Source organism: Marinobacter sp. SBS5, from assembly GCF_048285575.1.
Lineage (GTDB): Bacteria > Pseudomonadota > Gammaproteobacteria > Pseudomonadales > Oleiphilaceae > Marinobacter.
On the sequence record NZ_JBLWAZ010000003.1, the window covers coordinates 519,044 to 576,714 of the forward strand.

Consider the following 57,671-nt stretch of genomic DNA (forward strand, 5'->3'; position numbering starts at 1 on the left):
GTATTAACGCCATACAGCCCGGATTGCTGGCACGGCTTCGAAGCCGCTTAAGAGATACCGAACCTAGCGCTAGGTTGCAAACAAAAGCCCAGTCACCAGCGGGCGTACGCATCTCAGATTTGGCCAATCAAGTTGTTGGTACTCCGGGTGCCAGGCTCTCTCCGCTTCGGTCCTCATTCACCGAAAGCGCTCCGCAACCCGCCGCCAAACTTTCGACTCGAGTGGGCACGGTCACACCACAGAGCGAAGCCTTTGCAGCCGATCTCCTGCAACAACTACCAGCCACCTTCCGAAACCTGCTCTATACCCGGGCCGGAGCCATACAGCTTTGCTACGGTTTGCTGACTTACCATCTTCCCGCTTCAGAACGTGCGCAGTGTTTGACGCTGATACCCAAACACGGCTTGTTGGGGGGACAGCCGGATATACTCGCAAAGCTCTTCCCCACCCTCTCAACGTTGGGCGAAGCGGCCAGATTCCCGATATTAGAGCTGGCAATGCCAGCACTTAGAAAACTGGATGCCGGCGAGCGCCACACCTTACTAATCAACGTCCGCAAGCTGGTCGCTGCCGATAAACGTTTGAGCTTGTTCGAATTGGCATTGAACACGTTTTTAAATCGACACCTTTCACCCAAGGCTGAGCAGGCAGTACCGGTCAGGCACAGAAGCTACCGATCGGTAAAAGCAGAGATTGAATGCGTTGTTGGGCTATTCGCACGGGCAGGCACAGACTATGAGCAAGGCGCAGCCAAACTCTACCAAGAAGCCATGGCAGGCTTCTTCTCTGGCCCGGATCAGCGCCCTGCCACCTCGGTATCCATCAAGGAGCTAAAAGCCGCCTTAGAGTCTCTGAGCCAGCTTTCTCCATTACTAAAGCCCGGAATCATCGATGCCTGCGGTCACTGTATCCTGCACGATGGTAAGGTGGATGTACGGGAATACGAACTGATGAGACTGGTAGCCGACCAATTGGATTGCCCCATGCCGCCACTGTAAACCATTATCGGCAGCCCTAAAAATCGTTGGATCAATCCCAGGCACGAAAAAGGGCCAGGTCACGACACGGCCCTCAAGCCTTAAAGTGTGCCGGGAACTGGCCCCTATCGTTTCCGATCAATGTTTAGTAGCGACGCCCTTCAAACAGCATCTCTACAGCAGGCTCTGCCTGTGGCTCTGGCAATCCCAACTTTTCACGCAGCTCAAGATTCACATCCCACAATCGATTGAACTTCTGCAGGGTGGCCGCCGACGCATCTTGCTTGCCAAGCATGATGGTCGGGCGCAAGAACACCAGCAGATTACGCTTTACGCGACTTTCACTTTCAGAGGAGAACAGGCGCCCGAGGTACGGAATGTCGCCCAATAGCGGCACTTTGCTCTTGTTAACCTGATAATCGTCCTTGATCAAACCACCCAGTACGACAGTTTCGCCATCATCCGCCAGAACGGTGGTTTTAATCTCACGCTTGTTGGTGATCAAATCGGAAGCGCCATCTACGGTTGTGGTGGAGATGTCCTCAGTGGTCTGTTCAACCACTAGGCGCACCAGGCCGTCTGCACTGATGGTCGGCGTCACCTTAAGCGACAAGCCAACATCACGGCGTTCAATGGTGGTAAACGGGTTGGTTGTGCCATCGCCAGTCACTGTAGACTGGCCGGTGCGGAACGGGACGTTCTGACCAACAATAATCTCAGACTCCTGGTTATCCAGAGTGATGATGCTCGGCGTAGACAGCAGGTTTGCCGCTGATGCAGAGGACAACGCCTGAATCAGCACACCCCAAGTGATCCCGTTCTCGTCACGGTTACCCGCTCCAATGGTAACACCCCCGCCCAGTTGCGGAACAATATCACCTACCAGTGCGCCAATAACCGAGTTCAGTCCAACCATACCGGAACCACTCGTCAGGTTCGTACCCAACACTGGCAAGGAGGACGCTGATTCATCACCGGCCGCCAGCTGCACACCCAACTGGTCACCCATCTCATCACTGATCTCAACGATCGCCGCTTCAATCATCACCTGAGCACGGCGCACGTCCAATTGAGAAACAATCTGTTCCGCTTCCTGCATCAATGAAGGGTCGCCGCGAACGACGAGAGCGTTCAAACCCTCATCCGCGAACACAGCAAAGTTATTGTTCGGGTTACCGGCGCTACCGCCTGCTCCGCCGGAACCGCCACTTTCTTTAACGGCTTCCCCCATCACCCCTTTGAGGATTTCAGTCAGGGTTTTCGCATCGGCATGGCGCAGCCGAAGAACCTTGGTGGTACCGCCACTTGCCGAGGGCTGGTCCAGCTTACGAATCAGCACGCGCATTTTTTCGCGGAAGCTGTCATCACCGCGGAGGATTAAGCGGTTGCTCCGTTCGTCGGCAGTCACATTGTACTTTTTGGAAGCATTATCATTGCCTCCGCGGCCTAGTTCACCGGGGGCCAGCTCCTGAAGCAGCTTAACCATGTCGCCAACCCAGGCTTCACGCAGCTGGATGACTTCGACTTCCGAGCGGGAAGGACTATCGAGTTCGCGAACAATCTGTTCGATTCGCTGAATATTAGAGGAATGATCACTAACGATCAGTGCATTAGCCGCTGCTACACCCGCGAGGTGCCCGTATTTAGCCACCAGAGGACGGAGAATCGGCACCAACTCCAAGGCATTCGCGTTTTCAATCTGGATCACCCGGGTGATCAGTTGCTCGGAAGGCGTGGTTTTAAAACGGTCCAGCACTTCAGCGGATTGTTTGGCATCCACCTGCTGCACCACTTTCACCACTTCTTCACCGGGGATCGCGGTAAAACCGTGTACGTTCAGAACCGCCAGGAAGAGATCGTAAATTTCATCCTTGTTCATCGGCGCACTGGAAAGCACCGTCACCTTACCTTTGACCCGCGGATCCACCACAAAACTGTAGCCGGTGATGTCCGCAACTTGCGTTACGAAGGCTCGTATATCGGCTTCCTTGAGATTTAGCCTCCAAGTTTCTTCTTGGGCCTGCGCTACGGCCATCAACGGCAGTAGAAGAACAAATAAGAGAGCCCTGAGGATGTTTGTTTTATGGTTATACATCTGGCGGTATCGTCCTGTATTGAATTACCCGATCAGTTACGCCATTGCTCGGGAATGGCATAACTGACCGTGAGTAGACTTCCGTTACGTTCTATTTCAATATCCAGCCGAGGCTGGCTGCGCCATTCGTCAAACAACGCTTTATCCTGCTCGAAGTCGCCCAATCTCTGACCATTCAATGCGGTGATCACATCACCGGGGCGCAGATTAACGGCATTCAGCATGGCATTCGAGCCATCGTACACATAGCCAGATTGGCCATTATCAGCTGCTGGACTCAACCCGTAAGCTCTAAGAGCAGCCGCCCCCTGAGCATCCAGTTGAGCTCTGGCACTGGCCAGAAATTCGTCGGGAGATCCCGCCGGTTGAGGTTGCTCCTTCGGCGTTTCCGCCAAAATACCCTCAACACCGAGAACCTCTTCAAAGGCCAGCGATTCGTATCGCCCACCTCGTCTTATTAAAATTCGTGTTGGCTCAACCTCGGCCAACTCCGCATTACCCGGTAAAGTGTCACCCACGCGGTAATACTCAGTTTCGCCATTGCTTCCGGCAACTATAGCACCAGAGTCTTCCGGGCGCTGCCCTATCAACACACCTTCCAAGCGCAAGCGTAGGCCGGTTTCGGGGGCTGATTTGCGAATCACGTCCGCTACGCCGGTCTGGGTCTCAGACCGGCCAAACAATTCATAACCGGCAATTGGCGCCAGTCCGCTGCCTTTTAGAGCCTCTTCGCTACCGGATGCCTGCCCGTATATCTCGGCTACCGGCCTGTCCGGCCAAACAAACAGCCAGGTGACTCTGGCCAGCTCTACCCCCAGATATACAACGAGAGCAACCAGCACTGCATTTGCCAGCGTGCGGGACACCCACTCCTGTGTTTGCACAGAAACTCGGGCCACGTTACAAGCCTCCTGGCAGCAGCGGCTGCTTGACCCGGAACACCACATCACTAGGGCTGGCATTCTCTGACCAAGGTTGCTGCGCCAAATCAACCATGCGCTTGTAGACGCGAATTTCCATCATGCCGTCCCAGAGAATGCTGGCATCGGCCGCAGGACCACCGCCGCCCTGCTCTGAAATATCCAATGCTACACCACCTTCGACGGTATCCAGATTGGCTTGCATCGGCGGGAACTGAGCCTGCCCCGTCTGATTTCCCATCGGCCAAGTAACCAGGCCACCGTCCCATCGCCCCAAACCATCGGCATGTTGCAGACGATCGTCAGCCCAGCTCATGTTAAGGCGGTCGATGCTCACCTTGCCTTCAATCATTGCCCCGCCACTCTGACGGATCAGGTCCTTAAACTCTGCAACGGTCACAATACCGTTAGCCGCCACTTCAAAACTGCCCGGCCAACCACCCGTGGCAATGCCTTCCACACGAGATTGTGACGAAGACACTGAAAATTCGATTGGCAATTTCAGTTCCGCGACAGAGGGCCAGTCAAGCTGCCACTGAACCCGCGCCGGGAACCCGGCCAAATGCACTTTAGCCGCACCGCTCCATAAGGTACCCGACAGTTGGCGTATCTGGACTTGAGGAGGAAGGTCGATCTGATCCGAAACCTGATGCCACACCCAACCTACCGGCACCCGAACCACCAGCGTCACCGCGAAAACAAGAAAGCCTAGCAACACCAGCAAGATGAACTTGCTAGGGCGGAAGAAAGGTTTTTGGGGGATTTCACTCATTGCATCGCGCACATTTATAAGCCGGTTGCCGAGTCTAACAAAGGCCGTTGCCAAGTGCATGATTAAAGCAATAAAAAACCCGCGCTGGTGTTATCCAACGCGGGTGTTCTCATCCCCCAAAAATTCAGGAAAATCTATAGCTTGCCGGGTCAAAGAAAGCTGCGACCTTCTTCTTCCTTGAACTTGGTTTTGCGAATCTTAAACCCGGCTCATTGACCTTAGAAAAACGAATCATTGAAGTGTCGTGTAAATAGCTCTGGATGACTTTCCATGGGCCACTTTTACCTTGTCTCGGTAAAAGATGCCTGGCGCGCGACACATAACCAGATTGCAGGTCGAGGAAAGGTTCATCAGAAAAATCATCGTCCTGCGCTTCAGGTACACAATAGGGAATCCCCTGCTTATCCATGTAATTGATTAAACGACAGCAAAACTCTGCTATCAGATCCGCTTTCAGCGTCCAGGATGAGTTGGTGTAACCAAAGGTCATAGAAAAATTCGGCATACCACTGACCATGGAGCCTTTATAGGTTAAACATTCACCGACCTTAACTTCCTTACCATCGACTACAGGCGTCACTCCGCCAAATATCTTCATATCCAGCCCTGTCGCTGTAACGACAACGTCAGCTTGAAGCTCTTTGCCTGATTTCAACCTAATACCTTGCTCAGTAAAGCTTTCAATATGATCCGTAACCACTGAAGCTTGCTTTTCCTTCAATACTTTGAACAAATCACCATTAGGTACTGCACACAACCTTTCATCCCAAGGGTTATAGCTGGGTGAAAAATGCCTCATATCGAAATCGCTCCCTAGCTGCCGCTTGGCTGCCATAAGCAAAAGTCGCCTAATCGCCTTAGGCCGCTGCCTCGAGAGACGGTACACACCGAGCTGGACACCAACATTTCTCGCCCGGGCCATTTTATAAACCAGTTTTTCTGGCAAAACTTTACGCAAACCAATAGAAATATGATCTTTCTCTGGCACTGCAGCAACATAGCTTGGAGATCTCTGCAGCATAGTCACGTGTTCCGCTTGATCACACATGGCGGGTAACAATGTGACGGCGGTGGCACCACTCCCTATAATCACGACCTTCTTGTCTTTGTACTGAATATCGTCTGTCCATTTCTGAGGGTGAACAACGTCTCCCTTGAACTTTTCAAGCCCTGGAAACTCAGGTGTATAACCCGCATCGTAATTGTAGTAACCAGTACAGCCCATCAAAAAGCAGCAGGTAAAAATCTGTTCTTCTTCGCTACCTTCCAATGTCGCAATGACTTTCCACTGAGCTTTTTCACTACTCCACTCTACACGGACAACTTTCATCCCATAAGCAATGTGTTGAGTGATGTTATATTCCTGCGACGTCTCCTTTATGTAATTCAAGATCGAAGCGCCATCAGCAATACTCTTCTCGCTTGTCCACGGTTTGAAGCTATACCCCAACGTAAACATGTCAGAATCTGACCGTATACCCGGGTAGCGAAATAAGTCCCAAGTTCCGCCCATCGAAGATCGACTCTCTAAGATTGCAAATGTCTTTCCAGGACAATTCCTTCTCAAGTGAGCAGCTGCACCTATCCCGGACAAACCTGCCCCTATGATCAAAACATCAACATGCTTATTCATAACCCCTCCGAATTCACTGGCCCCATCATGGAACCACCCTCCACCTGCCACGGACTCAGCCAGCAGAACAGTTTAACTCTGGACAATGCTACACTGACCAATGTAACATTGTCTAGGTAACAAATTGGCGCAAGTGAAAAAACAAATCCATGTGGAGGCTAATATGAGTCAGCCGAACAAGAAAACGCCCATGCTAATGCCAACTAGACGCGACATTAAGTTCAAACTAGATCCTAAGATTATTGGCGAATGGCACCATTCTGGCGGCCCCATTGTCACTACGTTTCTAAACACGTTTTCAACCATCCTCCCGGTCGGTGAGCGCTTTTTTATCGATAGCGTTAGAGTCTATCGAGATAAAATCGAAGACCCTGAGTTAAAAAAAGCCGTCACGGCCTTCATTGGTCAAGAGGCCATGCATGGACGTGAGCATGAGGAATATAACTCTGCATTTTTAGCCAAAAATCCGGCTGCCAGAAAATTTGAATGGAGCGTTACCAAACTCCTAAAGGCGATGACAAAATATGCGCCGAAATCTTTCGGACTTTCATCCACGATTGCCCTCGAACACTTTACTGCGCTGCTGGCTGACGGAGTGCTTTCTGAACCTCTTGTCACCGAAGGTGCAGATCCGCAGTACGCAGCCTTATGGCGCTGGCATGCCTTGGAAGAGACTGAGCATAAAGCCGTTGCTTATGACGTTTGGGATGTAGTGATGGGAAAGGGCACGGGCGCCTACCTAGGCCGAAGCGCCGGTTTTGTTACTGCAACCGTCATCTTTTGGGGTTTAACGATTCCAGCATTTATTGCAGCATTGCGCTCCGAAGGCCAGATCACCAATTGGGACGGCTGGAAGAAATTTTTCAGATTCACAATGGGCGATATTGGATTGCTACGCCGACAAATCGGCAATTATATGGATTACTTCCGACCGGGCTTTCACCCTTGGGATCACGACAACCGAGAGTATCTAGAGCAAATAGATAGGTTTCTTGCTGATCAAGAAGCCGTAGCCGCTTAATTAATGCTTGCTAGGGCGCGGACTGTAGCCTCTACATTCCGCACCCTTTTTCAATTGGTTTATTTCGCAGTTAAAGCCAGCGATTTTTGCACCAAAGATTGATACGACGCCGGCAAAGCTCTCGTCATGTAGTCCAACACCTTCGCATCTGGCCCAATTAATATTCTGCGCTGATTTTTCTTCACACCTTTCAAAATTACCGACGCCGCTGTCTCAGGCGTCGTCATGAAAAGGCTTTCAAACTGATCGCGCATTTCCTCGGCATTTGCTTGCTTGGAAATACTTTCAACACTCTTATTCATTCGAGCATTCTTGGCAATATTGGTCTTAATGCCACCAGGATGAACGCAGCTGGCAGAAACCCCTCCCCTCTCCAGATCCAACTCCTGCCTGAGCGATTCGGTAAATCCTCTGACCGCAAACTTCGAGGCATTATAGGCACTCTGAGTCGGCTGAGAGAACAGGCCAAACACACTAGAAATATTCACAACATGCCCCTCTTCACCCGAGGACTTTATATATGGCAAGAATGCTTTAGTGCCATATATCACACCCCACAGATTAATATTTATAATCCACTCATAATCTTCCAATGGGGTTTCTTCCACCGTACCGCCCATCGCAACACCGGCATTATTAAAAATCAGGTTTACCTTTCCGTGATAATCTACAACCTTGTTGGCCCATTGATTCATCGCTACGTTATCGGATACATCCAAGATGTCGTGACACACTTTGACATCGTACTTTTGCAACTCAGATACCGTTTTCTTTAATCCAACCGTGTCCACATCACTCACCGCAAGATGGCAACCTTCCTTCGCCAAGGCAATGGCAAGGGCACGACCAATACCAGAAGCCGCTCCAGTAACAGCAGCCACTTTATTTCGAAAACTTTTCATTGATAAGAACTCCAATAGTTAGCAATCCGAGTTGCTTTTGGGGACAGGCATGTCAGTGCTTCAAAAAACACAAGCCCATCAGAGGCAACCAACCTATACATCAATCAGTGTAACATAGAATGATGGATTGGTTAATTTAACCCTTAAACCTGACGCCTACCCAAAAGTGAAGAATCCATAACCACGAAGCCAATAAAAAACCCCGAAAGTCAGGGACTTTCGGGGTTTTAGACGCGATGAACGCGGGCTAATCATCTACATGATGATTTACATCATGCCACCCATACCGCCCATTCCACCCATGCCGCCCATGTCTGGCATACCAGCGCCAGCACCTTCTTCAGCCGGCTCGTCAGCAACCATCGCCTCGGTGGTGATGATCAAAGACGCTACGGATGCCGCGGCTTGCAAGGAAGAACGGGTAACTTTAGCTGGGTCAAGAATACCCATTTCCAGCATGTCGCCGTATTCTTCAGTCGCTGCATTGTAACCGAAGGCCTTGTCGCCCTCGCGAACCTTTGCAACCACTACAGAAGATTCACCGCCTGCATTGAATACGATCTGACGCAGAGGCGCTTCCATGGCGCGACGCAGAATGTTTACACCGGCTTTCTGCTCTTCGTTGATCGCGTCAACCTTGTCCAGAGCTGCAATAGCGCGGATCAGGGTTACACCACCACCTGCAACGATGCCTTCTTCAACGGCAGCGCGGGTAGAGTGCAGCGCGTCTTCAACACGGGCCTTCTTCTCTTTCATTTCTACTTCAGAGCCAGCACCGATCTTGATAACCGCAACACCGCCAGCCAGCTTGGCTACGCGCTCTTGCAGCTTCTCTTTGTCGTAATCGGAAGAGCTGTCTTCGATCTGCTTACGGATCTGCTCAACACGGGCTTCGATATCAGCCTGGGCACCAGCACCATCGATGATGGTGGTGTTTTCCTTGGTTACGTTAACGCGCTTGGCAGTACCCAAGTCGTCCAGAGTAGTGTTCTCCAGAGTCAGGCCTACTTCTTCGGAAATGACAGTACCGCCAGTCAGAATAGCGATGTCCTGCAGCATTTCCTTACGACGGTCACCAAAGCCCGGCGCTTTAACCGCGTTCACTTTAACGATGCCGCGCATGTTGTTCACAACCAGCGTCGCCAACGCTTCGCCTTCGATATCTTCTGCGATGATTTGCAGCGGCTTACCAGCTTTAGCAACGGCTTCCAGTACTGGCAGCAGTTCGCGGATGTTGGAGATCTTCTTGTCTACCAGCAGGATGAACGGGTCGTCCAGTTCTGCAGACATGTTGTCCTGGTTGTTGATGAAGTACGGGCTCAGGAAACCACGGTCGAACTGCATACCTTCAACCACGTCCAGCTCGTCTTCCAGACCACGGCCTTCTTCAACGGTGATCACGCCTTCTTTACCAACGCGCTCCATTGCATCTGCAATGATACGGCCGATCGTTTCGTCGCCGTTGGCAGAGATGGTACCTACCTGGGCGATGTTGCGGCTGTCGTCGCAAGGAGTGGCCATTTCACGGATCGCTTTAACGGCTTCAGCAGTCGCCTTGTCGATGCCGCGTTTCAGGTCCATCGGGTTCATGCCAGCAGTAACGGCCTTGATGCCTTCGCTAACAATCGCCTGAGCCAGAACGGTTGCGGTGGTGGTGCCGTCACCGGCAGTTTCGTTGGCCTGGGAAGCAACTTCCTTAACCATCTGCGCGCCCATGTTTTCGAACTTGTCTTTCAGCTCGATTTCTTTAGCGACAGATACACCGTCTTTGGTTACGGTCGGAGCACCGAAAGACTTTTCCAGAACCACATTACGGCCTTTAGGGCCCAGGGTAACCTTCACGGCGTCAGCCAGAATGTTTACACCTTTTACCATGCGCTTACGGGCGCTATCACCAAACTGAACTTCTTTTGCTGCCATGTCTCTAATTCCTGTTCGTTAAACTGAAATTTGATCGATCGGATAAATGTGCGTTCGTGCGAATCGCTTAGGCGATTACTCAAGCACGCCGTAGATATCGTTCTCGCTCATGATGAGCAGCTCTTCACCGTCTACCTTAACGGTATTGCCGGCGTACTGGCCGAAAACAACGGTGTCACCAACTTTAACCGCCAGTGAGCGAGTTTCGCCGTTCTCGAGAATGCGGCCGTTACCTACAGCGATAACTTCACCTTGAGACGGCTTCTCTTTAGCGTTACCCGGCAGCACGATGCCACCTGCAGTTTTCTCTTCTTCTTCCTTACGGCGCACAACAACACGGTCGTGTAGCGGACGAATCTTCATTGCTCGGTTTCTCCAATAGTCAGATTAATATGGCAATGACAATTGCTTGTTAAAAAATGTCTGGTCGGGACGCCCCGACCTGACAAACTGCCCGGTCTCCAAACATCTGATAGACAGCGCTTTTCGACCCGCGGCGAATCTGTGCAACTTAAATGGGGCTGCCTGATACGTTTTCAACACCCCCAACGAAAAATTTTTACTTTTTTTCCAGCCTGTCCCGGTCAGATTCGGTCTGATCCTGATACTCACCTTCAATGATGTCGCCGCCTGCATCACGATCGAACGGCCGCTGCGGCCCGAACGGCCCAGTGCCACCGCCCGCATGGAAGTGGAAGCTGCGGCTCTGCCCCGCGACAACCATCCGCTTCATCGCCTGCCCGGCCAGCCAGTGCCGCGTGCCCGGCAACAAACAGAAAAACCCAAAGGCGTCGGTGATAAAGCCCGGAGTTAGCAGCATCGCGCCACCAACAGCCAAAATCAGCCCTTCGGCCACCTCTTTGGCTGGCAGCTCACCGCTGTTCAGGCGCTGATTGGCCCGCAACAACGTAGCCAGCCCCTGCTTTCTCAGCAGCCAAGCCCCCACGATGGCCGTCAGGAAGACCAACGCAATCGTGTTGATCGCGCCGATCACGCCCCCTACCTTGATGAGCACCACCAGTTCGGCAACGGGCATGACAATAAACAGAAAAAGGAAAACCGGCATATTGGCCTCGAGGTCGTGAATGTGTGTTCGGCAACGTCTGGTATACTCCGCGCCATACAAATAATGACTCAAAGCCACGGGCACACAGTTAATTCTTACCATCACTGAGAAACTAACTAAGGGCAAACTATGAAACTTCAAGACTCCGTAATTGCAATTACTGGCGGCGGCCAGGGCCTAGGCCGTGCCATGGCCGAATATCTGGCGGCAAAAGGTGCCAAACTGGCGCTGATCGACCTGATGGAAGACAAGCTGGCCGAATCGGTTGAAGCCTGCAAAGCAGCCGGCGTTGAAGCCAAAGCCTACGTTTGCAACGTGGCAAAAGAGGAAGACGTTGAAAACACTTTCAAGGCCATCGTTGAAGACTTCGGCCAACTCAACGGCCTAATTAACAACGCTGGCATCCTGCGTGATGGCCTGATGGTAAAAGTTAAAGACGGCAAGCTCGAAAAGCGCATGGAGCTGAGCCAGTGGCAGTCCGTGATCGACGTCAACCTCACCGGCGTGTTCCTGTGTGGCCGTGAAGCCGCGACCCGCATGATCGAAAACGGTGACAAAGGCGCGATCATCAACATCGCTTCGATCTCCCGTGCCGGCAACATGGGCCAGAGCAACTACTCCGCTGCCAAAGCCGGCGTGTCTGCACTGGTACCGGTTTGGGCCAAAGAACTGGCTCGTTACGGCATCCGCTGCATGGGCATCGCCCCGGGTTTCATCGAAACCGAGATGACGGCCTCCATGAAGCCTGAAGCTCTGGAGAAAATGACCGCAGGCATCCCGCTCAAGCGCATGGGCAAGCCTGAAGAAATCGCTTCAGCAGCCGCGTTCATTTTCGAGAACGACTACGTTTCCGGTCGTATGATCGAAGTAGACGGCGCGCTTCGCCTCTAATCGGCTCAATAGCGGAGTTCTACGTGGACGAGTTTGAAAACGAACCCACTAAAGAACAGAAAATCTGGCAGGTGGTGGCCGCAATCCCTCCGGGGAAAGTGGCCAGCTACGGTCAGGTTGCCGCGATGGCGGGTCTTGGTCGCCAGGCCCGCTTTGTTGGCCGGGCCTTGGGCAAGTTGCCCGCCGGCCACAGCATTCCCTGGTACCGGGTTCTAAGGAGCAACGGCCAGATTGCTTTTCCTGAAGGTACAGAAACCCGTCAACTGCAAACTGAAAATCTGCGATTGGAAGGGGTAGAAGTAAACAAAGGAAGGGTATCGATGAAAAGCTTTCAGTGGCAGCCCTGAACACTCGCTCAGGGCCGCACTGATATTACGAAAGGCTCAGATCACACAGACTTGGCTGCAATGATCTTTTCATGCCACTCAACCGGGCCGGTCTGGTGCACAGAGCTACCACGAGAGTCAACCGCCACCGTTACCGGCATGTCTTCCACTTCAAACTCGTAGATGGCTTCCATACCCAGCTCTTCAAAGGCCACCACTTCTGCACCTTTGATTGCCTTGGACACCAAGTAAGCAGCACCGCCAACGGCCATCAGATACACCGCGCCGTGCTTCTTAATAGCGTCAATGGCAACTTGGCCGCGCTCGGCTTTACCGATCATGCCGGTCAGGCCGGTTTTCTCCAGCATCGTATCGGTGAACTTGTCCATACGGGTGGCCGTGGTGGGGCCTGCGGGGCCAACCACTTCTTCGCGTACAGGATCAACCGGGCCTACGTAATAGATGAAGCGGCCTTTCAGATCCACCGGCAGCTCTTCGCCGCGCTCGATCATGTCTACCATTTTCTTATGCGCGGCATCACGGCCCGTCAGCATTTTGCCAGACAGCAGAACCGTTTCACCCGGCTGCCAGTCTTTTACATCTTCCGGCGTAACGGTATCCAGGTTCACGCGGCGAACGTTCTCACCCACTTCCCAAGTGATTTCCGGCCAGTCGTCCAGGCTCGGAGGAGTTTGCAGGGACGGGCCAGTGCCATCCAGCGTGAAGTGCGCGTGACGAGTTGCCGCACAGTTCGGAATAATTGCTACCGGCTTGTTAGCTGCGTGAGTCGGGTAATCTTTCACCTTCACGTCCAGAACCGTGGTCAAACCACCCAGACCCTGAGCACCAATACCCAGGTCGTTCACTTTCTCGAACAGCTCTAGGCGCAGCTCTTCGGCACGGTTAGAAGCACCGCGCTCTTGCAGGTCGTGAATGTCGATTGGGTCCAGCAGGGACTCTTTCGCCAGCTCCATCGCCTTTTCAGCGGTACCACCAATACCGATACCTAGCATGCCAGGCGGACACCAGCCAGCACCCATCTGCGGAATCATTTTCAGAACCCACTCTACAACCGAGTCGGACGGGTTCAGCATGGCAAACTTGGACTTGGCTTCAGAACCGCCGCCTTTAGCTGCCACGTGCACCTCAACGGTGTTACCCGGAACCATCTTGTAGTGAATGATGGCGGGGGTGTTGTCTTTGGTGTTCTGGCGCTTGCCGTCCGGGTCAGCCAGCACGGAGGCACGCAACACGTTGTCCGGATGGGTGTAGGCGCGGCGAACACCTTCGTTGATCACGTCGTCCAGCGCCATATCGCACTCAAACTTCACATCCATACCGATGTTCACGAACACGGTCACGATGCCGGTGTCCTGACAAATCGGGCGGTGGCCCTGGGCGCACATGCGTGAGTTGATCAGAATCTGGGCCATGGCGTCTTTCGCCGCCTGAGACTCTTCCCTCTTATAGGCCTCGTACACGCCCTGAATGAAATCCTTCGGGTGGTAATAGGAAATAAACTGCAGCGCATCGGCTACGCTTTCGATCAGGTCGTCCTGGCGGATTACGGTGGTCATAGTCGCCTCATCAGCTTTCTGATTATGGAAGTGCGCAGAACCGCCAAAGTGGCCCTGCTTATAAAGGAAGCGAGAGTTTACCAGAAATTTCGACACGCGAGCGATGCAACGGAAGGCGAAACAGACTATGACCTTGCTAGCCAGAATTTATGGGGCTTTCTGGGTATTTTCGAAACAAATTGTTAAATCCAGGCCCTGCAGCCGCCCTTAACTCGACAAACCCCTAAATGCACTCTATTTTTCAAGGAGGCTACTCCAACTGTGCGAGGAGGGGTTGCAACGAAGAATCACACTTTTGGCTGATCAACACTTGCCAAGGTGTCGCTATAGTCGATGCTACAGAAATTGGCTTTAAGCGCTGGCTACGATTTCAGACAAATAAGCACAACAGGCAAAAGAACGGAATTCAGGGGCCGACCGGTTCCGTCTAAGCCGGATATAACGATACAACAACAGGAAAAGGTTCCACCCATGTTCAAGAAAACTCTAATAAGTCTTGCCGTGGCTTCTACTCTAGGGTTGACGGGCTGCTTTGATAGCGGCAGCAATGACAAGAACGCTAACCCGAGCCCGAAATACAAAGATTCTTCTATTGATGGGAAGACTTGGCCGGTATTTAATCCGGCTACCAGTCAGCTACCTCTTCCTAACGACTTGATTTTCGATAGCAAACAAGGCGATGGAACCTTTGGCGTTGCAGATACTAAGCCACCAGTCACGACTGCGCTCAACGAGCTGTCCGGTGCTTCAACGGTAGCCCCCGCGGTCATCCAAACCAACGGTCAGCTAGATATCGAGACTGTTGTGTATGGCAAGTCCGTACACCTCATTGAGCTAGCTTACGCCAGCGAAGATCCACTTCGAGCTCTCTCTATCAGTGAGCCCCCCACTCTAGGTCTTGCCGTGGGCAGCTCACCTGTTCTCGCAAGAGCCGATGTGGAAACTTTAGACGGCACCTCGGCCATTCGCATCCTCCCGCTTGAGCCCTTAAAGCCCAAAAAGCGTTATGTAGTCTTGATCACCACCGATGTTAAAGACATTAACGGCGATTCTATTATTCAAGATCCCGTTTACGCCAACATAACTGCCTCAGGTACGGCGCAGGACCCGAATGCCGGACTGCTTAGCAATGCATTAGCTCCAGTAAGAACTCTGGTCAACAAGCTTTGGGAGCCTTTAGCCCTTGCCTACGCCAAGGCAGCTGGCAGCCCAATTACTGAAGACCAGATAGCTTTGACTTACAGCTTCACCACGTCTAACGATGAGAAAGCGCTGCAGTACATTGCGGAGCCTGCTGCGTGGTTTGAAGACCAGCTTGAGTCATTCATTAAAGTATCCGCAGCGAAACAAGCGATCGCTGGAGGCGCAAGTGATTACGCTACAGTCAAAGCTACCGTAGACGGCGCCTATGGAGCCTTCCCAAATATTCCGCTGGGTGACAGTGGTAAAACAGCTGTCGAAGCCCTGGCCTCGCTATATGGCAATAGCGCCCCATGTTCAGGCACAGTCAAAGCTGGAGGTTCGGCGGCTATCGATTGTGCTGCAGTAGCGCTCGCTTCTAACTTTGCAGCCTCCGGAGCCCTTCCAACACCGTCACCACTTAATCGAAGTGCTAACGACTTTGTACTGGGTGCGCCCGTGCCGGTTGGGCTTGTTTCTGCCGTAGCCTCGAGCACTCTTGCAGCGCTCAAACAAGTAAATTTAGCACCGAATGATGTTTTGGCCGCACAAGGCACGGTCAACCTCCCCTACTACTTAGGAACTTCAGGTGCTGACCTGGTGACCAAGTCTTGGGTTGCAGATAGCAACCTAGCGGCAGCACTGAACGCCGCATTCACAGGTACAGGGTTATCTATTCCCCAAGCAGACCCTGCCGTATCCACGGCGGTGAACCACATTTTCCCATTCCCCAAAAAGCAAGCTGATGTAAAAGCTCCGGCACTGGTGCTTTACCCGGCTACTACTACGGTGAAAGGCATCGTGTTGTTCCAACACGGCATCACCACTGACCGGAGCACAGCGCTGACCATTGGCAGTGCCATGGCTGCGAACGGGTATGTTGTGGTTGCTATTGACCAGCCGCTGCATGGTATTGCGCCTGGAGACTCCGAAGAACAGAAAGCACTTGCCTCCCAATTGATCGATGGAGGTATCGCTGCAGGAGTTCCACTTACCAATGATGAAACCAGCGTTAATGCTCTGATCGCTGGTACTCTTAACATAGGGTTTGTAATCCAATCCGGTGCGGCCAGTAATCCGACTGAAGCTCAGGCAGTAATTGAGAATGTGTTAAGCGGAGGAACAACAGGCAACGCATCCCTTGACGCAGCAATACAGTTCCTCGCGTCAGCGGAGAATACCGTTGAAAACAACGGCAGCACCATTCCCGGCATTGCCGCACAAGAAGGCAACGAGCGTCACTTTGGCTTCTACGCTGCTCAACCCGGCGTACCCAGCCCGATGACCGAAACTAAAGGCGATTCAGGCAGTCTGTTCATCAACTTGACAAATTTCTTGGGCACTCGCGATAACCTTCGTCAAAGCGCAGTAGATCAAATGAACTTGCGCGCAAGTCTCGCCGGCCTCACGCTCCCGGTGGACGAGTCGAATAGCATCACTATCGCGCCAACGACACCGGTACTGTTTGTCGGCCACTCCCTGGGCACCATAACCGGCGCACCATTTGTAGCCGCGGTTAACGGAGATCAGCTAGCGACCACGATCAGCAACGGCACTCCTGAAGGCACAGTGCCATCAGCATTCAACAACATTGCCGGTGCGGCCTTGTTGACTCCGGGCGGCGGCGTCGTTCGCACTCTGGAAAACTCACCTACGTTTGCCCCGCGCATTTTGCCTGGCCTTCAAGCAGCTGCAGGTCTGACACAGGGTGATTCTGGCTTGGAAACCTACTTCAATGTTTTCCAGGCTGCAGTTGATACCGCTGATCCGATCAACTTCGCTGACAACCTTGCCAGCTTGGCAACACCGCTGGCCCTTGTAGAAGCGCCCAACGATACTGTAATTCCTAACTCGGCTGACGCTATTTGGGGAGGAGCACCACTCAAAGGCAATTTCACAACCGAAAGCGGTGCCAATGTGATGATCGACAGCTTCAACGCTCCGCTAGCCGGCACCCAGCCCCTAGCATTGACCGGAACAGCAGTTACGACCATTCCAGCCGGCACCCATGGTGGCCCAGTTGACCCTCAGGACGCTGGATTTTCGGCATTCGTGCAACAAACGCTAACCCTGCTTGGCACGGTAGCACCGTAAAACCACTAGCAGTCTAAACAAAAAAACCGGCCTAGAGGGCCGGTTTTTTTGTTTATTACAGAGGCAAACGGTTCAACCAAATCGAATCGGCAACCCCAACTGCCTTTGCCCAACACCATCCCCCCGATCCCTCTCAACAACCATTCCCCTAGCCTTCATCTGAGGATGCTCCGCAGCCTCTTCAATCGTTAATGCCGGCTCCACACAGGCATCCACCTCTGCAAAAATCTCGCGCCATTCCGCAAACGTTTTTTCAGCTACTTTTTGCTTTATGGCTCTCTTTAACGCCTGCTGCTGTTCCGGGTTTTGGCTAAGCGCAAAGCTCTTCATCTCCGGAATTTCCAGCGCATCGCACAAGCGCGCCGAGAATTGCGGTTCCAGGCTTCCCACAGATAACCATCGGCCATCGCTGGTCTGGTAGTAGTCGTAGAAGGTGCCGCCATTGAGCATGCCACACTCCGGCTTCTGGGTTTGGCCGCCCGCGATGGCTGCGGCGCCGGCCATAGCGTTCATAGCGAAGGCGGCATCGGTCATGCTGATGTCCACGAAAGCGCCCTCACCGGTCTGCTGGCGCCGTATAACGGCAGCTAGGATGCCCATCACCGCGTGGTGGGAGCCGCCTGCTACGTCGGCTATCTGAATCCCCATCGGTGGTGGGCCACTGTCGGCTCGGCCGCAGTGGCTGGCGACACCGGAAATGGCAAGGTAGTTAATGTCGTGGCCGGCGCGGTCTTTGTATGGGCCGGTTTGGCCGTAGCCGGTGATGGCGCAATAAATCAGCTTGGGGTTGATGGCTTTGAGGGTCTCGTAACCGATACCGAGGCGATCCATCACACCGGGTCTAAATTGCTCCACAACGATGTCGTAGTCTTGCACCAACTCTTTGATTTTATCGGCACTGCCTTCCTGCTTCAGGTTGAGCTGGAGGGTTTGCTTGCCACGGCCTAAATAGGAATACGCCGTGCTGAATTTGCCATCAAACGGCGGTATCACTTTCACCAAGTCCACTCTGTCTGGCGCTTCTACCCGAAGCACTTCAGCACCCATATCGGCCAACATCATGGTGGCGTAGGGCCCAGGTAATAACGTGCTGAAATCGAGGACTTTCAGTTCTTTGAGCGGGGCTGTCACGGCAATCTCCTGTCGTTTTGTTTGTCGTTATTAGTCGATGAACTCATGCTGCCGGTTTTTCATGCCTCGGCCAACTACCCCTTTGGCCAATCCCATTGGCAAAATCTTCCATCTTCGCAGTCATTCAGGTGGTTGCATTGTCTTTCCGGGCACTTATGATGATTGGCATCTCACTATAGGTTCGTTTATGTCTGCCCTTACGGTTTCCAAGCACTTTGTTGAAGCATCCCTAACCGGCGCCGAGCGCATGGGGCTGAATGTTCGCGAGTTGTTGCTGGAAGCCGGCATTTCGCCCGACCTGTTGCGCATTGAAAAAGCCCGGGTGAACAGCGACCAATTCAGCCGCCTGATGCAAGTGATCTGGGCCAGAACCGGTGATGAGTTTATGGGCATGGGGCCAAGGCGAGCCCGGTCAGGCACCTTTGCCACCATGTGTGAGCTCGCGATTAGCTGCCAGACTTTGGAAGAAGTGTTACGCCAGACGTACCAGTTTTCACGCCTGTTCGAGCCGATGGCGGGTATGAAACTCGAGGTTCACGAAAACAGCGCACGGCTGGTATCGAAGATTGAAGGCGCATACCGCGACCCTGACCATTTCCTTCAGGAAAGCCTGCCTGTAATCTGGCATCGTCTCGCCAGCTGGCTGATCGGGCAGCCGGTGGAGCTTGAGAAAGCCGAGTTCCACTACCCACGACCAGAGCATGGCGATGAGTTGCGTCATATTTTCCGCTGCCCACTGGCATTCGAATCGGACTGCACCGCCCTCACCTTCAGCACCCGTTTTTTGTCAGCACCAGTGATTCGTGACAAGCCCGAGATGCGACAATTTCTGAAAACCTCGCCAGCGGATTTGTTATCTCGGCCAGACGAAAGCAACACCTGGACGGGCCGCATTCGAGGCTTGATTGGCCGTGACTTCTCCAAGCCCATGCCGGATTTTGACTGGATAGCCCAAGAACTGCATACCAGCCCTCAAACCTTAAGGCGTCGGTTGAAGCAGGAGAATACGTCGTTTCAGGAGATTAAAGATTTACTGCGAAGGGATATGGCCATCTATTACCTGAGCCATCAAGATTTGCCGATCAACGACATTGCCGAGCGGGTGGGCTTTACCGAGCCTTCCACCTTCCACCGTGCGTTCAAGAAGTGGACCGGCGTTACCCCGGGCGCCTGGCGTGATGGCGAACGGGGTAATCTGGCCATGAGCTAACCGCTCAGGCGCCTGAACTACCTTGCTGCAGGTTACGAATGAGGCGCCCAAGCGTTTGGGCAATTTCGCTCACCTTTGCCTGATTTGGCGCCAGCTGGAATAAGCGCGAGCCATCCCTCGGATCGTATATCCAACAAGCACCTACAACAGCCTGGCAATCCCAGCGAGGCTGAGGGTTTACGCCATACACGGGCAACGAGTTGGTTTTACGCACCAGAGTACCGTCAATTTCCCGATGAACCTGTTGAATCGTCAGTTCACTGCCATTAATGGTCACCCGGTATTGAATATCGGCCGGCCGGTCCAATCGCACAACGGCTTTATCTTTACGCCAACCGTTGGCATCCAACAGTGCATTCAAATGAATCGTCAGCGCTTCTCGGTCGGTCTTGGCCAGATACAATTTGCGTAAGGTGTTCAGGTTTTCTCCGCCGGCGGGTTCGATCACAGCCACCGGCTCTCGGGAGTTTACTTTGCCTTCAACCAACGCGCGCGCGTTGGCTTTGCTTTGTTTTTCGATATCGGTAATCAGAGTCAACGATTGCTGATAATGGGCGCCGTCAGCCCCCACACGGCTGACATACCCCTCAAGAGCAGACCGGGCTTCGTTGAAATGCTTGGCTTGGAGCATAGCCCGGCCACGGTAATACAGGTACTCGGCTGGCTTTTCGCCTTTCATAGTCTGAAGACGGTTCAGATACTCTCCCGCCTCGCTCCAGCGCTCGGCATTCACCGCTTCTTCAGTCGCCAGCATCAGCCGGCGGATTTCATGTTCCGGTTCCAGCGCTTGAGCCTGTCCGGCTCCGATCAATGCGGAAGACAACACCAATCCGGCGAGCCATGAACGGGCCACCGGCGTACGCCGCTTACGTATTAACAACATACTGCTACTCCTAATTGCTATCGGTGCTGCTTGTGACCGTGTCCGCGGATTCCAAATCACGGCGCAACTCTTGCTCGTCCGTACCCTCAACATCATCGGCATCCACTTCGGCTTGCTCGACAATACTCTTGGGCAGTTCCTTTTTCACCCGAACACCCAGCTCAACAAACCGGTTAGCCTGAGAAATTAGATTACCACGGCCTCGGGTCAGGGTATTCATCGCATTATCATACGTACCCTGTGCCGTATGGAGTTGGCTACCAAGCCGTTCCATGGCCTCCACGAAAACTCGCAGCTTGTCATACACAGCGCCCGCACGTTCAGCAATGCGGCGCGCGTTCTGACTTTGCCGCTCATAACGCCAGATATTTTCGATGGTGCGCAAGGTCGCCAACAGGGTGGTGGGCGTCACCACAATAATCTTTCTCTCGAATGCTTCAGCGAACAAGTTATCATCTTGCTGAAAAGCGGCCACAAAGGCCGGCTCGATGGGCATAAACAAAAACACGAAGTCCGGCGAATGCAGCCCATTAAGCTGGCTGTAATCCTTCTCGCTAAGGCTGCGAATGTGGTTCCTCACCGCTTCAACGTGTTGCTTCAAGGCCTGCTCCCGAGCTTCGTCATCCTCGGCGATCACCCACTGTTGATAGGCCACCAGTGACACCTTCGAATCGACCACCAGATTGCGCTGGTCTGGGAGGTGAACAATCACATCCGGGCGCAGCAGGTGGTTCTCGCTATCCCGATAGCTACCCTGAGTTTCGTACTCAATGCCTTTGCGTAAACCCGAACGCTCAAGCACTCGTTCGAGTATCAGCTCGCCCCAGTTACCTTGTACTTTTTTGTCACCCTTCAGCGCTTTAGTCAGGTTGGCGGCTTCTTCAGTAATCTGCCGATTCAGATCCTGTAACGATTTGATTTCACTGCGCAGCGCCTGCCGGTCTCGGGTTTCGGTGGTGTAGACATCCTCTACCCGCTTGCGGAAATCCTGCAACTGATCCCGGAACGGATTGAGCAAAGAATCCAGGCTGGTTTTCGATTGCTGACTGAAACGCTCGCTCTTCTGATCGAAGATACGGTTCGCCAGATTCTCAAATTCCTGTTTTAGGCTGTCACGGTTTCTTTCCAGCAACTCCAGCTTCTCGCTGGCTGTACGTCGCTCCTTATCCAGCGTCACCTCTTGTTCGCGCAGGTCAGCCTTCAGCGTGGAGACCTGATCACGCCAGCTTTCTACGGCACGCTCCAGCTTTTCCACTCGATCCACCTTCTCCGCCAGGGCGCTTTCCAAGTAGCGCACCTCTTGATCATGCAGGGCATGGGCCTGCTCAGCCGCCCTCAGGCGCTCATCGGCTTCGCGTGCGGCCTGCTCTGTCTGTTCTAACTCCCTGCGCAACGCGTTTGTTCGCGAGCTCTTATGCAGTAAAAGTCCGACCAGCCCGCAGCAAACGGCCAGCAGCGCCACAAGCCCTCCCAAAAACATTTCCGGGTTAGCTGTACTGAATTGAGCGAATCCCTCTACCACTGGCGGCAACTCCTGAATATGCGTCGGTTCGGGTTAATCAATGCGGTTATCAATGGGCAAACCTTGACAGTCTAACCCAGCAGCCTGTTTTTTGGGGCATATTGGACTAACACCCCAAGAGCAGCCTCGACTATTTGGCATTTAGGACAATTCTCCCCGAAGCCTCTAGACGCACGAGGCAAATTCATCTACAAAGAATGAAACGGCTATTCATTTATTATTGATGGCAAGCCAGCTAAGTGCTCACCAGCAGGACTAGAGCATGTTAAAAGAACTCTGGAGAAAACTGGGATCCGACTTTCTGCAATCGAATACGACTGCAGATGAAGCGTATCTGGCGCAAGGTCAAGCGTGCCGGCGACGAAGTGGTGCAAAGATGTTGCCCCACATCACCCATACTGGAGAGTTTCATCTCGAACGGCTTACCCAGTTATTGCGCGACCGTTACGAGCACACCTTTGCTGCTCCTGACAACCCGGCCGCCGACGACCAAACGCTCAAAGATGTCATCACCTATGCCTCCCGCATTCAAGATCAGGACATACAACGTGAACTACTCCTGTTCTACTTGAATTGTTCGCCGGTCATTCAAGAGTACTTGCGTTCCGAAACCACCCTCGGAACGGGCTCCTTTCTTGCCAAATAAGCCCGCGCCTTAACCATCTGTAAAGGCGCTGAACATCCAGCTTGTAGTATACTCACGCTCCTGACCGACAACACAATGAAGGCTGACCGGAACAAACTCCAAAACCGGTTTATCAAGCAGCCAATTCAGGGGATATTCATGGGTGACAGGTTCTTCAAACCTCGACCACGACTTGCTTTCGGCATGACCGCGCTTCTTACGCTATCCGGGTGTACTGCGGACCAATATTTTATGGTTTCCAAGGAAGGGGTCGATGACATTCGCGCCTCGCTAAACAAGCAGCGAGCCACACTGGTAACGATGGAAAACAACGCCGGTGTACGCCAGGAACAAATACTGGGCCACCAGCAGCAGTCCACACAAACGATCCTGGACGCCATCGCCACTCAGGTCAAAAAACCTAGCTGCCCCCCGGTTGTTCAGCGAAGCTGCCCTCCTGTCCCCAAAGACACCGGCCGGGCAGACCGCCTGAAAGGCAAGGTTGTTGTCGGGGAAGTTGAGAAGTTGTACTTGGCAGAAGCTGGCACGGTATACACCGCCCGAATCGACAGTGGTGCAGAAACCTCCTCAATTCACACCCGCAATGTGAAGCGTTTCGAACGCGATGGTGGCAACTGGGTACGGTTTGAAGTCCCGGTGCCCGGCACATCCGGTGAAGAGTGGGTCACGCTGGAGAAAGAAGTCTCCCGCCGCGTAAAAATTATACAGTCAGCGGCGGATGAAGCTGAACGACGCGTTGTGGTGGAACTTCAATTTGCTATTGGCGACCACGAGCAAGTTGCAGAATTCACACTTGCAGACCGCACCAATCTCACCTACGAAGTATTAATCGGCCGTAACGTATTGCGCGATGTCATGTTGATTGATGTCGGCAAAGAGTTCGCTACTGAACTCCCTAAAAGCTACCTCAACAAAGCCCCCAAGGGAGATGACGCATGACCGTGAGGTCCCGCATTCCATTTTATGTTGCCGTATTTCTGCTCATCACCGCTGGGCTTTCCGTGGCAACCTGGCGACATTTCGAGATGGGCATCCCATGGATGACCGGCGAACAGCAACCCGTCTGGATGGTTGAAGCCCGGGTAGACTTCCAAGGGTATGGTGACTCTGCACAAGTTAACTTGCACGTACCACAGCAACCTCCCGGCTTTCGCATTCTGACCGAGCAGGCTGCATCGCCTGGATACGGGTTCTCTATTCTCGAGAACAACGGTAGCCGCCGCGCCGAGTGGACCAAACGAGAAGTAACGGGACCACAAACTCTCTACTTCAAATCTCAATTCGTTCCTGATGAAAACATCGTTCAACAGCCGCCAACCCGCGCACCGCGGCCCCAAACGGTCTTTTGGGAAGAACCCCAGGCAACCGCTGTGCGAGAGCTGCTTAACCAGGCGACAGAACGATCAAGCTCCCCGGAAAGCCTGACCCGGGAACTGATCACGCTGATGCAGCCAGACAACCGGACCCAGAATTCCACCATGCTGGTGTCGGATGAAAATTACCTTCAAGTTTTGGTTCGGATGCTTAACCATGCGGGCATCGCCGCTCGCACAGCGGATGCACTGAAGCTTGAAGATGCTCGCAGACGCCAGCACCTTGTTCCTTTCATCCAGATATACAACGGCGAACGCTGGCTAACATTTGATCCGCGCACTGCTGAGCAAGGCGTACCGGAGAACCTTCTGCTTTGGCGTCAGGGGTCTGAATCACTGCTCGATGTGGTGGGAGGCGACAACTCCCAGGTGAGCTTTTCCATGCTCCGACAAACCATTCCGGCTCTTCAGCTCGCCGCACGTGAAGCGGCCTCTAATGGCCTGAGCGCTCTGAGTTTTTACCAGCTTCCGATTGAAGAGCAGAGTATGTTCAGAATGCTGCTGCTTCTGCCTATTGGCGCACTGATGGTGGCATTCATGCGCATGGTCATTGGCGTGCGCACCTCTGGCACTTTCATGCCCGTGTTGATTGCCGTCGCCTTTGTACAAACCACACTGGTACCCGGGCTGATCGCCTTCCTGTCGGTTGTTGCCATCGGGCTGCTGCTCAGGGGCTACCTATCCAGTCTTAACCTTCTGCTTGTCTCTCGAATATCTGCTCTGATCATTCTGGTGATCTTCATCACCGCCGGGTTGAGCATCGTCGGATACCAGATGGGCTTTAATACCGGCATGACCGTCACCTTCTTCCCCACGGTAATCATTGCCTGGACCATCGAACGTATGTCGATCCTCTGGGAAGAAGAAGGCCCTCGCGAAGTGGCCGTGCAAGGGGCTGGCAGCCTGTTTGTCGCAATTTGCGCATACTTGGCCATGAGCAGACCTCTGGCAGGCCATTTGACGTTCAACTTCCCTGAACTGCACCTGGTGATTCTGGGGCTGATTTTGCTGATGGGCCAATACACCGGCTACAAACTCAGCGAACTTCGTCGCTTTACCCCGATGAAGGCCTACGATTGATATGGACTGGATTTCCCCACGCAGGCTAAACCGAATCGGGATGCTGAACATGAACCGGCGCAATGTGGATTACATTGCCCGGTACAATGACCGCTCGTCGTATCCCTTGGTCGACAACAAACTGAAGACCAAGCTCGCCGTTGGTGAGTACGACGTAAAAACCCCCAAGCTACTCCAAGTGGTTCGCCAGCAACACGAAATATCCCACTTTCGGGAGATGGCTGAAGACCTCTCTGGCTTTGCCATCAAGCCGGCTAAAGGCTCTGGCGGGAAAGGCATCACAGTGATCACCGGGCGCGATGGAGACGACTTCATCAAAGCCTCTGGCGCTCGAATCCCAGTCGCCATGCTGGAACGGCACCTAACCAACATACTGGCTGGACTCTATTCTCTGGCCGGCACCCCCGATGTCGCGATCGTGGAAGACTTAGTGGAATCCTCACCCCAGCTCGCCAAGTACTCGTTCCAAGGTGTGCCGGACATTCGCATTATCGTGTTTCAGGGTTACCCGGTTATGGCCATGCTGAGGCTGGCGACCAAAGCTTCAGACGGCAAGGCGAACCTGCATCAAGGCGCAGTCGGTGTTGGCTTGGATCTTGGCACAGGCCGAAGCTTGAACGCTGTTCAGTTTAACCGCCCGATTACGCTCCACCCGGACACCGGGCTGGCTCTCGAGAACATTCAGATTGAGTCTTGGGAGAACATGCTGGAAATGGCCGCACGCTGTTATGAAGCGACAGGTTTGGGCTATATGGGTGTGGATTTGGTGGTAGATGCCCACCAAGGCCCCTTGCTGCTGGAACTGAATGCCCGCCCCGGCTTGGCGATCCAAATGGCAAACGGCTGTGGTTTAATGCCGCGCCTGAAAGCTATCGAGGGTTTGAAACGCCCTCACTTCAGCCCGCGTGAAAGGGCTCAGTTTGCGATGAAGACCTTCAGCCGGATGTGACAATTTAGTACGGACATAAAAAAACCGGAGCTTGTTAGGCTCCGGTTTTTTATGTTTTGCTCATTAAATCAGAGCAGCTCGCCCCGCTGAACCAGCAGTTTTCGCTCTTGGGAAAGACCCTTGAGCAAGCCCCACGTCATGATCAGCAAGATCAAGGTAAACGGCAGGCCAGCACTGATCGCCACCGCCTGAATAGCCCCGAGAGCATCATCACCGCCACCGAAGATCAGCGCGGCCGCAATGGCACCCTCCATAACAACCCAGAACACACGCTGAGCTGTCGGCGCATCGGTTTTACCGCCAGCCGTGATGCTGTCGATAACCAGTGAACCGGAATCCGATGAGGTGACAAAGAACACCAACACCAGAATGATACCCACGAAGGAGATGATGCCGGTCAGCGGCAGGCCTTCAAACATCTGGAAGGTCGCCAGCGACACATCCGTGAGGCCTTTCTCGGCAAGCACACCTACGCCATTCTGAATCTGCTCCAGCGCAGTACCACCAAAGCCACTCATCCAAACGGTTGTAATAAGCGTCGGGATAATCAGAACCGCAGTGACGAACTCACGTACGGTACGGCCTTTGGATACACGCGCAATAAACATACCTACGAACGGTGACCAAGAAATCCACCACGCCCAGTAGAAGACAGTCCAACCCTGCATCCAGGCGGAGTCTTCACGGCCAAACGGGTTGCTCAGAGGCACCACATTGGTTACGTAGGAAGTAGACGTAATCCAGATGGTTTCCATAATGGTCATAGTCGGACCGGCGAAAATGATAAAAAACAACAACACGCCAGCGGTGATCATGTTGATGTTACTCAACACCTTCACACCACCATCCAGACCACGCAGAACCGACATCAATGCCAGAGCGGTTACGCCCACAATAATGGCCATCTGAACGTTGGTGCCCGCACCCACATCAAACAGGTAGTTCAAGCCTGAAGCGGCCTGCTGCGCACCAAAACCCAAGGAAGTCGCCAGACCAAAAATGGTCGCCACAACCGCCAACACATCAATAATATGACCCGGCCAGCCCCACACTCTGTCTTTCAACAGCGGGAAGAAGGCAGAACGAATGGTCAGCGGCATGTTCTTGTTAAACGCGAAGAATGCCAACGACAGAGCAACAATTGCATAGATGGCCCAAGGGTGCAGGCCCCAGTGGTACATGGTAGAACCCATGGCCAAATCTCGTGCGGCTTCAGTATTCGCCTCAACATTAAACGGCGTTTCGTACCACCCGGTGTAATACGCCACTGGTTCAGCAACGGCCCAAAACATAAGGCCGATACCCATGCCTGCTGCGAACAACATGGCAAACCACGAGATCCGGGTGAACTCAGGCTTTGCATTCTGCCCACCAAGACGGATCTTACCCACTGGCATGAAGATAAGCGCAAGGCTCACCACCACGAAGATGTTGGCGCTCAGCAGGAAGAACCAGTCAAAACTGGCGATGATTCCCCACTTAGCTCCATCAAGTGTCTCCTTGGCCAAAGCCGGAAACATCAGAGTTCCTATGACAAACAGCACTACAACCACTGCAGTTACCGGGAACACCCAGTTGTGCAGGTCCAGGCCAAACGGATTGATATTATCCTGGCCTGCGACGTAGTCCGTCTGATATTCGTCTTTCACTACCTCGCCCACGTGGAGCCTCCTGGTTTTGGTGTGATGTCTGAAAAGTGCATGGCGAACAAGTCATTCCGACCTGTCCTAAAAGATTACAAGCACGTTATCCTATTACTTTGACCTCAAAACATCAAAGTTCGCCTTGTGTCGCATCCATCCACAGAATTATAGACCACAGAAAAAAGAACGAAGCCCTATTCCAAATATTTTCAGCAGCTTGGCCACCTTAGAGCGCTCTGGCATATACTTGGAGCATTAACTCTTCAGCCTCTAGAGGTATTCATGGTAAAAACGACCACCTTCCCTTTTCGTTATTCCGCCTACGCCATCAGCATCGCCGGGCTGGTCATTTCACTCCCTCTTGCGCTGTGGACTGGCACCGGGTTCATTTTTCCAGTCATTTTTGCGGTGCTGACCGGCATTGGCACTCGAGATCTTTTGCAACGAAAACGAACGGTTAGCCGCAACTACCCAATCATGGCCAACTTTCGGTATCTGCTCGAATCCATAGGGCCTGAAATTCGCCAGTACTTTATCCAATCGGATACAGACGAGCAGCCCTTTTCCCGGGAGCAACGCACCATCGTTTACCAGCGGGCTAAAGGTGTTCTCGACAAGCGCCCGTTCGGCTCTCAGCTGTCGATGTATGAGGAAGGCTTTGAATGGATGAACCACTCCTTAACCCCCACCAAACTGGCCAATAGCGACTTCAGGGTTGTGATCGGTAAAAACTGTAAAAAACCCTACAGCGCCAGCGTGTTTAACATCTCGGCCATGAGCTTTGGCTCACTCTCCGCCAACGCCATACTCAGCCTGAACGCCGGCGCAAAGAAAGGTGGGTTCTACCATGACACCGGTGAAGGCTCCATCTCCCGCTACCACAAGGAGCCCGGAGGAGATCTGGTCTGGGAGATTGGCTCGGGCTATTTCGGTTGCCGCAATCCGGATGGCACCTTCAGCCCTGAGAAGTTTCAGGAGAACGCCCGCTTAGACCAAGTAAAAATGATAGAGGTCAAACTATCTCAGGGTGCAAAGCCGGGACACGGAGGCATATTACCCGGGGAGAAAGTTACCCAAGAAATTTCCGAAGCTCGAGGCGTTCCGATGGGCGAAGACTGCGTTTCGCCCTCCAGCCACTCGGCATTTTCCACGCCGATTGAACTGCTTGAGTTCATTGATCAACTGCGAGAGCTTTCCGGCGGAAAACCGGTCGGATTCAAGCTGGCCATTGGACACCCGTGGGAGTGGTTTGCCATTGTCAAAGCCATGCTGAAAACCGGGATAAAACCGGACTTCATCGTAGTGGATGGTGGTGAAGGCGGCACGGGCGCAGCCCCTCTGGAGTTCATCAACCGAATCGGCATGCCTCTGACCGAGGCCCTACTGCTGGTGCACAACTCCCTAGTTGGCGCCAACCTTCGCGACGACATCGCCATTGGCGCCGCCGGCAAGATAACCTCAGCCTTTAACATTGCCCGCACGCTGGCCATGGGCGCCGATTGGTGCAACGCGGCCCGCGGTTACATGTTTGCCCTTGGCTGTATTCAGGCGCTCAATTGTCATACCGGGCGCTGCCCATCTGGCGTAGCCACCCAAGACCCACGCCGAGGCAATAAGCTGGATGTACCATTGAAAAGCGAGCGAGTGTACAACTTCCACTGCAAGACCCTGGAAGCTCTGCAGAACCTGCTAGAAGCCTCCGGCCTGAACCATCCCTCGGAGCTGGGCCCGGAACACATCGTGCGCCGGGTCTCGAAAAACGAAGTCCACACTTATCTGGATCTGTTCCACTTTCTGGAACCTGGCATATTACTGGAGGGCGAAACCGGTCTTACTGTTTTCGATAAATACTGGAAGTGCGCGCAGCCGAATACCTTCGAGCCACCGGAATTCATCCTTAAGCTCAGAGAAACCAAATTACGCTGATTGTTCTGAAGAAAGTCGCCGGTCACCTGTTTATTTTTATTTGGGGCTGGCGTATACTTCGCTCCCGCTAAGCCACTGAGATAAACCTCTTTTCTTGGCGGCGAGCAGTTTACGGGGCGTAGCGCAGCTTGGTAGCGCACTTGCATGGGGTGCAAGGGGTCGTAGGTTCAAATCCTACCGTCCCGACCAGAATTCCCTACTCAAAGCCTGGATCGAAAGATCCGGGCTTTGTTGTTTCTAGCGGTTACTCCACAATCTGGTAACGCCGCTCTGGGCGGCCAACACTGCCATAAGTCACCTCTGCAGAGAGCTTGCCCGCTCCTACCATGAATTCAAGATAGCGCCTTGCGGTTGTTCGGGATGCTCCAATGGCCTTGCCCACTTCTTCCGCACTCCAAGGCTCACCATTGCCGGTCACGTCCTGTATTTTCTCAAGTGTCAGCGCATCTATGCCTTTAGGCAGTCTGTCGTTTGCAGAGCGGGCGTCTTCTTCGGCTGTGCGGGGAATCAGCGCATCGACTTCATTCTGGGCAAGCTGATTCAGCCCCGATAAGTGCTCAAGCCGGGTGCGGAACCGGTTGACCGCCTCTTCCAGCCGCTCAAACACTAACGGCTTCAGGATGTAATCAAAGACACCGCCCCTCAGAGCGCTGCGCAAGGTATCCACTTCTTTGGCTGCGGTGATCAGGATGACATCACTGCTGCTATCCTGCGCTCTGAGTTCTCGCAGCAAGTCCAGGCCACTGCCATCCGGAAAATACACATCCAACAGAATCAGATCCGGAGCCATGACTTCCACAAGATCGCGAGCATCGGCCAAGGTATGAGCGATACCGCAAAGTTCAACGTGATCAAGCCGCTCAACAAACCTTCTCTGGATTTCCGCAATCTGGCGGTCATCTTCAGCGATCAACAAACGAATCTTAGTCAATGAGCACTCCTGGCATCCGGAATCTTGGGCAAGTATAAGGTGAAGCGACTGCCGGCGTCAGGCAGGTCTTCAACGGTGATGGAACCACCCCATCGGTTCAGGAACTGTTGCACCAGATAAAGTCCATACCCATGCTCCTTGCCCAAGGATTCTTTGCTGGTCACGCCTTTTTCAAAGATTCGATCCCGCTCACCTTCACGTATACCGCCCCCCTGATCATCCACCTCAAAAATCAGCTCATGGCCGAGATCGGTCATCGACAGCAAAACATGCCCACCCTCACCGGTGTGTTGGCGCGTTGCTTCCAGCGCATTGTCGATCAGGTTGCCCAGCACGCTCACCAATTGATCTCTCGGCAGTGCCTCAGGAATATCACTCATACGGCTGTCCGGGTCGATATCGAGGTGCAAGCCCATTTCTTTTGCCCGGTTGTACTTACCCAGCAAGCACCCGGCGATTACAGGGTCCGGCACCGCGTCCAACAACAAATGAATCAAGGTCTGGTGGTCGCTGGCTTCACGGCCTATCAAGCTCAAGGCGTCCGCATGAGCTCCAATTTGAATCAATCCGGCAATGGTGTGCAGTTTGTTGGAATACTCATGAGTTTGACTACGAAGCGTGTCAGCGTACTGCTGAATCCGCGTCAGTTGCTGGCTGACATGGTCTAACTCGTCTCGCCGACGAAAACTGGCAACAACGCCAATGGTCTCATCGCCCTGCCTCACTGGTAGCCGGTTCACTACCATCTGACGGTTTTTGAGCCAAACTTCACGGTCAAAATCCGGAATGCCGGACTCCAGCACCGAGAGCAAGTCACTATCAGGTAAAACCTCGAGAATTGGCCGTCCCGCAACTGCCGTGTCCGCATCCATTCCCAGGGTTTCAAGGGCGGCTCGGTTAACCGTAGTGATAATGCCATCGCGGTTTATAGCAATGATGCCCTCGCGTACCGATTGCAAGGTGGCATTACGTTCCTCGAACAGTCGGGCGATCTCTTCCGGCTCCAAGCCAAAAATCTCCCGCTTGAAGCGCCCCGCAATCACAACAGCGACCAGTATGCTGATCAACAGCATCAAGCCGACAATGCCATAGAAGATAAACTTGTAGCGCTGAATCGTGTTGCCGACCTGCACAACACTGTAGCCCACCGAAACAATCCCGATGATCTCGCCGCTTTCAGGCAACACCACAGGTGCTTTGCCTCGCATGGTCTCCCCCAGATTACCCAGCGCCCGCGAAATGTAGCCTCGGCCTTCAACCAAGGCTTCCCGGCCGTCATCGCCATCATCGTCAGCCATCGACAGACCAATTCGATCCGGCGATGGGTGCGCCAGCCGGATTGCCCGATGGTCTCCAATCACGATAAAGAGCGCTTCGTTGGTGGCCGCCAGCATTGAAGCGAGCTCGTTCAATGTCTCGGTGTCGCGCTGCTGTATACCCGAAATCACAGACGGTGTGGCAGCCACCGTTTTCGCCACCATCAATGCGCGCTGACCGATTTCACTGTATAGGGATTCACTGAGGTAATAGCCCGCGATCCCACCAATCAATGCGGTCTGCAAGGCGCTAACAAGCACCAGCGTGAGGATCATTCGGGTTTTGAGTCTGGTTTTTCTCGCCACGTTCTAATCAGATTTTGTTGTCATTTAGGAGTGAGGTTAAAGCACAAGATGCCTTTTTGCCCGTGAACTTTATGAACTTAATGCGTTTTAGGTTTTTTAAAGGCAATACGCGCACAAACTTTTTAGCAAGATGACCACCTTTTAATCTACATCCAGAGCTCCTCCGGAGTGCGTACAACAACAATCGAAGGATAACTATTCATGTTTATCAAACGAACTCTGAGTTTCGCAGCTGCAGCAGCTTTCAGCATGTCCGCCTTGGCATGGCAGCCTTCCGGCAAGGTCGAGTGTCTGGCACCCGCAGATCCAGGCGGCGGCTGGGACTTTACCTGTCGCAGTGTCGGCAACGTTATGCAAACGCTGAAACTGGTCGAAGGCACAGTACAAACGGTCAACATGGCCGGTGCCGGTGGCGGTGTTGCCTACGCCCACACCGTGAGCAAACGTAATAAAGATGACAAACTGCTTGTGGCCGCATCTACAGCAACAACCACCCGTTTGGCGCAAAAACAGTTCCCCGGTCTGGATGCCGATATGGTGAAGTGGGTCGGAGCGCTGGGTGCCGACTACGGCATCATTGCCGTTGGCAAGAACTCCCCTTATCAAAACCTGAACGAGCTGTTTGAAGCCAGCAAGGCAAACCCGAGAGCGGTGAAATTCTCCGGTGGTAGCGCACGTGGGGGCTGGGATCACTTAAAAGTACTGATCGCCGCCAAAGCCGCAGGTGTCGATAAACTCCCCTCGATTCCCTACCTGTCTTACAACAATGGTGGCGAAGCCATGACCCAAGTGGTCGGCGGCCAAGTAGATGCCTTTACCGGTGACATCTCCGAGGCTACAGGCTTTATGGAGTCCGGTGACCTACGCGTGCTGGCCGTACTCTCTGAAGAACGCCTACCCGGCAAGTTCAATAATATCCCTACCGCAAGAGAGCAAGGCATTGATGCTTTGGGCCCCAACTGGCGTGGGTTCTATATGCCTAAAGGTGCCAGCGACGAAGCCAAAGAATACTGGGTGCAGGCTGTCGACACTCTGTACGCCAGCGATGAGTGGAAGCAGGTCATGAAGAGCAATGGCTTGATCCCGTTCCATCCGGATGCAGACCAGTTTGAAAGCTTTGTTCATCAGCAGGTACAGGAGATCACTGACCTGTCCCGTGAAATCGGTTTGATGAAATGAGCGGATTAAACGACCGCATTCTCGGCCTGGGCCTTTTGGTCCTGGCCGTGGCCTACGGCTGGGTCGCGCAACAGTGGCCCGAGCCGTTCGGGGGCTCAGAAGGCCTGGGGCCAGAGACCTTCCCGACCATTTTGTCGGTGGTGTTGGTCATTGGCAGCCTCTATCTGATGGTGAAGCCAGACGCAGACGCACAATGGCCTTGGGGCAAAACGGCCCTGGAGCTTTTGGTTGCTGTCATCGTGCTGGTGATCTACGCCCTGCTACTGGAGCCTCTGGGCTTTGTGATTTCGACCACGTTGGTTGTGGGCACATTGAGCTGGCGTATGGGCGCTTCACCAGGCAAAGCGTTTCTGACCGGATTGATCAGTGCGGTGGTGGTATTCGGGTTGTTTAATTATGGCCTGTCATTGAGCCTGCCGGCCGGCCTGCTGGAGATCAACTGATGGAAACACTTGGCTTTTTGATGGACGGTTTTGCGGTGGCGCTGACCCCGTACAACCTGATGTTTGCCCTGTTCGGCGCATTTATCGGCACACTCATTGGCTGTTTGCCGGGTCTTGGCCCTGCCAACGGCGTGGCGATTCTGATTCCATTGGCATTCACCTTAGGCTTACCGCCTGAAACCTCCATGATCCTGCTCACCTCCGTGTACGCAGGTGCGATGTACGGCGGCCGAATATCGTCGATCTTGCTTAACATTCCGGGCGATGAACCGGCGATGATGACCTGCCTTGATGGCTATCCCATGGCGCAAAAAGGCCGTGCGGCCGATGCCTTGGCAATTTCAGCGATTGCTTCGTTTGCAGGCGGGCTGATCGGAACCATTGGTTTGATCATGCTGGCCCCGGTGCTGGCAAAGTTTGCCCTTACCTTCGGGCCTGCCGAGTATTTTGCCCTGTTCATTCTGGCATTTGCCACGTTGGGCGGCATCACCGGTAAAAACCCGATGAAAACCGTCATTGCGGCTGCACTCGGCATCATGATCTCGACCGTCGGCATTGACATCTCGACAGGCACCCAGCGCTATACCTTTGGGGTTCTGGAACTGTATGAGGGTATTGATTTCATTCTGGCGATTGTGGGTCTGTTTGCCATTTCCGAGCTGCTTTTCTTCGTGGAATCCCGCATTGGTAGCGGCCACAAAAAAGTGAACGTCGGCAAGTTAACACTGACCTTCAAAGAGCTGATAAGCACCATTCCTACCCAACTACGCGGCGGCGTTCTCGGCTTTATTGCAGGTGTGCTGCCAGGTGCAGGTGCATCGCTGGGTAGTTTTATCAGTTACACGCTGGAAAAGCGGGTCATTGGCAAAAAAGGCACCTTTGGTGAAGGCGACATCCGTGGCGTGGTTGCCCCGGAAGCAGGAAACAACGGTGCGGCCTCCGGCGCGCTGGTCCCCATGCTCACGTTGGGGGTACCTGGCAGCGGCACCACGGCCGTGCTGCTGGCCATGTTAATTTCGCTGAATATTACCCCCGGTCCGCTGATGTTCACGCAGAATGCGGACATTGTCTGGGGCGTTATTGCCGCGCTGTTGATCGGTAACGTACTGCTGCTGTTGCTGAACATTCCGATGATTGGCGTGTTCGTAAAGCTGTTGTCGATACCACCTATGTTCCTGCTCCCGATTGTCACCATGGTCGCGTTCGTGGGCATTTACTCCATCAGCAATAGCACCTTTGACCTCTACTTTATGGTGGCGTTCGGGGTTGCTGGATATTTCCTGCGTAAGCTGGAGATCCCCCTGGTACCGATCATTCTCGGTTTGCTATTGGGGCCGGAGATGGAGAAAAACCTGGGCCATGCACTGATTCTGTCGGACGGTGACTGGAGCACGCTCTGGGGCAGTCCGCTGGCGTTGGGGCTTTGGGTGGTTGCAGGCTTGGGACTGGCACTGCCGGTGATCGTTGGCCCTCTCCTGAGACGACGCATGAGATCTGCAATTGAAGAAGGTCCGGTTAGCGACTGACCAACCTATTTCCTGTTCTGATGATCAGTCATCAGCTTTTGCACCGGGCACGTGCCCGGTGCTTTTTTCTCTCTTACCGCATGGTCTTAAGGGCTTTCGCCCACTTCGCCAGCTCTTCCAGCATCGCCGTTGCAGAGTGCGTATGCACATCTTCAGCTTGGAACTGACGATTCTCATCCAGTTTTTCCCACGGCATCTGAACCATGACGCCCTCGGTCATTGGCATCATTTTCACTGTCGTAACCAGTTGCTTGGCTGTTTGAGCCGAGCGCAGACCGCCAGACACGCCGCCGTAACTTACAAAGGCACACGGCTTGTAGTTCCACTCGTTGAACAGATAGTTCACCGCATTAACGAAGGACGGAGGTGGGCAGAAGTTGTATTCGGGAATCACGAACACAAAGGCATCAGCTTTTGACACGCTCTCTGACCAAGCTTTTGTATGATCGTGCTCGTACTTCTGCATGCGCGGGTGATTCGGTTCGTCATAAACCGGCAGGTTGAAGTCCGCCAAGTCCACTAGCTCACTTTCAAATCCACCCTGCTCGGCAGCAGCCGTGTTGAACCACTCGGCAACGGAAGAGCCGACGCGGCCCGGGCGGGTACTACAGATAATGGTGTGTAGCTTGAGAGACATATTCATCCTTCCTGTTTACTTCAAAATCTTAGTTTGGGTTCTCACTATAAATGCCATAGCCACATAAAGATAACGAAGAAATCTGCAAGGTCTATTCAATTTTTCTGAACAAACATGGGCATCAGCGCCCACGACATCTTGCCGCTGGATCACTGAAGGTGTGCTAACTTGATGTGATAACGGGCGTGTTACTTCAGCGCAATCGCCAATCGCCAAAATCCCCTCAAAGACCGCACAGCCAAGGAGGCCAGTTTGTCAGATAGGCAGCCTTCGCCTGAGCAGAACCATTTACTGGCCGCCCTTCCGGAAAGTGCCAAAGCGCGCCTCTTCCCCAACCTTGTGCTGGTTGAGTTAAACCTTGGCGATGTCATATACGAATCCGGCCAGCCCACCGATTTTGTCTACTTTCCGACCACCTGCATCATTTCGCTGCTTTATGTCATGCTAAATGGTGCTTCAGCCGAAATATCGGTGGTAGGCAACGATGGCGTGGCCGGTATCGCCGTGTTCATGGGCGGCGAGAGCACGCTGAGCCGGACGGTTGTGCAAAGCAAAGGCTTCGCTTACCGGATGCCGGCTACGGCGCTCAAAACCGAGTTCAACAATCATTCGGAAGTACGGGTTCTACTGCTACGTTACACTCAGGCACTGATCACCCAGATGTCCCAGACTGCCGTGTGTAATCGCCACCATACCATTGACCAACAACTGTGCCGGTGGCTGCTGTTATCGCTTGATCGCCTTCCCGGAAATCAGCTGACGATGACCCAAGAGCTCATCGCCAATATGTTGGGCGTTCGTCGCGAAGGGGTCACCGAAGCCGCTAGTAAATTGCAAAAGCAAGAGGTTATCGAATACCACCGCGGTCACATCACCGTACTGAACCGATCAAAACTCGAAAGACTTTGCTGCGAATGTTACGCCGTGGTCAAGCGTGAGGCTGACCGCCTTACACTTGACCCTATCAAGCCCTAATCCGGCGTATGGATCGCAGCATGTCCTCAGCTTTTGTCGTCGATAACAACTTCAACCCGACGATTTTGCTGTCGCCCCATAGCACTGCTATTACTGGCGACGGGGCGCTCAAAACCGTATCCGGCCACCGACAACCTGCGACTTGAGATACCACGGCTAACCAAGTACCCCCGAACCGACTCAGCTCGCTGACGTGACAGGTTCTGGTTAAACATGGCGCTACCGACGTTATCGGTGTGGCCTTCAATTAACACCTGGCGCTTAGGATACTGGTTCAGAAAATTCACCAGCCTCTCCAGATTCTGGTTGGTTCCACCCTGAATCTCAGCACTACCCGTGGCAAACAACACATCGCCCAAGGTCAACACCAACCCTCGATCGGTCGTTTCAGCCTCAAGCATGTCGATTTGCCGCTGCAATTCTTTTGCCTTACGCCCTGCGTTATCAGCCTCTTGAGTTCGTGCAGCCAGTCTTTTTGCATCGCGCTCTTCGCCCAGCATCACGCGCTTGGATTCCATCATTCGGGTTTCAGCTTTAGCGCGGGCAATTTCAACCATTCGATCGGCCATGTATACCCGATGCGCGGCAAGCGCGGCTTCGTCCTTGTCTAGTGGCTGCTCGGCCACCTGAACGGCGGCTTCCGCGTCACGCAATTCCACTCGGGCGTGAGCCATCATCTCGGGGTTCTGTTGCAGCTCCGTCAATTTAGCGCGCACATTCTCAGAGCCCTCGGGACTGGTCGGCGACATAGCGCAGCCGGTCAGAAGCACCGAAGAAAGCATGAGAGCAATGCCCGTTTTTTTGCCGGGTACGGTTCGGATAAGCGATTGAATATTCATTGCTGGCCTCCCTGACGACGCATTTCTTCATCCAACGCCTCGGTGCCACGACCCATTTCACGGTTGATCGCCGCAGCTTTCGCGGCTTCTGTTCTGGCTATTGCCAGCTCAGCAGCAACCCGGGCCTGCTTGGCCAGACGCTCGGCTTCGGTCATTTGTTCCGCTGCAACCGCTTTATTGGCGTCTCTCAGTTGTCGGTTAGCCTCTTCCAACTCGGCACCCGCATAGCGCCGGGCTTCGGCCTGTTCTGCACTGTAAATGGCATCGTTAGCAGCAGCCAGTGATTCAGTAGGGGGAACCGGGGCAGCAGCGCAAGCCCCCAGCATCAATACTGCGAACATCACAGTGATAAAAAGGCCAACGCGTTCTGTAACCCGCCGGATCATGTAGGTCTTCATATAATGCCCCTCGATAACGGAGCTACACAGGCCCCAATAGCGAACCCGGCGAATGTCATTCCCGTTGGTCTGACAACTCTCCTTATCTATAATGCTAGATCGCAGAACGGGGGTCGTCCGTACGCTACCGCACACAACTGATTTCAGTTACGGAAACAGCTCACACCCACTACTTCAGGCACTGCAGGTGGAGTAGTATCAGTTAATGTTATTCAGTTACCGCTTTAGAACCACCAAGAGAGTGATCGAAAAGGAAGTTGCATGAACGACACGCAAGAATCCCCTTATGCCAAACACCATGATCGGCTGCGCCGCTGTGCCAGAGATTTAATCCAACATGGAGTAGCGCCCCGCCATCACGGCAGTAATTTAAGCGTGGATGCACTGCAACTGCTGTACGAACGTGCTAGCAACCCCGAATCGGCTAGCGATGCCCTCAAACTGCTTCATGAGCTTCAAACCTATCAGGTAGAACTCGACCTGCTTTACGAGCAATTACAAGCCAATGAATATGAAATCAACGAGGAGTTGGCGCACTACAGGTCACTCTATGAGCAGGCACCCGCCGCCTACCTGATTCTGGCCAACGATGGTGAAATTATTGAAGGCAACGTAGCGGCTGCGACCCTCTTCGGAGAGCCCTCCATGGCTTTGACCGGCATTGGACTCTGGACTTTTTTGGCAGCGGGCCAAAAAGACGCGGTGGACACGCTATTGAAAAATGCTAAAGCCAGTACTTCACGAAAACCCATCGTGACCACTGGTTCTCTTGAACTTTCCGATCACAGATTGCTTTCCGTCCAAGCAAGCGGAGCGGCCACAGGGGACAGTACTCTGATCATCCTCACCGAGACCACAACCCACTCTACGACAGTATGATGCGCATTGTCGGCATTGGCACCTCAGCCGGGGGCCTAACGGCACTGGCAGACTTTTTCCGTAACACCCCTTCAGATACCGGTATGGCATTTTTGGTGGTGCAGCACTTGGCCCCTACCCAGAAAGCCCTCCTGCCAGAACTTTTGCAACTGTATACCGACATGCCGGTACATGAAGCTCAACAGGACATGGCCATTCAGGCGGATTCGGTTTATGTGATCCCGTCGAATCGGGAGCTTCGAGTACACCAGTACACCCTGAAGCTCAGCCATCCGGGAGAGCCCCGGGGGCTGCGACTTCCCATCGATGTGTTGTTCTCATCCCTCGCCAGCGTTCAGAACGAGCACGCCATCGCCGTCGTTCTTTCCGGCATGGGTGCTGATGGCACGCTTGGCCTGCAAGCCATCAAAGCCACTGGGGGGTTAGCCGTGGTGCAGCGTCCGGATTCGGCTGAGTTCGACGCCATGCCCAGAAGCGCCGTCGCGGCTGGCTGCGCGGATATTGTCGCACCGGCAAACGAGCTGCCCGCTCGTATATTGGCGTACGTTCGCCGCGCTCCTGAAAAAGACGACGAGCAGGAAAAGGAGCTGAAACAACGCCCCCCTACCCAAGCCTCCCTGACGGGACTTGATCCGATTCTTAAACTGCTGAAACAACATACCCGGCACGATTTTTCGCTGTACAAGCCCACCACGCTGAATCGCCGGATCGAAAGGCGCATGGCCATTCATGGCTTTACGAGCCTGAAGGATTACACCCGCTTCCTAGCCGACAACAGCCAAGAGGTACAGCTGTTGTTCCGGGAACTCTTAATTGGCGTTACCCAATTTTTCCGGGACCCGGATGTCTGGAACCATCTGATCCAAACGGCTCTGCCGGACATGCTCGACAAACACCCGTCAGACCAAACCTTTCGAGCCTGGATAGTGGGTTGTTCGACCGGAGAAGAGGCCTACTCCCTAGCCATGGCGTTCACCGAAGCGCTGGAACACGCCGCTCCAGAGCAAGATCTGAAACTGCAAATTTTTGCCTCCGACATCAGCCCGGAAGCCATTGCCGTCGCCCGACAGGGGCAATACCCGCTCAATATTGAAAACGATGTATCGCAAGATCGGCTCAAGCAATTTTTCATAAAACACGAGAACCACTACCAGATAGCGCCAGTCATTCGGGACAAGGTACTGTTCGCCCAGCACGACATTATTCTGGACCCACCTTTCACCAAGCTGGACCTGATCGTTTGCCGTAACTTGCTGATTTATTTTGACCTAAAGCTACAGCAACGAATTCTGCCACTCTTTCACTACAGCCTGAAACCTGATGGGTTGCTGATGCTGGGGAACTCAGAAACCGTTGGCAGGCTGAATCATCTGTTCGCCCCATTGCAACCAAAAATGCGCCTGTACCGCAGCAAACCCCACGAGTCAGCTCGCCACTTTGACTTGCTGCTAAACTCGTTTCCTCCGATGTCTACCCTGTCAAAGGAGCACTCCGTGCCGTCGAAAAAAACTCACTTACCGGAAGCTATCAACTCCCTGCAATCTGCTGCTGATCATGTGCTACTGCAGGTCTACTCTCCGGCCGCGGTGGTGCTCAACGCAGACGCAGACATTGTGTATATCAGCGGGCGTACCGGTAAATATCTGGAGCCCGCCGCCGGCAAGGCCAACTGGAATATCCACGCCATGGCGCGAGAAGGGTTACGCGAGCCTTTGTATAACGCTTTAAAGCGCGCCCGTGACGAGGTGGAGCCTATCGAGCTCAAAGGGCTGCTGGTGCTGTCCGATGCAGGCACCCAGGCCGTAGATGTGACCATTCAGGTTCTTCGCGAACCGGATGCCCTTAAGGGCATGACCATGGTGGTATTCCGCGATGTACCCACGCAGGCCGTTGCTTCAACGCACCGAAAATCTGCCTCTGACGCCAAACCGGACTCCACGCTGCAGATCCAGCGGTATCAGCAAGAAATCGAAAGCCTGAAACAACAAGCAAAGACGTCGCGAGAGGAGCTGTTAGCCTCCAACGAAGAGCTTCAGTCGACCAACGAAGAGTTGCAGTCGGCCAATGAGGAAATGACCACCTCAAAAGAAGAAATGCAGTCGATGAACGAGGAACTGCAAACCATCAACACCGAACTGCAAACCAAACTGGACGACCTGGCTCTTGCCCAGAGTGATATGCAGAACGTGCTGAACAGCATTGAAATTGCGGTTATGTTCCTGGACCAAGACCTGAATGTGCGGCGTTATACAGAGCGCGCGTCAACCATCATCAGCCTGCGCGAGACCGACATCGGCCGCCCTCTTAGCGACTTAACCAGCAGCCTCCGTTATCCGGAACTGCAGGAAGATGCCCGGCAAACGCTGAACACGCTGGCGGTCAGTGAAAAACAAATCGCAACCATGGATGACCGCTGGTTCTCGGTTCGAATTATGCCCTACCGGCGGTTGGATAACGTCATCGACGGCGTGGTCATCACGATGTTCGACATCACCAACACCAAAAACCTGGAATCGGCGCTACGGAAACGCACCTAGAGTCAGGCTTACCCAGAAACAACTAAGCCAGCCCCAAACGGAGCTGGCTTAGTTGTTTCTGGCCCGGGCTCGAGTCCCGGACCTTGCCCCTGCTTATTCCGCTGAGGCGATTAGGCTGGCGTTACCCCCGGCAGCCGTGGTGTCGATACACAGGTGACGTTCGATGACGTAACGCTGGTCAAGCGCGTACTCGGTGATCACCGGCAACAAAGCACCATCCCGCACTGCAAGCGCTTCGCGATACCGCTTCAGCAGCGGCTTTTCCGCCACGCTAACAACGGCTTCATAGCCATCAAGCTGAGTCAGCGCCTCTGGCTCCAACAGACCGTCACAGGCGACAACAGGAAGGCCTGCGTGGATAGCTCGTGCCAGCGCTTTTTCAGCACCAGGCGCCACAACCACGACCTTGTTACCCTGCGACAAAGCCACCCCGGCCTGTTCGACTGCAGAATCAGTATCTGGCCCCAGGCACAAAACAACGCCCCGAGCGTGGCAAGACAGATGATTCTGTTCACCGGTCGGCCCCGGCATTTCTTCATAGCCGAGATCCAACGGTGCCGGAACCTGGCCAAAGAAGGGGCTCAGAGCCTGCTGGCGACCTTCTGCCGCAGGTACATCCAGCTTGGCCAACTGGTCAATCAGCTTTTGCACCTTACGAGCGCCAACGGCTTTTCCTTCTCCCGCTGGTTTCTCAACGACATCTCCCTTGATAAAGCGACGCACGTACTGCGGGCCACCCGCTTTCGGGCCGGTTCCAGACAAGCCTTCACCGCCAAAGGGCTGAGAACCCACAATGGCACCGATCTGGTTCCGGTTCACGTAGGTGTTGCCGACCTTAATGCGGCTGGCAATGTGCTCGATGCGACGATCTACCCGGCTATGGATACCAAAAGTCAGGCCGTAGCCTTTGGCGTTAACCGCATCCACCACCTTGTCGATATCTTTGGCTTCGAAGGTCGCAACATGCAGAACCGGACCAAAGATTTCTTCTTCCATTTCCTCGATTCCGCTAACTTGCAGAACCGCAGGCGACACGAACATGCCTTTTTCCGGCACCGGCAGCTTCTTGAGCAGCTTGCCTTTTTGTTCGAACTTCTTGCAGTGATCGTTGATCTTGTTGCGGGACTCTTCGTCAATGACCGGCCCCACATCCGTAGACAGCTCCCAAGGATCGCCAATACCCAGCTCTTCCATGGCACCGTAAAGCATCTCCAGCAAGTCCTCGGCAATGTCTTTTTGCACGTAGAGCATACGCAGGGCTGAACAACGCTGACCGGCACTCTGGAAAGAGGAGGCCAGAACGTCGCGCACCACCTGTTCCGGCAATGCGGTGGAATCTACGATCATGGCGTTCATGCCACCGGTTTCAGCCACCAGTGGTGCATCCGGAGCCATGTTCTTGGTCATCGCCTTGTTGATCAGTTTGGCCGTATCGGTACCGCCAGTGAAGCAAACCCCTTCAATACGCGAATCCGATGTCAGTGCGGCACCCACGGTGCCACCGTCACCCGGCAACAACTGGATCGCGTCTTTCGGTATTCCGGCCTCGTGCATCAACTCAACCGCCCGCACCGCCAGCAATGAGGTCTGCTCAGCTGGTTTGGCTACCACGGTGTTACCGGCTGCTAGGTTGGCCAGAATCTGGCCGGTGAAGATGGCCAGCGGGAAGTTCCAGGGCGAGATACAGCAAATTACGCCTCGGGCCTGCCCAGCATCCTTATAACGAATACCTTCGTTGGCATAGAACATGGCGAAGTCTACCGCTTCACGAATCTCGGCCACAGCATCGAACAAAGACTTGCCAGCCTCCCGAGTGGTCAGCGCAAACAGTTCGTCGACGTTTTCTTCGTACAGATCACCGACCTTTCGAATCAGTTCGGCACGCTTTTCTGCAGGCACGGCCGCCCAATCCTTGAACCCGTTACGCGCAGCTTCCACAGCCGCATCGACGTCTGCCTCAGAGGCATAGGTAATCTGACCAACCACATCGTCCAGATCGGCCGGGTTGCGAACATCCACTACCTCACCACCCTTAGGTGCTGAGACCGTCACTGGTCCGCCTTGCCACTGGTGCGCTTTGTACTTTCCGCGCCCTTCATTTAGCTCGGCCACCGTCACGGGGTCGGTCAAATCCCAGCCCTTCGAGTTGCGGCGCTGCTCGCCGAAGATGTCTGCCGGTTTGACAATCATCTGGCTGGAAACAGCGCGTCCAAGCGCATTCACGGTATCGATAGGATCTTTGGCGATCTCTTCCGGTGTAATGCTGGTATCGACAATCTGGTTCACAAAGGAGCTGTTCGCGCCGTTTTCCAGCAAGCGGCGAACCAGGTAGGCCAGCAGGTCTTTGTGAGCCCCCACTGGAGCGTAAATCCGGCAAGGTACTTTGCTTTCTTTCAGAACCTGATCGTGCAGGGATTCACCCATGCCATGCAGACGCTGGAATTCAAACTTGTCACGACCCAAATCTTTGGCCAACTCCAGAACCGCGGATACGGAATGCGCGTTGTGAGTGGCGAACTGCGGGTAGATGCGATCGGTCATGCCGAGCAGCTGAGTCGTACAAGACAAGTAGGACACGTCGCTGCAGGCTTTACGGGTAAAAACTGGGAAGCCCTCAAGCCCCATTACCTGAGCGCGCTTGATTTCCGCATCCCAGTAGGCACCTTTCACCAGACGCACCATGATACGGCGGTTGTGCTTCTCGGCCAGCGCATACAACCAATCCAGAGTCTGTGAGGCACGCTTGGCAAAGGCCTGAACGACCACACCAAAGCCGTCCCATCCGTCTAGCGCCGGATCGGCGAAGATCGCTTCGATCACATCCAGAGAAAGATCCAGACGATCTTGCTCTTCCGCATCGATATTGAAACCCATATTGGCGGCAGCGGCTTTTTTGGCCAGCTCAAGTGCTCGCGGCACCAATTCGTTCATCACCCGATCTTTCTGACCGTACTCATAGCGAGCCAGCAGCGCCGAAAGCTTGACGGAGATACCCGGGTTGGTACGGACATCGCCTTCACAGCGCTTGCTGATGCTATCGATGGCCGTCGCGTAAGCACGGAAGTAACGTTCGGCATCGGCGTCGGTACGCGCGGCTTCACCCAACATATCGTATGAGTAGGTGTAGCCCTGCTCCTCCATTTCCTGACCATTTTCCTGAGCTTCTTCGATGTCTCTGCCCAGAACAAACTGACGGCCCATTTCTTTCATGGCCTGCCCAGCTGCGACACGAACCACTGGCTCGCCGAGGCGTTTTACTAAGTGTCGCAAAGTATCGCCGACGCTCTGGCGCTCTGAATCCTTAAGCAGGTTACTGGTCATCAACAAAGCCAGCGTGGCGGAGTTAATCAAACCGGATTTCGCTTTGCCAACGTGGGCACCCCAGTTACCGGAGGTGATTTTGTCTTCGATCAGATCCTGAATGGTGAAGTTATCGGGAACCCGAAGTAGCGCCTCCGCCAGGCACATCAGCGCCACGCCTTCTTTGGTGGTGAGCCCGTATTCAGCCAGGAACTTTTCCATGATGGTAGGCTTGGCGTTATCACGCACATCGCGCACCAGCTCCGCCGCTCGGGCAGAAATCGCGTGGCGGGTTTCATCAGACAGCTGAGCCTGCTCAATCAGTCGGTGAATCACCTCATACTCGTCCGCCAGATAGTTATTGCGAAGCGCCTGACGAATTTCGTGGAGCTCTTTTACCGCGGATTGCTGCAAACTCATGGTTATGCCTCCTGATTATTGGAATACTGACCGCATTGTAACGAAGGCGGTATATTCTATTTTCCTATTCGCTGCCCTTATCGGGACTTATTCCCTTTAATTGACCGACAAAAATTATCAAAAAACCTGCAGATCTCTTAAAATTAGGAAAACTGACTCGCAAACCCTTATTTCAATCACACACAACAAGGATAGCAGCCATGTCGGATCTCGACAGGATCGACCTTGCCATCATTCGGGAGCTCCAGAGCAACGGCCGCATCACCGTCACCGATCTGGCTTCCCGAGTGGGGTTATCCAAAACACCCTGCCAAATACGCATGCGGCGGCTCGAAGAACAGGGCTACATCACCGGCTATTCTGCGATGGTCAATCAGACGAAACTGGGGCACTCTCATGTAGCCTTTGCCCAAGTGACTCTGAGTGACACTTCCAGCAAGGCATTGGCCGCGTTCAACGATGCGGTCAAAAAGATTTCTGCCGTGGAGCAATGTCACATGATGGCCGCTAACTTTGATTACCTACTGAAGATCCGCACACGAAATATGGCCGAGTATCGACACGTTCTGGGGGAGCAAATCTCCAACTTGCCCCATGTTCTGCAAACCAGCACTTTCGTTGTCATGGAAAACGTCAAAGATCGGGGTCTATGATGACTACGCTTGATCAAGCGACCGCCCAGCGCATTGTTGACCGTGCGATGCCTGTGATCGGCCATTCAGTAAACGTGATGACTCCGGACGGTGTCATCATCGCATCCGGCGATTCTCAGCGAGTGGGTGCCATACACCAAGCCGCCCGGCAAGTGGCCGAAACATCCGCGCCCGTCGTGATCACAGAGCAAGAGGCCTGCCGATACACCGGAACACGGGCAGGTGTTAATTTACCGGTTGAGTTGGGAGGCAAGACCGTGGCCGTTGTCGGCATCTCCGGGACGCCAGACAAGGTGCTGCCCTTTGCAGACCTCGTTCGGGTTACCGCTGAGCTGATTTTAGAGCAAGCGTCGCTAATAGAAGTGAGCCGTCAACGCCGGCATCAAATCGAGAATACATTGCTGGCCCTGCTAAATGGCGACCCAGTTTCGGAACATTGGCTCAAACAACTGTCGATTGATCTGAGCAAACCACGCATAGCCGCAGTGCTCGAGGCCAGCGAGCCCCACCAACCTTGGTTAACCGATATAACCCCGTTGGCCCGAGATTTAGAGCGGATTGAGCCGGAAGCACTGGTCATTCAGATTCCGGATCAGAAAATCGTTTTCTTTTTTGTAGAAAAATCGCCTCAGGATGCATTGAGCGCCGCACTGGCTCGGCTGCCGGACAACCTGAACGCTTCCGTATCTGCCGCCACGGGCGCGGCGTTCAGCAATAACTTGAAGGCCTGCTACGAGTCCGCCACAGCCACCCTGGAAGCCGCCAAGCAACGCTCCCAAGGGCCAGTCAGTGCGCACTACGAGCATTTTCCGCTGGCCACACTGTGGCGAAGCCTGAAACCCACATGGCAACAAGACCAACTTAACCAAGCCCTTCGTCCTCTCCTTAGCCACGCCCGCAGCGATCAGTACCTTAAGACCCTGCGTACGTTTATTAGTTGCGACGGGGATATCCAACGGTGCGCCCAACTACTCCACCTGCACCGCAACTCAGTACGATATCGCCTCAAAGGCATTGAAGCCTTAACAGGCTGTTCGCCATTCCGACAGGAAGATCTCGTGTTCCTGTATTTAGCGTTGGAATCCAACGAACAATCAGTGCGATCGTACAAGTTTATCGAGCAAAAATAGACCACCTCTATTCACCTGCATAACGAATTCTTGTCAATCTGCTCTTACACTTAGCACCACATAACCGGCCACAGAGTCGGTATCACAATCGGGTTGATTCTGGAGATTTCCAATGCATCTGGTGCTGATCTTGGTCGCGGTCATAATTTTTATTATGTTCGCCACCAGCCGTTTAAAACTGAACCCTTTTATTACCCTACTACTCGCCTCGTTTCTGGCAGCTTTTGCCTTTGGCCTGCCGTTAGCTGACATCGAAAAAACCATTCGAGCCGGCTTTGGCAACATTCTGGGCTATATTGGCTTGGTGATCGTTCTTGGCACCATCATTGGTGTGATTCTTGAGCGCACGGGTGCGGCCATCGTGATGGCCGAAAGCGTGGTCAAATGGCTCGGCCAGAGGTTCCCGACGCTCACCATGTCGATTGTCGGTTTTATCGTCGCCATTCCTGTGTTCTGTGATTCCGGCTATGTCATTTTGAACAGCCTGAAACGCTCTATGGCCAGAACACTCAATGCATCCCCTGTGGCCATGACCGTTGCATTGTCTACCGGCCTATTCGCCACTCACACATTGGTTCCACCAACACCCGGCCCTATTGCTGCGGCAGGTAACCTTGGGCTGGAAAACCATCTGGGCTTGGTCATTGGTGTTGGGCTGGTGTTCGCCGTCATCGCAGCCTTGGCAGGGCTGTTCTGGGCCTCCCGCTGTAAGGACATGCCCAGCACAGAACTCGAACAAGCTGAAGAGGCATTCGGGGAGGCCAAACAACACTACGGCGAGCTGCCTTCGGCCACCAAAGCGTTTGCACCGATCTTCGTGCCCATCTTGTTGATTTGTACAGGTTCCGTTGCCAACTACCCGACTGCGCCACTGGGTGACGGAATGATCTATGACACCCTGAACTTCCTCGGCAAGCCGTTGAACGCCCTTCTTATCGGCCTAGGTTTTGCACTCACGCTGCTGCAAGGCACAAACAAATTTGAAGAGTTTGGCCGCCATACCAGCAAGGGCCTGGAAGTAGCTGCACCCATTATTCTCATTACCGGTGCCGGCGGTGCATTCGGCGCGGTTCTGGCCGCGACACCTCTGGGCAGTTACTTGGGCGACACGCTCTCTACCCTTGGGTTAGGTGTCATTATGCCGTTCATTGTCGCCGCAGCACTGAAGTCTGCTCAGGGCTCCTCAACCGTCGCGTTGGTGACTGCCTCTGCACTGGTTGCTCCGCTGCTACCGAAGCTTGGTCTAGATTCCGAATTAGGGCGGGTACTGACGGTCATGGCCGTTGGAGCCGGCGCGATGACCGTGTCACATGCCAACGACAGCTACTTTTGGGTGGTGTCTCAGTTCAGCAAAATGAACGTTGCCACCGCCTACAAATCCCACACCACCGCAACCCTGATAATGGGACTGGTGACCATCGCTTGTGTGTGGCTGACCTCGTTGGTGGCTCTGTAATATGCGCATCGTCATTGCCCCTGATTCTTTTAAGGAATGTCTGGCCGCCGACCAGGTTGCCAGCGCACTCGGTCGTGGCTGGGCAAAAGCAGCGCCCACAGACATGATCATAGAAGTGCCTCTGGCCGACGGCGGAGAAGGAACCACCGTTGCACTAACGGAAGCCCTTCAGGGGGAATTGCATTCGGTCAAAGTAACGGGACCGCTGGGCGACCCCGTCATCGCACGCTACGGCCTCGCAAACAATGCCGACACAGCCATTATTGAGGTGGCCGAAGGGAGTGGCCTGCACTGCGTGCCATATGAAGAGAGGAACGCTTTAACCGCGTCGAGTTACGGTACTGGCGAGTTAATGTTGAAAGCTCTGGCACACAAACCGAAAGTGCTGATCATAGGGCTTGGCGGCAGCGCCACGACGGACGGCGGAGCCGGAATTCTTCAAGCGCTGGGCGCAAAACTGCTCGACAAAGAAGGCAACCCCATTCCAGGGGGTGGAATCGGATTGGGCAAACTCGCCAGTCTGGACTTACAGCCGGCTATCGAGGCCCTTGGCGACACCCATCTGGTGGTTGCCTGCGACGTGAACAACCCACTGACAGGCCCCAACGGCGCTGCCGCCGTGTTTGGCCCCCAGAAAGGCGCAAGCATTCAACAGATGACTCAACTAGACGCCAATCTCGCTCACTTCGCTAGATTGGCTAAAAAGCAGGGTTGGGATATATCCAGCTTTCCCGGTAGCGGCGCAGCCGGTGGTATCGGAGGCAGCGTCGCGGGTATCCTGGGCGCGCAACTGCGCCCGGGTATTGAGCTGGTGATGGAAACCGTTGAGTTAGAGCGTCACATCAAAACCGCGGATTTGGTGATCACCGCCGAAGGTGCGATCGACAACCAAAGCGCCTACGGCAAAACCCCAGCCGGGGTAGCACTTATGGCCCAAAAATATGGCGTACCCGTTGTAGGCTTCGCCGGCATGTTAGGGCAAGACTTTTCAGCCCTTCAAACGAAAGGTCTTACTGCCGCCTTCTCGATAACCCGAGGGCCCATGGAACTCCAGAGTGCCTACGCACAAGCTGAAGCTAATTTGGAGCAATGCGCCGAGCAGCTTGCTCGGCTTACCCACGCTCTACATAAACGCTAACTAGCCAGAACCAGAACGCAAAAAACCGAGACGTTTTCGCGTCTCGGTTTTTTTGTAATCAACGGTTTTGGTCCGTCACCGATTATCGGGCTGGAGCGTTCAACACATCTAACACTTCTTCAAGCTCGGTAATCATCTGTCGGATCAGCTGCTTGTACTGTGAGGTATCGTCTTTCACCTCTGAGCTGCTTAGCTTTTGCTTGGCACCACCGATGGTGTAGCCCTGATCGTAAAGCAGACTGCGAATCTGGCGGATAGTAATAACGTCAGCACGCTGGTAATAACGACGGTTACCCCGGCGCTTAACCGGCGACAGCTGTGGGAACTCCTGCTCCCAATACCTCAGAACGTGTGCTTTAACGGCACATAGCTCCGCAACCTCACCAATGGTGAAATAGCGTTTCCCTGGAATAACGGGAAGCTCGTTGTTATGACTCGGTTCCAGCATACGTTTCTACTTTTTGTTTCAGTTTTTGGCCGGGCCTGAAGGTAACGACACGGCGCGCGCTGATCGGGATTTCTTCACCCGTTTTAGGGTTACGTCCGGGCCGCTGCTTCTTGTCACGGAGGTCAAAGTTGCCGAACCCCGACAACTTGACCTGCTCGTTATGACTGAGAGCACCTCTGATTTCATCGAAGAAAGCTTCTACCATTTCCTTGGCTTCCCGCTTGTTCAGACCTAACTCTTCGTACAAGCGTTCCGCCATATCCGCTTTCGTCAAAGCCGCCATCCGTCAACTCCTCAGTGTTGCCCCCAGCTCTTCTTTAAGGGAATCGATAACCCCGTTGAAGAGCGTATGCACTTCGTCTTCATTCAACGTGCGTTCAGGGTGCTGCCAGAACAGGCTCAGGGCCAAACTGCGATTGCCCTCACCCAGACTTTCGCCTTCATAGACATCAAACACACGCATATCTGTCAGGTGTTCGCCGGCTTGTTTACGAGCTATTTCTTCTACCTGCGCGAACGATACATCGTTTCCGATAATGATAGCCAAATCTCTGCGAACTTCCGGGAATTTCGAAACATCTTTGAAATTAGGCACATATCCGGAAACGATCGAATTCAAGAATAGCTCAAACATCAGAATCGTGCCATTAAGTTCAAGGTTTTTCTGCACTTGTGGGTGCAAAGTTCCCAACCAACCGACACTTTCGCCATCGCGCAACAGTTCTGCTGTTTGCCCGGGGTGCAATGCCGGGTGCTGGCTCGCCCTGAACTGAACCTCAATGCCCAGCACCTGGAACAGGCTTTCCAGCTCGCCTTTCACATCAAAGAAGTCTGATGCCCGGCGGCCATTGGTCCAGTTTTCAGGAGTCTGGTTACCTACCACAACACCAGCCAGCATTGGTTGCTGGTCGATTTTTTCGCCATCCTTCACAAAGCGAAGGCCGGTCTCGAATAAACGGATCCGAGGCTGTTGACGGTTCTGGTTGTGCTGCACAGTCTTCAGTAAGCCACTCCACAGCGTGGTACGCATGACGGAGAGATCCGCGGAAATCGGGTTCGCCAACGCGATACCTTCCCGCTCGGGATCAATCAACTGCTGAACTTTAGGGTCCACGAAGCTATAGGTAACGGCTTCCTGGTAGCCCTGAGCCACAAAGAAATTACGAACCGCTGACAGCGGACGAACGGCTTCTTCACGGACACTTAATCCCAACGAACCCGTAGGCTCTGTTACCGGAAGGTTGTTGTAGCCATAGATACGGCCAACTTCTTCGATCAAATCTTCTTCAATCGAAATATCTGGGCGGAAGCTGGGAACGCTGATGCGCCATCCATCCTTAAGAAGCTTTTCTACGCGCAGACCGAGTCGAGACAGAATCTCTTCCACGGTGGTGCGGTCAATCGCCAAGCCCAGAACGTCAGCCAGGCGCTTCTCGCGAAGATCAACGGTTTTAGCTTTGGGCAAGTCTTCCCAACTTACAACCTCAACAATCTCACCAGGCTCACCGCCAACGATGTCCATGAGCAGGCGGGTTGCACGCTCCATCGCCTCACGGGCCAACTCATAGTCAACGCCGCGTTCGAAGCGGTGAGAGGCATCGGTATGCAGGCCGTAATGGCGAGCCTTACCAGCGAGAGAAATGGGCTCAAAATAGGCAGACTCCAAGACCAGATCTTGAGTCTTTTCATTCACGCCTGAGTGCTCACCACCCATTACACCAGCAATGGCGATCGGCTTGTCGTGATCGGCGATCACCAAGGTTTCAGCCGTCAGCTCCACTTCTTGGCCGTCGAGCAGCACCAACTTTTCGCCGGCTTTCGCCATACGAACCACGATGCCACCCGAAATCTCTTCCCGGTCGAAAGCATGCAGAGGCTGACCAAGCTCGAGCATTACGTAGTTAGTCACATCAACGGCGGCATCGATCGAACGAATTCCTGAACGTCGCAGCTTCTCCTGCATCCACAAAGGCGTTTCCGTCTTCAGATTCACATTACGCAGGATACGGCCCAGATAACGAGGGCAAGCTTCCGGCGCTTCGATACGGATTGCAGGCACCTCAGAGTGAACGGCCTCAACCGGTTCAATCTCCGGAGCATCTACCACCAAACTGTTCAACACACCCACTTCGCGCGCAAGTCCTTTGATGGACAGGCAATCGCTGCGGTTTGGCGTTAGATCAACATCAATCGCGATGTCGTTCAGCTTGAGGTAATCAACCACGCTCTGACCGACAGGAGCATCGTCAGGCAATTCCATCAAACCATCATGACTTTCGGAAAGCGCCAGCTCAGATTCAGAACAAAGCATGCCCTGAGAAGGCTGGCCGCGCAGTTTGGCTTTCTTGATCTTAAAGTTACCAGGCAGCAAGGCGCCTACCTCGGCAAATGGCACCTTCAGGCCTTCGCGCACATTCGGCGCACCACAAACCACCTGAACGGTTTCTTCACCATTACTAACCTGACAAACGCGCAGCTTGTCGGCATCCGGGTGCGCTTCAACAGAGAGAACCTCTCCGACGATTACGCCGGAAAATTCACCAGCTACTGGTTCAAAACCATCTACTTCCAGACCTGCCATGGTGATCTGGTCCATCAATGCCTGAGAATCTATGCTCGGATTAACCCACTCTCGCAGCCACTGTTCACTGAATTTCATCGTTCTAGCCTTGTCCTGATGCCATTTATGCGGTTGATTCGGAGACTTGCTTGCGCCGTGCAGCCCTCAGGCTTAACGGAACTGGCGCAAGAAACGCAGGTCGTTTTCGAAGAACATGCGCAGGTCTTTCACGCCGTAGCGGAGCATGGCACAGCGTTCAACGCCCAGTCCAAATGCGAAACCACGATATTCTTCGGCATCAATACCGCAATGCTCGAACACTTTCGGGTGCACCATTCCGCAACCCATCACTTCCAACCACTTGATGCTGCCATCGGCTTCCCGGCCCCACTCGATATCCACTTCTGCAGAAGGCTCAGTGAACGGGAAGTAGGATGGACGGAATCGCACCTTCAAGTCGCGCTCGAAGAACACCCGCAGGAACTCTTCCACGGTGCTCTTGAGGTCAGCAAAGCTTACATTCTTTTCAATCAGCAGGCCTTCGACCTGATGAAACATCGGCGTGTGCGTCATATCCGAGTCACAGCGATATACCCGACCAGGGCAGATCATCCGGAACGGCGGCTTACCGGCTTCCATGGTGCGGATCTGAACGGGGGAAGTATGAGTACGCAACAGCGTGCCCGGATTAAAATAGAAGGTATCGTGCATGGCACGAGCCGGGTGATGACCCGGAATATTGAGGGCTTCGAAGTTATGGTAGTCATCTTCGATTTCCGGCCCCTGCTCTACGCTGTAACCGGCGCGAGCAAAAATTTCTTCAATGCGCTGCAGTGTGCGGGTCACCGGGTGCAAACCGCCCAGATCCTGCCCACGGCCCGGCAAGGTTACATCAATGGATTCGCTGGCCAGCTTTGCCTCGATGGCAGCCTTTTCAAGATCGGCACGGCGGGCATTAATCGCTTGCTCGACCTGCCCCTTGGCTTCGTTGATTTTCTGGCCGGCTGCAGGGCGCTCCTCTGCAGAAAGCTTACCCAGAGTTTTGGCTTGCTGAGTAATCGAGCCTTTCTTACCGAGGTACTCTACGCGAATTTGATCAAGCGCCTGAAGGTTGTCTGCTGCTTCGACTGCACTCAATCCGTCCTGAACCAACTGTTCAAGGTTTTCCATTGACCCTGCTCCAAACCTGAAATGAGGTAGGTTAAAACAAAAATAGGGGAAGAGCGTGCCCTTCCCCTATTCAGAAGGCGCCGTCATGAAATCATGAGGCGCCCTGATCGATCAGTAATCGATGAAAGAGCTTAAGCGATCACAGGGATGCTTTGGCCTTCTCAACGATAACAGCAAAGGTTTGCTGCTCGTTCATGGCCAGGTCAGCCAGAACCTTACGGTCGATCTCAACATTCGCTTTCTTCAGACCAGCGATCAGACGGCTGTAAGACAGACCGTTTGCACGAGCACCAGCATTGATACGAGCGATCCACAGAGCGCGGAAAGCGCGCTTACGGTTACGACGGTCGCGGTACGCGTACTGACCGGCTTTGATAACCGCTTGCTTGGCAACGCGGAATACACGACTACGAGCGCCGTAGTAACCCTTGGCCTGCTTGAGAATTTTCTTATGACGACGACGTGCTACCACGCCACGTTTTACACGAGCCATACTTTTATCCTTCTACCTTAATATACTTGATCAAGAAGTTAGCGGCTGAATCAGCACGCCGTCATGCGCTTGATTGAAGCCACATCGGACTTGGCAATCAGCTTGGTGCCACGCAGCTGACGCTTACGCTTAGGGCTCTTCTTGGTCAGAATGTGACTGGTGAAGGACTGCTTGTGCTTGAAGCCAGTGGCGGTTTTCTTGAACCGCTTGGTAGCTCCACTCTTAGTTTTCATCTTAGGCATTTTTTAAAACTCCGCATTCTATTTTAGTAAAAACAACTGTGTCCCTGAACGACAAATCCCCCGCCACTGCGGGGGACCCATCATTGGATCAGGTTCACTTCTTTTTGCGGGGAGCCACAATCATGGTCATCTGCCGGCCTTCCATTTTCGGCCGCATCTCTACCGTTGCAAGCTCTTCAATATCTGTTTCGATTCGGTTCATGAGTTTCATACCAATTTCTTGGTGTGCCATCTCACGGCCCCGGAAACGGATAGTGATCTTGCCGCGGTCCCCGGCTTCAAGGAAACGTACCAGGTTGCGTAGTTTTACCTGATAATCCCCTTCTTCAGTTCCTGGACGGAACTTAAGCTCTTTGACCTGCGTCTGCTTCTGCTTTTTCTTGGCAGCTGCTTTCGCTTTCTTCTCTTCGAAGATTTTCTTACCGTAGTCCATTATTTTACAGACGATCGGATCGGAATCCGTAACCTGTACCAGATCGAGAGTCGCTTCCTCCGCCATGCGAAGAGCTTCCTCAATTGGAACCACCCCAACCTGATTGCCTTCGGCATCGATCAGGCGGACTTCAGTTGCGTCAATATTCTCATTGATAGGCGCTTTTGGAGTACGCCCCCGATTCGCTCGCTGTTTAATAATTAGATCTCCGTTTTAGTTTTGCCTTTGCGTTGAATGTCATCAGCCAACAGCTGTTCAAACGCTTCAAGCGATAGGGTCCCTAAATCTTCACCTTTACGGGTACGCACGGCAACCGCATTGTTTTCGATTTCTTTGTCGCCTACGACGACAAGATAGGGAACCTTGTTAAGAGTATGCTCGCGGATTTTAAAGCCGATCTTCTCGTTTCTCAAGTCAGCATTTACCCGATATCCCAAAGAATCCCATTTTTTGGCTAAATTCTGACAGTAATCACGCTGATTGTCGGTGATATTCAGGACCGCAATCTGTGTTGGAGCCAGCCAAGTGGGGAATGCACCTTCGTATTCTTCGATCAGTATACCGATAAATCGCTCAAAAGACCCGAGAACGGCACGATGCAGCATAACCGGCGTTTTCCGTTCGGAATTATCGGCTACGTACTGAGCGCCCAAACGACCCGGCATTGAGAAATCTACCTGAATCGTACCGCACTGCCATACACGGCCAATACAGTCTTTCAGGGAGAACTCGATTTTGGGACCATAAAACGCACCTTCACCCGGCAACAACTCCCAGTCAACACCGGCACGGTTCAAGGCTTCTTCCAACGCGGCCTCGGACTTATCCCAAACTTCATCAGAACCAACACGCTTTTCCGGGCGGGTTGATAGTTTATACAGGATTTCAGAGAAGCCGAAATCTTCATAAACTTCGTGCAACAGGTGAATAAACGCTGACACTTCTTCCTGAATCGCATCTTCTTCACAGAAAATGTGGGCATCGTCCTGAGTGAAGCCACGAACCCGCATCAAACCATGCAGTGCACCAGACGCTTCGTTTCGGTGACAAGAGCCAAACTCCGCCAATCGCAGCGGCAGATCCTTGTAGCTCTTCAGGCCTTGGTTGAACACCTGCACGTGGCACGGGCAATTCATGGGCTTGATCGCGTAATCGTGCTTCTCGGATTCGGTGGTAAACATGGCGTCCGAGAACTTGTCCCAGTGCCCGGATTTTTCCCAAAGCGTGCGGGAAACCACCTGTGGCGTTTTAATTTCCTGATAACCGTGATTACGCAGCTTGCCACGCATGTACTGCTCGATTTCCTGGTACAGCGACCAGCCATCCGGGTGCCAGAACACCATACCCGGAGACTCTTCCTGCATGTGGAATAGCTTTAGTTTTTTTCCGATCTTACGATGGTCGCGCTTCTCAGCTTCTTCCAGACGATTCAGGTACGCCTTGAGTTCTTTCTTGTTACCCCAAGCCGTGCCATAAACGCGCTGCAGCTGCTCGTTGTTGTGATCGCCACGCCAGAAGGCACCGGCCACCTTGGTCAACTTAAACGCTTTCAGCTTGCCAGTGCTTGGCACGTGAGGGCCACGACACAGGTCGATAAAATCGCCCTGGCGGTAGAATGACAAGTCTTCCTCACCCGGGATATCCTGGATGATCTGGACCTTATATTCCTCACCCATGTCTTCAAACAGTTTGATCGCATCTTCGCGAGACATTACTGAACGGGAAACGGGAAGGTCCTGCTTGGCCAGCTCTTCCATGCGCTTTTCAATACGTGCCAAGTCTTCGTTGGTAAACGGACGGTCGTATTTGAAATCGTAGTAGAACCCATTATCTACCACAGGCCCGATGGTCACCTGCGCTTCCGGGAACAATTCTTTCACCGCCATCGCCAGCAGGTGAGCGGTAGAGTGACGAACCACCTCCACGCCGTCTTCATCACGCTCCGTTACGATCGCCAACTCAGCATCGTTTTCAATCAGATGACTGGTATCTACAAGCTGGCCATCCACTTTACCTGCCAGGGCTGCCTTTGCCAGGCCTGCGCCAATATCAGCGGCAACGTCGTGAACGGTAACGGGTTCTGCAAAACTGCGGTGACTGCCATCTGGCAGGGTAATGACGGGCATGAAGCTCTCCTGATGATTTCTCAGCGGTGATCTATACCAAAGATCACATGGTTATCCGCGTCCGCGACACTAACCGCGGGCCGATTTGAGGGCGAGTTTAACAGAAAAAAGCCCGGCAACAATGCCGGGCTTCTACTAACACCAACCTGCTCTCGAATTTAAGCAGGCTGTGGCTGCGCCTCTTCTTTGGCCTTACGCTTAAGCTGGCCGTAAGCCACAAACCCGAGTAACAGCAAGGCAGGAATGAACACCAACTCCCTTGGTGGTCGGTCCAGCTTTGCCTGAACCGCTTCAATGGTCCAACCAAACTGAATACCCGCCTTCTCGGCAGGGCTACCGAAGTTCACAAAGTCGACGGCCAACGCACCATCAAACTCAGACACTTCAAGACCCGCAGCGG

The 57,671-nt window shown here is 53.6% G+C and carries 49 protein-coding genes and 1 tRNA gene (2 of these 50 running past the window's edge); 22 read left to right on the forward strand and 28 right to left on the reverse strand.

All coding sequences use genetic code 11. The features are described from left to right. Positions 1-998, forward strand: the 3' portion of a protein-coding gene (locus ACNQ6O_RS09515) for a M48 family metallopeptidase (RefSeq protein WP_418052984.1). It extends 973 nt beyond the left edge of the window; the window shows 998 of its 1,971 coding nt (coding positions 974-1,971); its start codon lies beyond the left edge, outside the window; its stop codon occupies positions 996-998. Positions 999-1,122: 124 nt separating this feature from the next. On the opposite strand, the gene gspD is transcribed toward ACNQ6O_RS09515, so the two are convergent. The 4 genes from gspD to ACNQ6O_RS09535 form a co-directional block, all read right to left on the reverse strand. Further along, a complete protein-coding gene (gene gspD / locus ACNQ6O_RS09520) occupies positions 1,123-3,072 on the reverse strand; it encodes a type II secretion system secretin GspD (protein ID WP_418052985.1) in 1,950 nt (649 codons plus the stop codon). Between the two features lie 32 nt (positions 3,073-3,104). Next, complete coding sequence (locus ACNQ6O_RS09525; protein WP_418052986.1) at positions 3,105-3,971, reverse strand: type II secretion system protein N; 867 nt, start codon at positions 3,969-3,971, stop codon at positions 3,105-3,107. A 1-nt stretch (position 3,972) separates the two neighbouring features. Next, positions 3,973-4,764: a type II secretion system protein N gene (gspN, locus tag ACNQ6O_RS09530; RefSeq protein ID WP_418052987.1), complete on the reverse strand. Its 792-nt coding sequence runs from the start codon at positions 4,762-4,764 to the stop codon at positions 3,973-3,975. A 124-nt stretch (positions 4,765-4,888) separates the two neighbouring features. Next, positions 4,889-6,397, reverse strand: a complete 1,509-nt coding sequence (locus ACNQ6O_RS09535) for a flavin-containing monooxygenase (protein WP_418052988.1) — start codon at positions 6,395-6,397, stop codon at positions 4,889-4,891. Positions 6,398-6,560: 163 nt separating this feature from the next. On the opposite strand from ACNQ6O_RS09535, the gene ACNQ6O_RS09540 reads away from it, so the two are divergent. Beyond that, positions 6,561-7,418, forward strand: a complete 858-nt coding sequence (locus ACNQ6O_RS09540; RefSeq protein ID WP_418052989.1) for a metal-dependent hydrolase — start codon at positions 6,561-6,563, stop codon at positions 7,416-7,418. 59 nt (positions 7,419-7,477) lie between these two features. Here ACNQ6O_RS09540 and ACNQ6O_RS09545 read toward each other — a convergent pair whose 3' ends face one another. From ACNQ6O_RS09545 to ACNQ6O_RS09560, 4 genes are all read right to left on the reverse strand, one after another. Continuing rightward, positions 7,478-8,320: an SDR family NAD(P)-dependent oxidoreductase gene (locus ACNQ6O_RS09545; RefSeq protein ID WP_418052990.1), complete on the reverse strand. Its 843-nt coding sequence runs from the start codon at positions 8,318-8,320 to the stop codon at positions 7,478-7,480. Positions 8,321-8,587: 267 nt separating this feature from the next. Continuing rightward, on the reverse strand, positions 8,588-10,240 hold the full coding sequence (gene groL / locus ACNQ6O_RS09550) for a chaperonin GroEL (protein ID WP_418052991.1): 1,653 nt from the start codon (positions 10,238-10,240) through the stop codon (positions 8,588-8,590). A 75-nt stretch (positions 10,241-10,315) separates the two neighbouring features. Then, positions 10,316-10,603 (reverse strand): co-chaperone GroES, encoded by a 288-nt coding sequence (gene groES, locus ACNQ6O_RS09555; protein ID WP_114333243.1) that lies wholly within the window; start codon positions 10,601-10,603, stop codon positions 10,316-10,318. A 196-nt stretch (positions 10,604-10,799) separates the two neighbouring features. Further along, the gene (locus ACNQ6O_RS09560; RefSeq protein WP_418052992.1) at positions 10,800-11,306 is read right to left on the reverse strand and encodes an FxsA family protein; all 507 of its coding nucleotides are present in this window, start codon (positions 11,304-11,306) and stop codon (positions 10,800-10,802) included. Positions 11,307-11,435: 129 nt separating this feature from the next. Between ACNQ6O_RS09560 and ACNQ6O_RS09565 the strand changes: the two genes are divergently transcribed. Further along, positions 11,436-12,197 carry an SDR family oxidoreductase gene (locus ACNQ6O_RS09565; RefSeq protein ID WP_247064418.1) on the forward strand — a complete coding sequence of 254 codons (762 nt, stop codon included), beginning with the start codon at positions 11,436-11,438 and terminating at the stop codon, positions 12,195-12,197. Positions 12,198-12,220: 23 nt separating this feature from the next. Then, positions 12,221-12,544 (forward strand): MGMT family protein, encoded by a 324-nt coding sequence (locus ACNQ6O_RS09570; protein WP_418052993.1) that lies wholly within the window; start codon positions 12,221-12,223, stop codon positions 12,542-12,544. Positions 12,545-12,585: 41 nt separating this feature from the next. Here ACNQ6O_RS09570 and ACNQ6O_RS09575 read toward each other — a convergent pair whose 3' ends face one another. Continuing rightward, positions 12,586-14,100: a fumarate hydratase gene (locus tag ACNQ6O_RS09575; RefSeq protein ID WP_418052994.1), complete on the reverse strand. Its 1,515-nt coding sequence runs from the start codon at positions 14,098-14,100 to the stop codon at positions 12,586-12,588. 471 nt (positions 14,101-14,571) lie between these two features. Here ACNQ6O_RS09575 and ACNQ6O_RS09580 point away from each other — a divergent pair, with 471 nt between their 5' ends. After that, positions 14,572-17,373, forward strand: coding sequence for a hypothetical protein (locus ACNQ6O_RS09580; RefSeq protein WP_418052995.1), 2,802 nt, complete (start codon positions 14,572-14,574; stop codon positions 17,371-17,373). A 72-nt stretch (positions 17,374-17,445) separates the two neighbouring features. Here the strand turns inward: ACNQ6O_RS09580 and ACNQ6O_RS09585 are convergent, their stop codons facing one another. Further along, the gene (locus tag ACNQ6O_RS09585; RefSeq protein WP_418052996.1) at positions 17,446-18,504 is read right to left on the reverse strand and encodes a CaiB/BaiF CoA transferase family protein; all 1,059 of its coding nucleotides are present in this window, start codon (positions 18,502-18,504) and stop codon (positions 17,446-17,448) included. A gap of 187 nt (positions 18,505-18,691) precedes the next feature. Between ACNQ6O_RS09585 and ACNQ6O_RS09590 the strand changes: the two genes are divergently transcribed. Continuing rightward, positions 18,692-19,714, forward strand: a complete 1,023-nt coding sequence (locus tag ACNQ6O_RS09590; protein WP_418052997.1) for an AraC family transcriptional regulator — start codon at positions 18,692-18,694, stop codon at positions 19,712-19,714. A 4-nt stretch (positions 19,715-19,718) separates the two neighbouring features. Here the strand turns inward: ACNQ6O_RS09590 and ACNQ6O_RS09595 are convergent, their stop codons facing one another. Both ACNQ6O_RS09595 and rmuC read right to left on the reverse strand, forming a co-directional pair. Continuing rightward, a complete protein-coding gene (locus ACNQ6O_RS09595; RefSeq protein WP_418052998.1) occupies positions 19,719-20,597 on the reverse strand; it encodes a hypothetical protein in 879 nt (292 codons plus the stop codon). A 10-nt stretch (positions 20,598-20,607) separates the two neighbouring features. Further along, positions 20,608-22,119, reverse strand: a complete 1,512-nt coding sequence (gene rmuC / locus ACNQ6O_RS09600; protein ID WP_418052999.1) for a DNA recombination protein RmuC — start codon at positions 22,117-22,119, stop codon at positions 20,608-20,610. 262 nt (positions 22,120-22,381) lie between these two features. Here rmuC and ACNQ6O_RS09605 point away from each other — a divergent pair, with 262 nt between their 5' ends. From ACNQ6O_RS09605 to ACNQ6O_RS09620, 4 genes are all read left to right on the forward strand, one after another. Then, positions 22,382-22,765, forward strand: a complete 384-nt coding sequence (locus ACNQ6O_RS09605) for a hypothetical protein (RefSeq protein WP_418053000.1) — start codon at positions 22,382-22,384, stop codon at positions 22,763-22,765. Positions 22,766-22,903: 138 nt separating this feature from the next. Then, on the forward strand, positions 22,904-23,704 hold the full coding sequence (locus tag ACNQ6O_RS09610; protein WP_418053001.1) for an ATP-dependent zinc protease: 801 nt from the start codon (positions 22,904-22,906) through the stop codon (positions 23,702-23,704). Continuing rightward, a complete protein-coding gene (locus ACNQ6O_RS09615; protein ID WP_418053002.1) occupies positions 23,701-25,218 on the forward strand; it encodes an inactive transglutaminase family protein in 1,518 nt (505 codons plus the stop codon). Before ACNQ6O_RS09610 ends, ACNQ6O_RS09615 begins: the two co-directional genes overlap by 4 nt. A 1-nt stretch (position 25,219) precedes the next feature. Further along, positions 25,220-26,167 carry an alpha-L-glutamate ligase-like protein gene (locus tag ACNQ6O_RS09620; RefSeq protein WP_418053003.1) on the forward strand — a complete coding sequence of 316 codons (948 nt, stop codon included), beginning with the start codon at positions 25,220-25,222 and terminating at the stop codon, positions 26,165-26,167. A gap of 68 nt (positions 26,168-26,235) precedes the next feature. Here the strand turns inward: ACNQ6O_RS09620 and ACNQ6O_RS09625 are convergent, their stop codons facing one another. Further along, positions 26,236-27,828 carry a BCCT family transporter gene (locus ACNQ6O_RS09625; protein ID WP_418053004.1) on the reverse strand — a complete coding sequence of 531 codons (1,593 nt, stop codon included), beginning with the start codon at positions 27,826-27,828 and terminating at the stop codon, positions 26,236-26,238. A gap of 264 nt (positions 27,829-28,092) precedes the next feature. Here ACNQ6O_RS09625 and ACNQ6O_RS09630 point away from each other — a divergent pair, with 264 nt between their 5' ends. Further along, complete coding sequence (locus ACNQ6O_RS09630) at positions 28,093-29,736, forward strand: FMN-binding glutamate synthase family protein (RefSeq protein WP_418053005.1); 1,644 nt, start codon at positions 28,093-28,095, stop codon at positions 29,734-29,736. 112 nt (positions 29,737-29,848) lie between these two features. Beyond that, positions 29,849-29,925: transfer RNA gene (locus ACNQ6O_RS09635), tRNA-Pro, on the forward strand. A gap of 55 nt (positions 29,926-29,980) precedes the next feature. On the opposite strand, the gene ACNQ6O_RS09640 is transcribed toward ACNQ6O_RS09635, so the two are convergent. Both ACNQ6O_RS09640 and ACNQ6O_RS09645 read right to left on the reverse strand, forming a co-directional pair. Continuing rightward, entirely contained in the window at positions 29,981-30,667 is a 687-nt protein-coding gene (locus ACNQ6O_RS09640; protein WP_418053006.1) for a response regulator, read from the reverse strand. Next, entirely contained in the window at positions 30,664-32,259 is a 1,596-nt protein-coding gene (locus ACNQ6O_RS09645) for an ATP-binding protein (protein WP_418053374.1), read from the reverse strand. Before ACNQ6O_RS09645 ends, ACNQ6O_RS09640 begins: the two co-directional genes overlap by 4 nt. A 231-nt stretch (positions 32,260-32,490) precedes the next feature. Between ACNQ6O_RS09645 and ACNQ6O_RS09650 the strand changes: the two genes are divergently transcribed. The 3 genes from ACNQ6O_RS09650 to ACNQ6O_RS09660 are packed head-to-tail and all read left to right on the forward strand — an operon-like array spanning position 32,491 to position 35,437. Next, a complete protein-coding gene (locus ACNQ6O_RS09650; protein ID WP_418053007.1) occupies positions 32,491-33,468 on the forward strand; it encodes a Bug family tripartite tricarboxylate transporter substrate binding protein in 978 nt (325 codons plus the stop codon). Then, on the forward strand, positions 33,465-33,911 hold the full coding sequence (locus tag ACNQ6O_RS09655; RefSeq protein ID WP_418053008.1) for a tripartite tricarboxylate transporter TctB family protein: 447 nt from the start codon (positions 33,465-33,467) through the stop codon (positions 33,909-33,911). The genes ACNQ6O_RS09650 and ACNQ6O_RS09655 overlap by 4 nt, the downstream gene beginning before the upstream one ends. Further along, positions 33,911-35,437, forward strand: coding sequence for a tripartite tricarboxylate transporter permease (locus tag ACNQ6O_RS09660; RefSeq protein ID WP_418053009.1), 1,527 nt, complete (start codon positions 33,911-33,913; stop codon positions 35,435-35,437). The genes ACNQ6O_RS09655 and ACNQ6O_RS09660 overlap by 1 nt, the downstream gene beginning before the upstream one ends. A gap of 73 nt (positions 35,438-35,510) precedes the next feature. On the opposite strand, the gene ACNQ6O_RS09665 is transcribed toward ACNQ6O_RS09660, so the two are convergent. Beyond that, positions 35,511-36,074 (reverse strand): NADPH-dependent FMN reductase, encoded by a 564-nt coding sequence (locus ACNQ6O_RS09665; protein ID WP_418053010.1) that lies wholly within the window; start codon positions 36,072-36,074, stop codon positions 35,511-35,513. Between the two features lie 252 nt (positions 36,075-36,326). Between ACNQ6O_RS09665 and ACNQ6O_RS09670 the strand changes: the two genes are divergently transcribed. Continuing rightward, a complete protein-coding gene (locus ACNQ6O_RS09670; RefSeq protein WP_418053011.1) occupies positions 36,327-37,049 on the forward strand; it encodes a Crp/Fnr family transcriptional regulator in 723 nt (240 codons plus the stop codon). 26 nt (positions 37,050-37,075) lie between these two features. Here ACNQ6O_RS09670 and ACNQ6O_RS09675 read toward each other — a convergent pair whose 3' ends face one another. Further along, on the reverse strand, positions 37,076-37,888 hold the full coding sequence (locus tag ACNQ6O_RS09675) for an OmpA family protein (protein ID WP_418053012.1): 813 nt from the start codon (positions 37,886-37,888) through the stop codon (positions 37,076-37,078). Then, positions 37,885-38,286 carry a DUF4398 domain-containing protein gene (locus tag ACNQ6O_RS09680; RefSeq protein WP_418053013.1) on the reverse strand — a complete coding sequence of 134 codons (402 nt, stop codon included), beginning with the start codon at positions 38,284-38,286 and terminating at the stop codon, positions 37,885-37,887. The genes ACNQ6O_RS09675 and ACNQ6O_RS09680 overlap by 4 nt, the downstream gene beginning before the upstream one ends. A gap of 261 nt (positions 38,287-38,547) precedes the next feature. Between ACNQ6O_RS09680 and ACNQ6O_RS09685 the strand changes: the two genes are divergently transcribed. Further along, positions 38,548-39,165 carry a PAS domain-containing protein gene (locus tag ACNQ6O_RS09685; RefSeq protein ID WP_418053014.1) on the forward strand — a complete coding sequence of 206 codons (618 nt, stop codon included), beginning with the start codon at positions 38,548-38,550 and terminating at the stop codon, positions 39,163-39,165. Beyond that, positions 39,162-41,702 carry a chemotaxis protein CheB gene (locus tag ACNQ6O_RS09690; RefSeq protein WP_418053015.1) on the forward strand — a complete coding sequence of 847 codons (2,541 nt, stop codon included), beginning with the start codon at positions 39,162-39,164 and terminating at the stop codon, positions 41,700-41,702. Before ACNQ6O_RS09685 ends, ACNQ6O_RS09690 begins: the two co-directional genes overlap by 4 nt. Positions 41,703-41,795: 93 nt before the next feature. Here ACNQ6O_RS09690 and putA read toward each other — a convergent pair whose 3' ends face one another. Continuing rightward, the gene (putA, locus tag ACNQ6O_RS09695; protein WP_418053016.1) at positions 41,796-45,422 is read right to left on the reverse strand and encodes a bifunctional proline dehydrogenase/L-glutamate gamma-semialdehyde dehydrogenase PutA; all 3,627 of its coding nucleotides are present in this window, start codon (positions 45,420-45,422) and stop codon (positions 41,796-41,798) included. A gap of 200 nt (positions 45,423-45,622) precedes the next feature. Between putA and ACNQ6O_RS09700 the strand changes: the two genes are divergently transcribed. The 4 genes from ACNQ6O_RS09700 to ACNQ6O_RS09715 all read left to right on the forward strand — a co-directional run bounded on the left by ACNQ6O_RS09700 (position 45,623) and on the right by ACNQ6O_RS09715 (position 49,799). Beyond that, positions 45,623-46,075, forward strand: coding sequence for an Lrp/AsnC ligand binding domain-containing protein (locus ACNQ6O_RS09700; protein WP_418053017.1), 453 nt, complete (start codon positions 45,623-45,625; stop codon positions 46,073-46,075). Beyond that, a complete protein-coding gene (locus ACNQ6O_RS09705) occupies positions 46,072-47,205 on the forward strand; it encodes a CdaR family transcriptional regulator (RefSeq protein ID WP_418053018.1) in 1,134 nt (377 codons plus the stop codon). The genes ACNQ6O_RS09700 and ACNQ6O_RS09705 overlap by 4 nt, the downstream gene beginning before the upstream one ends. A 112-nt stretch (positions 47,206-47,317) precedes the next feature. Further along, positions 47,318-48,661, forward strand: a complete 1,344-nt coding sequence (locus ACNQ6O_RS09710; protein WP_418053019.1) for a GntP family permease — start codon at positions 47,318-47,320, stop codon at positions 48,659-48,661. Between the two features lies 1 nt (position 48,662). Next, positions 48,663-49,799, forward strand: coding sequence for a glycerate kinase (locus ACNQ6O_RS09715; protein WP_418053020.1), 1,137 nt, complete (start codon positions 48,663-48,665; stop codon positions 49,797-49,799). A gap of 82 nt (positions 49,800-49,881) precedes the next feature. Here the strand turns inward: ACNQ6O_RS09715 and ACNQ6O_RS09720 are convergent, their stop codons facing one another. The 9 genes from ACNQ6O_RS09720 to ACNQ6O_RS09760 all read right to left on the reverse strand — a co-directional run. Next, positions 49,882-50,247 carry a MerR family transcriptional regulator gene (locus tag ACNQ6O_RS09720; RefSeq protein WP_114333217.1) on the reverse strand — a complete coding sequence of 122 codons (366 nt, stop codon included), beginning with the start codon at positions 50,245-50,247 and terminating at the stop codon, positions 49,882-49,884. Then, the gene (gene ihfA / locus ACNQ6O_RS09725; protein WP_022989370.1) at positions 50,228-50,530 is read right to left on the reverse strand and encodes an integration host factor subunit alpha; all 303 of its coding nucleotides are present in this window, start codon (positions 50,528-50,530) and stop codon (positions 50,228-50,230) included. Before ihfA ends, ACNQ6O_RS09720 begins: the two co-directional genes overlap by 20 nt. 3 nt (positions 50,531-50,533) lie before the next feature. Then, on the reverse strand, positions 50,534-52,906 hold the full coding sequence (gene pheT / locus ACNQ6O_RS09730) for a phenylalanine--tRNA ligase subunit beta (RefSeq protein WP_418053021.1): 2,373 nt from the start codon (positions 52,904-52,906) through the stop codon (positions 50,534-50,536). A 72-nt stretch (positions 52,907-52,978) separates the two neighbouring features. Further along, positions 52,979-53,977, reverse strand: a complete 999-nt coding sequence (gene pheS, locus ACNQ6O_RS09735; protein WP_418053022.1) for a phenylalanine--tRNA ligase subunit alpha — start codon at positions 53,975-53,977, stop codon at positions 52,979-52,981. A gap of 139 nt (positions 53,978-54,116) precedes the next feature. After that, a complete protein-coding gene (gene rplT, locus ACNQ6O_RS09740) occupies positions 54,117-54,470 on the reverse strand; it encodes a 50S ribosomal protein L20 (RefSeq protein ID WP_114333214.1) in 354 nt (117 codons plus the stop codon). Positions 54,471-54,520: 50 nt separating this feature from the next. After that, entirely contained in the window at positions 54,521-54,712 is a 192-nt protein-coding gene (gene rpmI, locus ACNQ6O_RS09745) for a 50S ribosomal protein L35 (RefSeq protein WP_007151842.1), read from the reverse strand. 94 nt (positions 54,713-54,806) lie between these two features. Further along, complete coding sequence (infC, locus tag ACNQ6O_RS09750; RefSeq protein ID WP_418053375.1) at positions 54,807-55,343, reverse strand: translation initiation factor IF-3; 537 nt, start codon at positions 55,341-55,343, stop codon at positions 54,807-54,809. 2 nt (positions 55,344-55,345) lie between these two features. Next, entirely contained in the window at positions 55,346-57,271 is a 1,926-nt protein-coding gene (thrS, locus tag ACNQ6O_RS09755) for a threonine--tRNA ligase (RefSeq protein WP_418053023.1), read from the reverse strand. A 158-nt stretch (positions 57,272-57,429) separates the two neighbouring features. Beyond that, positions 57,430-57,671 carry the final stretch of a TRAP transporter permease gene (locus tag ACNQ6O_RS09760; protein ID WP_418053024.1) on the reverse strand. Its footprint extends 2,359 nt past the window's final position, so 242 of the gene's 2,601 nt are visible here — the last part of the coding sequence; the start codon falls outside the window, past its right edge; the stop codon is at positions 57,430-57,432.

What these genes read in the sequence shown, in the direction of transcription:
- gspD (WP_418052985.1), bottom strand. Translation starts at nt 3,072, where the DNA reads ATGTATAACCATAAAACAAACATCCTCAGGGCTCTCTTATTTGTTCTT.
- gspN (WP_418052987.1), bottom strand. Translation starts at nt 4,764, where the DNA reads ATGAGTGAAATCCCCCAAAAACCTTTCTTCCGCCCTAGCAAGTTCATC.
- ACNQ6O_RS09535 (WP_418052988.1), bottom strand. Translation starts at nt 6,397, where the DNA reads ATGAATAAGCATGTTGATGTTTTGATCATAGGGGCAGGTTTGTCCGGG.
- ACNQ6O_RS09540 (WP_418052989.1), top strand. Translation starts at nt 6,561, where the DNA reads ATGAGTCAGCCGAACAAGAAAACGCCCATGCTAATGCCAACTAGACGC.
- ACNQ6O_RS09545 (WP_418052990.1), bottom strand. Translation starts at nt 8,320, where the DNA reads ATGAAAAGTTTTCGAAATAAAGTGGCTGCTGTTACTGGAGCGGCTTCT.
- groL (WP_418052991.1), bottom strand. Translation starts at nt 10,240, where the DNA reads ATGGCAGCAAAAGAAGTTCAGTTTGGTGATAGCGCCCGTAAGCGCATG.
- groES (WP_114333243.1), bottom strand. Translation starts at nt 10,603, where the DNA reads ATGAAGATTCGTCCGCTACACGACCGTGTTGTTGTGCGCCGTAAGGAA.
- ACNQ6O_RS09560 (WP_418052992.1), bottom strand. Translation starts at nt 11,306, where the DNA reads ATGCCGGTTTTCCTTTTTCTGTTTATTGTCATGCCCGTTGCCGAACTG.
- ACNQ6O_RS09565 (WP_247064418.1), top strand. Translation starts at nt 11,436, where the DNA reads ATGAAACTTCAAGACTCCGTAATTGCAATTACTGGCGGCGGCCAGGGC.
- ACNQ6O_RS09575 (WP_418052994.1), bottom strand. Translation starts at nt 14,100, where the DNA reads ATGACCACCGTAATCCGCCAGGACGACCTGATCGAAAGCGTAGCCGAT.
- ACNQ6O_RS09580 (WP_418052995.1), top strand. Translation starts at nt 14,572, where the DNA reads ATGTTCAAGAAAACTCTAATAAGTCTTGCCGTGGCTTCTACTCTAGGG.
- ACNQ6O_RS09590 (WP_418052997.1), top strand. Translation starts at nt 18,692, where the DNA reads ATGTCTGCCCTTACGGTTTCCAAGCACTTTGTTGAAGCATCCCTAACC.
- ACNQ6O_RS09595 (WP_418052998.1), bottom strand. Translation starts at nt 20,597, where the DNA reads ATGTTGTTAATACGTAAGCGGCGTACGCCGGTGGCCCGTTCATGGCTC.
- ACNQ6O_RS09605 (WP_418053000.1), top strand. Translation starts at nt 22,382, where the DNA reads ATGTTAAAAGAACTCTGGAGAAAACTGGGATCCGACTTTCTGCAATCG.
- ACNQ6O_RS09610 (WP_418053001.1), top strand. Translation starts at nt 22,904, where the DNA reads ATGGGTGACAGGTTCTTCAAACCTCGACCACGACTTGCTTTCGGCATG.
- ACNQ6O_RS09615 (WP_418053002.1), top strand. Translation starts at nt 23,701, where the DNA reads ATGACCGTGAGGTCCCGCATTCCATTTTATGTTGCCGTATTTCTGCTC.
- ACNQ6O_RS09620 (WP_418053003.1), top strand. Translation starts at nt 25,220, where the DNA reads ATGGACTGGATTTCCCCACGCAGGCTAAACCGAATCGGGATGCTGAAC.
- ACNQ6O_RS09630 (WP_418053005.1), top strand. Translation starts at nt 28,093, where the DNA reads ATGGTAAAAACGACCACCTTCCCTTTTCGTTATTCCGCCTACGCCATC.
- ACNQ6O_RS09645 (WP_418053374.1), bottom strand. Translation starts at nt 32,259, where the DNA reads ATGATCCTCACGCTGGTGCTTGTTAGCGCCTTGCAGACCGCATTGATT.
- ACNQ6O_RS09650 (WP_418053007.1), top strand. Translation starts at nt 32,491, where the DNA reads ATGTTTATCAAACGAACTCTGAGTTTCGCAGCTGCAGCAGCTTTCAGC.
- ACNQ6O_RS09655 (WP_418053008.1), top strand. Translation starts at nt 33,465, where the DNA reads ATGAGCGGATTAAACGACCGCATTCTCGGCCTGGGCCTTTTGGTCCTG.
- ACNQ6O_RS09660 (WP_418053009.1), top strand. Translation starts at nt 33,911, where the DNA reads ATGGAAACACTTGGCTTTTTGATGGACGGTTTTGCGGTGGCGCTGACC.
- ACNQ6O_RS09665 (WP_418053010.1), bottom strand. Translation starts at nt 36,074, where the DNA reads ATGTCTCTCAAGCTACACACCATTATCTGTAGTACCCGCCCGGGCCGC.
- ACNQ6O_RS09675 (WP_418053012.1), bottom strand. Translation starts at nt 37,888, where the DNA reads ATGAATATTCAATCGCTTATCCGAACCGTACCCGGCAAAAAAACGGGC.
- ACNQ6O_RS09680 (WP_418053013.1), bottom strand. Translation starts at nt 38,286, where the DNA reads ATGAAGACCTACATGATCCGGCGGGTTACAGAACGCGTTGGCCTTTTT.
- ACNQ6O_RS09685 (WP_418053014.1), top strand. Translation starts at nt 38,548, where the DNA reads ATGAACGACACGCAAGAATCCCCTTATGCCAAACACCATGATCGGCTG.
- ACNQ6O_RS09690 (WP_418053015.1), top strand. Translation starts at nt 39,162, where the DNA reads ATGATGCGCATTGTCGGCATTGGCACCTCAGCCGGGGGCCTAACGGCA.
- putA (WP_418053016.1), bottom strand. Translation starts at nt 45,422, where the DNA reads ATGAGTTTGCAGCAATCCGCGGTAAAAGAGCTCCACGAAATTCGTCAG.
- ACNQ6O_RS09700 (WP_418053017.1), top strand. Translation starts at nt 45,623, where the DNA reads ATGTCGGATCTCGACAGGATCGACCTTGCCATCATTCGGGAGCTCCAG.
- ACNQ6O_RS09705 (WP_418053018.1), top strand. Translation starts at nt 46,072, where the DNA reads ATGATGACTACGCTTGATCAAGCGACCGCCCAGCGCATTGTTGACCGT.
- ACNQ6O_RS09710 (WP_418053019.1), top strand. Translation starts at nt 47,318, where the DNA reads ATGCATCTGGTGCTGATCTTGGTCGCGGTCATAATTTTTATTATGTTC.
- ACNQ6O_RS09715 (WP_418053020.1), top strand. Translation starts at nt 48,663, where the DNA reads ATGCGCATCGTCATTGCCCCTGATTCTTTTAAGGAATGTCTGGCCGCC.
- ACNQ6O_RS09720 (WP_114333217.1), bottom strand. Translation starts at nt 50,247, where the DNA reads ATGCTGGAACCGAGTCATAACAACGAGCTTCCCGTTATTCCAGGGAAA.
- ihfA (WP_022989370.1), bottom strand. Translation starts at nt 50,530, where the DNA reads ATGGCGGCTTTGACGAAAGCGGATATGGCGGAACGCTTGTACGAAGAG.
- pheT (WP_418053021.1), bottom strand. Translation starts at nt 52,906, where the DNA reads ATGAAATTCAGTGAACAGTGGCTGCGAGAGTGGGTTAATCCGAGCATA.
- pheS (WP_418053022.1), bottom strand. Translation starts at nt 53,977, where the DNA reads ATGGAAAACCTTGAACAGTTGGTTCAGGACGGATTGAGTGCAGTCGAA.
- rplT (WP_114333214.1), bottom strand. Translation starts at nt 54,470, where the DNA reads ATGGCTCGTGTAAAACGTGGCGTGGTAGCACGTCGTCGTCATAAGAAA.
- rpmI (WP_007151842.1), bottom strand. Translation starts at nt 54,712, where the DNA reads ATGCCTAAGATGAAAACTAAGAGTGGAGCTACCAAGCGGTTCAAGAAA.
- thrS (WP_418053023.1), bottom strand. Translation starts at nt 57,271, where the DNA reads ATGCCCGTCATTACCCTGCCAGATGGCAGTCACCGCAGTTTTGCAGAA.